Below are 57,671 nucleotides of genomic sequence, written 5' to 3' on the forward strand. Positions count from 1 at the left end.
CGTTGGAACCACCTGAACCCATCCCGAACTCAGAAGTGAAACGACGCATCGCCGATGGTAGTGTGGGGTTTCCCCATGTGAGAGTAGGACATCGTCAAGCTTCTAATACTAGCCCTCTGGATCTTTGGTCCAGAGGGCTTTTTAGTTTTAAATAGTAAAAAATTAATAGATCTAGCCATAAGTAGGCTTTTGATTCCTGAGACATTGGTATTAACGCTTAGCACTATTTAATTTTACAATCAGACCATTGTTTACACAGTATATGTAAACGATTACACTTGTTTACACTACAATTGTTTATTTGCCTATACTCATAAATCCTAAATTTGGTTTTACAAAAGGGTAGGTAAGTAGCAGACTCCCTTGTGTACATAATAAAAAAACAGGAGTAATTTAAAGATGGTCATTCGCAATTCTTATCTTAAACGCACTATTCTTGCTTCTTCAATAACTGCCGCTCTTGCTGGAATTACTTCCGTTCCCGCATATTCGCAAAGTGAAATGCTTGAAGAGGTTGTTGTAACCGGTATCCGAGGCTCTCTTGATAGAGCAATGGATATTAAGAGAGATTCAGCTGGTGTTGTAGATGCAATTTCAGCAGAAGATATTGGTAAATTCCCCGATGCAAACCTAGCTGAATCTCTTCAGCGTATTACAGGTGTCTCTATTGATCGCCAAAATGGCGAGGGTAACCAGATTACCGTTCGTGGTTTAGGCCCTAACTTTAATATGGTGACATTAAACGGTCGTCAAATGCCTGCTGCCTCTTCTCCAGAACAAGAAAGTATTAGTTCAGGAACGCAGAGCCGAGCTTTTAATTTTGCCCAAATTGCCTCTGAATCTGTTTCTGGTGTAGAAGTTTACAAAACAGCTCGTGCCGATTTACCAACAGGCGGTATGGGTGCAACTGTTAATATTAAGACTGCACGCCCTTTCGATTATGATGGAACCAAGGTTATTGCCAATGTCGCGGCTATACATGATACCTCAGTTGTGGAGGGGGATGATGTTACACCAGAATTTGGAGGTCTTTTTTCTACCTTATTAGCTGATGGTAAAGTTGGTTTATTAGCCAACTTTTCATTTTCAGAGCGCCATTCAAGTGAATATTCTACTCATACAGATGGATGGACAAGAGATTTAAGAGATGATACTGATTCTCCATATGCATTCTGGTGTGGTGATGCTAGCTCAGAGTGTAATGATGCTCCGTGGGTATACAGACCAGTAACAAATATATCTGAAATACAACATAATCAGCGTGAGCGATTAAATGCTCAGTTCGTCGCACAATTTGCGCCGGTGGATAATGTTGAGATTACACTTGATTATGTAATGTCCGATTTTGAGCGGTCTCAGCAACGTTGGCAAACTGGCTTTTTTGGGGTGCCGGGTCCAGATTCAGTTACAAATACTCGCTTGACACAGAACTTCACTTTAGATTCGGTTACTCGTTCGTTATCAGCTGTTGATTCGTTAGCTTATATAAACGAGTTGAAAGTAGAAAATGAATCTGTTGGTTTTAATGTCCAGTGGGACTTGACTGATACATTAACGCTTAGTTTTGATGCGCATAGTTCTTCAGCTGAGAGTCAGCCTGGTGGAGAATTAAATGATCGTCTCTATTTGATACAGGGGCCAGTTGGTCAGGTTGTTGATCTTGATTATTCGGGTAACGGGGTTTCTGTTGAAGTTGATGATAGCGGCTCCTTTCGTAACTCTGATGTAGAAGGTGAGCGTCTTCCAAATATCGATAATTTTCAGGATCCAGATGGTTTCTCACCTTTAGGAACATATTTGAGAAACATTGCGATAGAAAATAATGTTGATCAATACCAACTAGACATTGACTGGGATTTCGATGGTATCCAGTTAAATGCAGGAGTTTCGTATACAGATTACGAGGTTAACACTTTAGCTACCGATACAGGCTTTTTCTTCCAAGGCTTAGCGCCATGCCCTAGCTGCGCTGAATTTATCAACGAACCGAGAAATTTAGATGCTCCAAGTGGATTTCAAAGTGTTACAACTTGGAATATACAAGGCTTGGTACAAAGTCAGTTTCCAACCCAAGATAGTGATTTATTAGCGGGGAGCCCTCCTGATTTCTTTGGTGCAAATGAGGAATCTTTAGCGTTTTATTTCAATATGAATACTGATTTTGAAATAGCAGGTTTACCTGCAAGGCTTTCAGCTGGTGCTCGTTATGAAACTACAGATGTTACTGGTTCTGCATTTGAAACTTTTCCGTCTTATCTCCTTATTTCTTCTGATACAGAGGGGTCAGCTGTTAATGCCGATGGAGCTACTCCGGTATTTTATGAGGTAGAAAGTGATTACTCAGTATTTCTTCCAGCTGTTGACTTTCAAATTGAGCCAATGGAAGATCACGTAGCTCGTTTTTCATATGGACAGAGTATTGCTCGCCCTGATTTAAATGGGTTGCGTCCAACAACGAATATCAGTGATTTCCGCCCAGGTGTTGCTACTGCGTCAAGTGGTAATCCAGATCTTAAGCCTTATAGTTCTGATAACTTTGATTTAGCTTATGAGTGGTACTATAACGACAGTTCTTATCTATCAATTACTTATTTTTATAAACAAGTAGATGATTATATAACGACTTCTACAGAACTGGATACATTGTTGAGTGATCAAGGAACACCATTATTAGATCCAAGAGGTCGTTATGTACCCGTAGGTCCAGATGGTGATGCCATAGCAGTCCAAAGTGAGCCGGGTGATCCAGAGGCAATTTTTGAAGTGTCACGCCTACTTAATGCCGAAGAAAGAGAGGTGGATGGCTTTGAGTTAGCAGTACAGCATATTTTTGGTGAGTCTGGTTTTGGTATGCAGGCCAACTATACTATTGTAGAATCAGATGCTGAATATGATGTTGATAACTTTGAATTTCAGGCCGTATTACTTGGTTTGAGTGACTCTTGGAATTTAGTTGGTTTTTATGAAAATGAGAGATTTTCAACACGGATTGCAGCTAATTGGCGTGATGAATTTCTTTTTGCTGATAACCAATTACGTCGTACAGGCGAACCGGTATACTTTGATGAATATTTACAAATTGATTTAAGTGCTTCCTATGACATTACGGATAACTTCGCTGTAAGTTTTGAAGTCTTAAATCTTACAGGTGAAGATCAAGTTCAGCGAGGTCGTTACTCAGATCAGTTCTTGTATGAGAATAATCAGGAACCGCGATACACCCTTGGTTTACGTGCTAATTTCTAACAGTTAGTCGAAATCCAAAATAAAAAAGGCTGCTATTTTATAGCGGCCTTTTTTGTATAAAAAATAATTTTTTATTGTTTGGAAATGTTTTTCTTAACAAACCCAAAATAAGTACCCGGAAATTTATCCGTTACCAACAAAAAACCTAAATCATTCAGACGAGCTATTCCCTCCCAATTTCGGCCTTTCTCTTGTGTCAAACTGAGTTGGATAGGTGGCGTATCGCTTCTTTTTATTTCCCCGTCGATGTAAACAAATTCCACTAGACGTTCTACGTTATCCTCATGAATATGGCTTGGAGCTTGGCCGTATTGTTCCCATATTGGGTCAGTTCGTTTAGCTACCATACTATCGCCTTCGTATCGATAATTGACTCCCCAAAACCGCTGTGATTTATCTAATGTTGTAACACCGGTTAATCGATAAGGAAGGTGTGGCATTGGAATTTTTTTAGACAGTTTTCCGTTAGCTGACAACCATATGGCAACAGGTTCAGATTCTAAATAATCTTTGTCGTTCAGTTCATGAAAACTCAGTAAACCATTTTCAACCCATGCAAGGGCTTCATTACCAATATTATTTCTATGTGAATGAGATTCTATTCGAGCTATGGGTTTTTGATCTATCATGATTCGTTGATCACCCTTCCAATGACCATGAACAATATAAGTAGGGGAAGCATTGTCAAAAGGGTCGGTTTCAATGGCCAGATAGATATCTTTTACAGATGGTTGGCCACAAATAATGGCCTCGTATCCATTATATTCTTTAAGGTTATCCTCCAGATTTCCGGGATGAAAAGCGATAGGCTCTGGTTGAATCGGAGACGGTGTTGTTCCTGCTTCGATTTGATTCAGGTACGTTAAAATATTTTTCTTAGGAATTCGATATAAAAAACCGTCTCCTGTTTTTCTTCCTTCTGTAAAAGAAGGGTATTGTGGAAGTAGAATTAAATCGTCTCCACACCATGTCATATCGGATAATTCTGAGTGTTTACTTTTGAGTGGGCCATCGAGTTCTATTAACTGAACTATCGTTTCTTGGGCCGATTGAAAATTTCCGCTTTTATATTGATGTTGATAAACATTGCTGTCGCTATTACATGCTGTGATCGTAAATAGAATGATTTTTAATATAATGAAATTTATTACGTATTGATTTTTTATAGAGGAAGAGAAAAAAACGGTTTTACTGATTTGTGAGAAATAGTTTCGAATAAACATGCATTCTCCAATTCATAGTCAAGTGTATGGGAGAGGTAATTAGCTCGTTTAATGAATGATTAGACGAGAGGTAATTGAATAAGAGAAAATTAATACACCAAATGATATACATTCGGTGTATGGAAAAAGATTAATAAATCTCAAAGGAAATCCACCCTGAGTCAGGGTCATTACCAAGGGCATCCAAACCTGCAAACATGGTATAGGTATGCCATGCGTATTTTCCCTGATAAGAACCATTTAATTCGACTGGAAGAGTGATTTCGGTTGACCATTCATAGACTTCATTTGCACTCAACGTCTGTTCCCCGGTTATTTCAAAGTCGGCATTAAAAGTCTCAGTGGATTTACGAACGATTTCGTGCTCAACCTCTCGTTCACCATCTTCATACTCAATTTCAATACCTTCGGCCTCAATACGCTCAACAGAACGTATTAATAAGTAGGCTTTATCGATATTTATATCATTATCGGCGACTTCAACACGAACGGTAAGTGTAAACGGCTCACCAAGGCGTAAGGTTTCTTGTTCAGATACGATAGATACTTTTGCACCTCCACCGGTCATCATATTTTTCACGGCTTTAACTTTATTCCAAATACCCATTATTTCAGTTCCTTTCATTAGTGAATCAAATAATCAAAAGGATAGGTTAAGCGCCAATGGTAAACGAGTCGAGTGTAAAAAAGATGAAAATATCAAAAATTAACATAAAGTATGATGAGTAAGCTCTTCAAATCGTGGTGTCATTTTATACGATGATTCAGCAATAGAAACTGGAGGAAAAATGATCGATTTATATTGTGAGAGGTTAGGGGCAGGCTTATGGGCAGAGCCTTTCAATGCGGTCAGCAATCTTTCTTTTTTCATTGCGGCATGGTGCCTACATCGATTGATTTCTCACACTCATACTGAGCATATCGCTACACGAGGGTTGGAAGTCTTACTATTTGCCATAGCATTAGGCAGTAGTGCATTCCATACCTTTGCTACACAGTGGGCACTCTTTGCTGATAGTACACCGATTGCCTTATTTCAGCTTTGGTTTTTAGCCGTATACAGTTATTACGTTATGAAGTGGAATGGATGGCAAGTGGGGTTATTTATAGTCAGTTTTTTTCTATGTGGAGTTGGTATTGGTGTATTAAAGTTAGATATGAACGGTTCGGAGGGTTATTTGCCACCTTTGTTGTATTTACTTGGGCTTGGTGTGTATCACTTCTTAAAGAAACTGCCAGAGTCTTTTTTATTGCTTGCAGCCGGAGCCGTGTTTGCTCTATCTCTTACATTTCGAACGATTGATGACAGTATTTGTGGTGTTTTTCCATTGGGGACTCACTTTTTGTGGCATTTATTAAACGGTGTGGTCTTGTACCTGTGTGCTCGCGCTTTTGTTTTAGTTTTTCAAGCTCAACAACAAAGGTAGATATTGCTTAGGAGAGCTTATAAAATATTGTGGATAAAATGATTAGAAATGGTTTTTTTCAATATTTTTTACAACGGAGATACCCAGTCGTTTGGCCGTACGAATTAAATTTGACCGATCACAATTCAGTTTGCGGGCGGTAGCCGACCAGTTACTTTTTTCTTCATGTAAGATTTTTAGAATAAGATTTCGTTGAAAGTCTTGGGTGGCTTTTTTCAAGTCTATGTTATCACTGATCGGGTAATCCGAAGATTCATTTGTCGATTCTATCGAGCGAACCATAGGGGTAGGGCGATCCAGTAGTTGTTCAATATGTTTCGGAAGAATTTTAACAACCGAATGATGTGTACTTTGTGCTCGCAAAGCGGCACGGCTAATCACATGTTCTAATTCACGAATGTTGCCTGGCCAATGGTAGGTTTGCAATAACTTTACCGTAGAAGAAGAAAGGGTAAGTTGTTGTAAGCCCAGTTTACGTCGTAATTGTTCGCAAAAGTATCCTGCCAATAGCGTTATATCATCTCGCCGCTCGCGTAATGGCGGTACTTTAATAGGGTATACAGTAAGGCGATGAAATAAATCTGCACGAAAACGTCCTGCCTCCACTTCCGCTTCAAGATTGCGATTTGTTGCGGCAATCACACGAACATCAACGTACACAGTGGCGTCTTCACCGACAATTTGAATTTCTTTATTTTGTAAAACTCTTAGTAATTTACTTTGAATGCTTAGCGGAATTTCTCCAATTTCATCAAGAAAGATTGTGCCCATATCAGCTAAACTGAATTTTCCTTTACGGGTTCGATCTGCACCGGTAAAGGCGCCTTTGATGTGACCAAATAATTCACTTTCTACTAAGCTCTCTGGTAGAGCAGCACAATTTACATAAACGAGAGGCCCATCTCTGCGTAGGGATTGTTGATGTAAATTTCGTGCGACCAATTCTTTACCTACACCAGTTTCCCCTTCAATCAAGACCGTAAAATCCGATTGAGCGACTAAATGAATGTCGTCGTTGAGCTTTTCCATAGATGGGCTTTTGCCAATAATTTCACCGCCATCTTTCGTAAGCGCCTCTTGTGTCAGCTCTGTAACCACTTGTTGAGTATGGGAAGACAGCGCTTCTAATTGGTCTAATAAAAAAGCCGTTTTTAGTGCCGCAGAAGACATCGCGGAAATGACGGTGAGCGTTCGTTCAGTAATACCCTGAAAGCTGTTAGCCGTCATGCTGTCTAAGGTTAAAACGCCGATTAGTTGCTCATCGGCAAACAAAGGTAATCCCATGCAAGCATGAATGGGGAGGTCACCGTCGAGCGCCAAAAGCATTCCATCATAGGGGTCAGGTAGAGGGCTGTCGTTAGGGAAGCGTATAGGTTGAAAGGAAGCGCAAATTTCTGAAAAACGAGGGTGTTCCTGAATGATAAAACGCCTACCCATCAGATCTTTTTTTAGCCCCTCTTGTGCAAGAGGAATAAGCATGTCTGCACTTTTTTTGAGTAGTACCACTGCATCACAGGTGATTGTTGAGCGAACGCGGCTTAATAGTCTAGCAAAACGGTCTGAAGCTGTGAGGTTGTTGGTTAAGTCAAGAGCGAGCTCGATCAGTGCATTGGAGGAAATTTCAGACATAGCGAATGAGTCAATATGATATTTATAGGTCTTTTTAACCTTTTCTATTTTAGGTCAATTTAACCTTAATGGAAAGGTGAAAATAAGATAAATAACTGTAAGTAATTGATTTTTATATAAAAATAAAGTTTGGCATGCCGCTAGCTATGTATTTAATAAGTGTGAGGCTGGGCCTTGATGAGGATTCGGTTGGGCCCTGATCTCAAGTCATTCTTCGAGGATCACCAATAGGAGAGAGTTATAGCTGCGATAGTACCTTTTAATAGTGTATTTGGCTTTGAGTTACCGGAAGAACATGAGAAAGCACGTCATCAGACTGACGTGGCTCACAAACAGCAGCAATTGACCCCTACAGTAAAAGCAAATGTATTTCGAAAAGTACTTAGTGGTGGAAACTGGATTATGTTGGTGTCTTTATTGATCACGGTTTTTACTGTCACGGTTACGTATCTGTTTCCAGAGTATTTCCCAAATTTAGCGATACAAGTGGTGAGCCATATAGTGACTTTACTGGCGGTAACCATGATTAAGATCGGTTACCTATTGCGCTGTATTGGACGTCATGGCTTGGGTGAAGTTATTTTATAAATAAAAAGATTGTAAAGCTGTATTTAGAATTTTTATATCGATCTTTTTTGAATAATTCAATCTTTACAATACATATATCAGTAATTTAAAACTTTCTTATAGGAGATGAAATACTTTATGTTAAGCACTCATGTTATTGAAACAGTAAAAAGTACTATACCTTTATTGGAGCAGGTCGGACCTGCGATTACGGAACATTTTTATGAGCGTATGTTTCGTTTGAATCCAGAGTTGAAGCACGTTTTTAACATGAGCCATCAACACTCAGGTAAGCAAAGAGTGGCTTTGTTTAATGCTATCGCGGCATACGCAAAACATATAGATAATTTACCGGTATTGAAAGAAGCAGTTGAACGTATCGCCAATAAACATACTTCTTTTAACATTCAACCTGCCCAGTATCAGATTGTAGGTCATCATTTAATTGAAACTTTACGAGAGTTGGCAGGAGAAGCATTTACGCCTACGGTAGAAGAAGCGTGGACTCAAGCATACCAGTTTTTAGCCGGTGTGTTTATTGATAGAGAGTCGGCTTTATATCAGCAAAATCAAGCCGGTGAAGGTGGATGGGAAGGGCCTCGTCGATTTATTTTAACCGAAAAGCGCATGGAATCTGAATTGGTGAAAAGTTTTGTATTTGAACCAGAAGATGGTAAGTCCGTTTTAGATTATCAACCAGGACAATATATTGGTATTCGCGTAAAAGTACCTGGCCAGGAATATGATGAAGTTCGCCAATATTCGTTATCTTCATCCGCAAATGGTGAAAGTTATCAAATTTCTGTTAAGCGTGAAATTATGGGAGTACCGGGTATTGTTTCTAATTATTTGCACGATGGACTGCGTCTTGGTGAAGCGGTAGAGCTGTTTGCACCGGCAGGCGATTTTTATTTTAACAATCATCATCGTCCTGTTGTTTTAATTTCTGCGGGTGTTGGCTTAACGCCGATGATGTCGATTGCGGAAACACTTGCAGCGGAATCTTATCAGCAGCCTGTGTGGTTTTTACATGCGTGTGAAAATTTAGAGCAGCAGTCTTTTCGTAAGCGTATTATAACATTATCCAAAACTCTCAATTTAGAGGTGCATACCTGGTATAAACGCGATCATGTAGATGTGAGTGGAAGTCATCATGGGTTGATGGATTTATCCACTTTGGAAGAAACTTTACCCCTTCTTGAAGGCGATTATTATTTGTGTGGCCCTGTTCCTTTTATGCAGTTTGCTAAGCAACAGCTAATAACTTTAGGGGTACCCGAAAATCAAATTTACTACGAAGTATTTGGCCCTCATGAGGACTTTTAAAATACGATTCATATAGGCATATCATATGTTCAGCCGAATCCTACTTAGCAAGACAATAATGAGTAAAACAAAGGATTCTTATATTGAAGACGTTATGGCGGGAATAGGGTGTGGGCTGGCCCTATTTCTGGCTAGCGCTCTTTCTTATGTGGTGGTAGGAGAAAAGGGATTTACTGTCATTGCCCCTTCTATGGGGGCGGCAGTGATTATATTATTTTTTCTCCCTCAATCACCTATGTCTAAGGTTTGGGCCCTAGTGGGGGGTAATGTAGTCTCGGCCATGGTGGGTGTCACTGCTTTTATTTTATTTGGAGCGAATATGGTGTGCGCTTCTGTGGCTGTGATGGTGTCTATTATTATCATGTGCATATTGAGATGTTTACACCCCCCTGGTGGTGCAACTGCGTTAGCCGCCGTGGTTGGTGGGCCAGCGATCACCGATTTAGGTTATGGTTATGTTGTATTTCCTACCTTAGTTAATTGCATCTCGATGACATTGGTTCTCTACTGTTTTAACAGATTATTTATACGTGATTCTCAGAAGACTGGATTCGATTCTTGAGCTTTTCTGACATTATCTAATGACTTTGTCATATCATATCGATGTGTTCTCATCTTTTATTCATGTGAACCGTATTTGATAGTTTGAAGATTGCAAAAGAAGAATGCATTCTTTACCATGATGTAATCGTTTACAGATGTACTAACAAGGCGTCAATAAACATCATAAATAGTATTTTTATACAGAACGTAAACGATCTTAAATAAGAATAATAAATATAAATTTCAAAACATGGATGACTGACCGTATTAAAAATGGAGCGTTTGATGTTTTATCTATCTCATCGGTATTTTAGTTAATCAATATTAAATTGGTTTAGGCTGTTTTGTTTAAAGTGGTTTCATATCAGCTGATTTCTAAATGCATACCGAATTGGATTGTCGCTGTATCTCTATAAACCTACGAATAATAGTCATAATTAAGAAGAGGTTATCTATGTCATTGCTAGACTCTACACCCCATTTAAAGCAAAAAATAATGAGAGTTTTCTCGACAGCGGTTATTGCTTGTGCTGTGGGTGCAACTTCACTAAATGCTGTCGCAGTAGAAGGGAAATTTTTACCGAAAAATGATAAAAAACTCCTAATTATTGGGCAGGACTTAGATTCTGTTCAAGCCTACACCAATAGTGGTTTCTTCCCAGAGCCCGGTGGTATTACCAATTATACCAACCCTTACAATCTTCGAGGCGTAACAGATAGCTGGAATTACGGCTCTGGCACAATGAATATGCAAAGGGCGATGGAAAATTACCCTAATTCTGCATTGGCCATTGGTTTATTTATGTCGGAGGTAATCGATTATGATCGTATTAATCGGTTAAGAGCACCTAATGGTATGACTGAGTTGGTCAATGGTGATTACGATAGTAATCTGGATCGTCTGGCACAATTTGCACTCGATAATGCGCCTCGGCCTATATTTTTACGTATCGGATATGAATTTGATGGGCCATGGAATGCTTATGACCCAGAAAAGTACAAAAGGGCTTATCGCCATATTGTCGATCATATGAGAGACGCTGGAGTAACTAATATGGCGTATGTTTGGCAGTCTTCAAATTGGGGTAATAACACGGTTGGCACCATGATGAATTGGTATCCTGGTGACGATTACGTAGATTGGCTGGGGGCCTCTTTCTTCTTTTATGCTGAAGATTTTAATGCCGATAATCTTGATGAAACGCTCAATATCGCTAGAGAAAAAAATAAACCTGTTATGATTGCAGAGGCGTCGGCGCAGTACTATGACTTTACCGATGGCTATCGCTACACACATGAAAATCCTCCTAGCCGAGTAGAAAACTTGGGCGATGCGGGCATTTGGGATCAATTTTTCAAAGATCAATTGCTTGAGTTCGTCAATGAAAATGCCGATGTTGTACGTGGGCTTGCGTGGATTAATGCGAACTGGAGAGAGCAGGATCAATGGCGTTGTGACCCTGGTAATTGTCCAGATGGCTTTTGGGGTGATACGCGCATTGAAGAAACTCAAGTGATTCGTGATAACTGGATTGCGGAAATTACGGATGGAACATGGGTGAACGGCTCACCTTCATTATTGGATGACTTAGGTGCTGGTTCAGGCTCATCCAGCTCATCGTCGAGTTCTTCCTCTTCAAGCTCAAGTTCTTCTTCCGGTTCGAGTTCGAGTAGCTCTTCAGGTTCAAGCAGTTCTGGTTCCTCAAGCTCCAGCAGTTCCAGCTCTTCAGGAGGAAATAGCTGCCCTGCATCGCACCCAGTTTACTCTGAGCAGTGTGGTCGGTGCTTTGTGGATGAGGCTCAAGCCATGAGTGCAAATTGCCCTGTCTAAACTCAGTTTGTTGACATTGATTTGTTCGTAATGCAAATACTGATGATGTGCTTGCATTAAATATTGTCGGTATTTCGATTCAACCTACCCCTTTCTTAAATTAAGGAAGAGGTAGGTTTGGATTTTTACATTACCTATTCACATTGCTTAATAACTTTCCCAATGGCGTGCCTGATGGATAATGATTGATGCTATTAACCTGTCCAAGCCATGACAAAGACACGATCAATGGCGTTTCTAAAATAGATACCCCCCCAAAAAAGACGAGCGTTCAAGAACGCCAGCGATGGATTACGGATCGAGCCTGGGTCACGGGGTTGATAGGTGCAATCAGTGTTTTTCTTATTGCTGCTGTTTACAGTTATACCAATATTTTCCAGCAAGGCTTAATTCTGTGGGGCATTTCAATCAATGGCCGACATGCACTCAGCCTTTTCGCATTATTCATTATTATTGTGATGATGGTCAGCTGTGAAATCGTGCGATTAGTCCAATTTTATTCGCGTACTGGGAAATCATATTTATCCTTATCTCCATTGTTGTATCAAAAAAAATATTTTCAATTAATTCTCAGTAGTATCGTGTTGTGGGGCGGGTATCTTTTGCTCCTGCAATGCGTGATTGCTCTTTACCATACCGCGAATGAATACGGTTACAAAAACGCAGCAGACTACTATCAGGTCTGGTTTTTCTTTCTAGAAATTCTATGGAAAATGGTGCTTTGGGCAGGCTTGCCTTATGTTTTGATCACACGAAGTTTTCAGCATAATCCACATGGTGATCAAAAAGATTTGGCTGTTTGGTTGGTGAAGTTATGCGGTTTACTGCTTTTTTTACTTTTAAAATTGTTTAAAAACGATAAAGGTTTTCGTTTTATTTCATTGTCGGCGGCACATCATGTTGTTTATTACCTGACTTTTCAGGCTTCCTTAAAGTGGAATCAGCAGGATAATGTATTGATGCGCGGATTAGTGGTAAAACTTTTTTTTGCGCCATTGATGACGGTCTTTTTTAACGATCAGTTTTATCACTTGGTATCGAATATTGATTATTTAACTCAGCTTGTGCCTAAGTTATTGACAGGTGCTTTTTATTCTCATGCTCAGCTGAATCAAGATGTATTTAATATCAGTGTCAGTGCAATATTTTCCATAGATGTTGCCTTAGCGTGGTGTGGTTATGTGGTCTCCATGCGATGGTTGGATAATCAAAACCACTCTGTTGAGCCAAGTATGCTTGGGTGGTTGGTGTGTTTATGTTGCTATCCGCCATTTCAAATGATACAGGGTTTCTATTACAGCGTCCCTTCCGACAAAATGATTTTCCAGTTTGATCATCAAATGATTATCAGTGTTCTCATTGTGTTGATGGTACTCAGTTATGTTGTGTATATGATCTCTACTTTGATGTTTGGTGTACGGTTTTCTAACTTAACTCACCGGGGCATTATTCGAACGGGACCCTATGCTTGGGTGCGTCACCCGGCTTACGCTTCCAAGAATTTTGCGTGGTGGTGCATCATGTGTCCGATTATTGTGTTGAATATTTCGACGACGGGGTTCGGCTTGGCGATTATTCAGATGGTGGGGTTGGTTATGCAAAGTACCCTCTATTATTTAAGGGCGATCACCGAAGAAAAGCACCTTAGCCAAGATCCTCTCTATAGAGAATACTGTAAGCGAGTGCCAAATCGGTTTATTCCTCAATTGCATTTAAAATAGACATGTCCCTACTACTTTTATTGCGGCATTTAATCTCTGCCGCAATTTTTCAGTTCAATGCTTCCCAGTTCAACTCTTACCAGTCCAATTCTTACCAGTCCAAGCTTCTCCATTCCCGCTGCTGCCTTTTCTTTTTTCTGTCACTCCCGATATGAGAGTATAAGTGAGTTATTGATCACTTCAGAATAAGCCGTAATAGTGGAAACAATTTTAAGACCTTATAATGCATAGCGATTGGCCTCTAGATCTTTAGAAGAAGGTACAGATATTGACTCTCAGGCACTTATTAAAGCGGCCTAAAAAAGGATTTTGACGACAGTTATCTGGCATGATGGAGGCTATGACACATGCTTATAAAATCTTTGCAACTTTTTCATCGCCATAGTCGTACATCTCACTATGTCGGTGAAAGACAATCGACATAAAAGGTAATCCAACGTTTATGGATGCTAATGATGAGTTAGTAGATTTGATTGCGCGCTGCACGTTGCGTGACCAGCATTCATTGAAGCTGCTGTACGACAAGGTTGGCGGGTATTTGAATGCGGTGATTTTCAAAATTTTGAAGTCAGACGAGTTGAGTAATGAGGTGTTGCAAGAGGCGTTTATCCAGATTTGGGAGAATGCATCCACCTATCGTCCCCATAAGGCAAAAGCGTTGACGTGGATGACCAGTATTGCTCGATACCGAGCGTTAGATCGGTTGAGTGTGGAAAAGCGCCATGCCAAGTATCTACAGGAAAACGATGAAGAGAATGATGTGTTGGAATCGGCAGAAGGCTCTCATACCGATACGCCGGACTTTTCATTGTATGCGTCGCAGCTGAATCACCAAATTGAACAATGCTTGAGCAAGTTGAGTGAAAAAGTACAGCAGAGTGTGAAGCTGGCTTACCTAGAAGGGTTTTCACGTGAGGAGATCGCTGAAAAACACAACACTAACACTAACACAGTAAAATCCTGGTTACGCCGGGGTTCTGAAAGGTTAAAAACATGTCTGGAAGGCAAGATCGAGATGAATCGCTAGATTCCTTGGCGTTCGAGTATGTCGCTGGAACCTTAAGAGGGGAAGAGCGAGCCGACTTCGCGCAGCAACTGAAGGCGAGTGATGTTCTTCAGGAATCGGTTTTATTTTGGGAAACACAGTTGATGGGCTTGCAAACCCATAATATGCGTATGCCTGCGCCCAGTGTATGGGGGAATATCGTAGGCAAAGTGAATGCTTCGAGAGAAGGTGGCGTTGCTGCAGAAAAACAGGGCTTTCTTGCCCGTTTTTGGCAATGGGCGCCTACGTCGTTTGCAGCCGCTATTTTGGTCGTTGGGCTTTTTCTCTTTTACCCCACTTTAGAAAGCCAACGCCCGAATACAGACTATATTGCGGTGCTGACCGATGATACTGGACGTGCATTGCTAACAGCGTTGACGGCAGAAGAAAACAAAGACATGTGGTTAAAGTGGGAGCTTGAGGCGCTTGATGAAGACAGGAGTGTTCAGCTATGGGCGATTTCTAAGCGAGATGGGGAAACTCGTCCTATTGCGGTGTTAGACAGTGTCAGCATTGATAAAGTCCCGCTTGATGAGGCCACATGGCGTTTGGTAACGGATGCTGAATATTTAGTTTTGACAGAAGAAGAACTGGGTGGATCGGCGATTGATGAGCCTAGTGATCGGTTACTTGCAAAAGGGATCTGCGTCAGATTTTCTCCAGACGAAAGGCGAATTTAGCGCTAGTTTGTCAAGGTTAAAATTAGAGCGGTGCTAGGGTGGGATAAAGTCCAGGTATGAAAAATACAATGATTAAAAAAAACACAGTGCGTTTCTGTAAATGCTATTTTATCACTTTGTTATTGTTTGCGTTTATGCCTTCTTCTTTGGCGGAATCATTCGTGGAAGATGAAAACCTTGCTGCTTGTTTGGCTAAAATGGCAGCTAAGCATGGCTGGCAATCCCCCGAGGCGTTTACAGAAGTGGTTTGCCACAATAAAGGCATTACCAATATGGCGGGTTTGGAGCACTATATTCACATAGAGAAGCTGTCCCTGCATAAAAATAAAATTACGGATTTTGATGCAACACCCTTTAAAGCGTTAAAGATATTGAATTTGGCTCGAAATCGTATAACCTCGCTGACGGTAGAATCGTTACCAGAATTGCGTGAGTTGTATATTTTTGATAACAAAATAACAGCGTTATCTCTCAATCAATTACCAAAATTAGAGAAGTTTAAAGCCAGTTCTAATAAAATTGAGGTATTTGACTACAACTCGCTGCCAAAATTAACGAAAGTGTATATGTTTGATAACAATATGGAGCATATCGATATCTATTCTTTACCCAGCATGAAATATATGGACGTCAGACAAAATCCGATGCCAGATGCGCTGTATGAAGAAATGGATAAAGTAAAAGAAGCGACCATATTGCACGACGGGAATGCGGATGACTGGGATTAGAGCACTCTTGATATCGAGTGTTGCGTTTGTTTTTGGGGGTGTTGATAACAGTGGTGCAGCAGAACATTCTGTCGGCTTTTCTTCCCGTATACGTATAGCCGATCTGGAAACGAATGGGAATTCAGGAGAGGCCGCTTCCGGTTTATTTCGTGCAACTCTAGAATCTTCCTGGTCAGATTCGTTTGAGTCTTTTGTGCAGCTCGACCATGTGGAATCTGCATACCAAAACCACCACAGTAATGGTGTCCGCTTTAACGGTGAACCGGAAATACCCGATGTATCTGGTACCGATCTCAATCAACTTTTCGCACGGTTTACCTATGAAGATTGGTCTGTAACAGCCGGTCGTCAAGTGATAGAACTGGATAACCAACGCTTTGTGGGCAGTGTGAGTGTTTGGCAGAACCAACAAACGTTTGATGCTGTATCCATAAATAAAAAAGTGTTCAGTAATTCCCACCTTCAATATTTTTATGTAGAGAATGCGAATCGTATTTTTGGTGATGAGGCCAATGAACGGCTCAGTAGGCGTGATGAGAATTTTGAAGCATTAAATGGCATGAGGCCGGCGTTAGGGCTGGGTGATCATCAACATGATTCACACCTCTTGCGAGCGGAGTTTAATGAGTGGGATTATTCTAAGTTCGTGCTTTACTCCTATTTGATTGACAATAAAGATGCGCCTTTCACATCGAATGACTCGTTAGGCCTGCGTTATGAATTTAAGATCAAACCGGATCAATTTCGGTATCGGTTTGAGCTGGAAAATGCCCTTCAGCGGCGTACCGGCGTGGAAGATAAACCCACATTATCGTATTTCAGCGTTGAAGGCGGTGTTGCGTATCAATCGGTTGAGTTGAGCGCACGACGAGAAAGAATGGGTTCAAAAAACAATGTGGCTTTCGTAACGCCTCTGGCCACTTTGCACGATTTTCACGGTTGGGCAGATGTATTAAACGTTGCTCCCGCTCAAGGATTGGATGACCAATCCATTAAACTTAAGTGGCGCAAAACACCGTTTAAATTTGATGTTCGGTATCACCGTTTTGCTTCTGAGAATGGCAGAGAAAAATTTGGTGAAGAAATTGATTTCGATATTATTTATAAGCCTGCCAAGAAACACGTTGTCTTACTCCGTTTTGCAGACTTTAAGGCATCAAAAAATAATGATGCCCATGAAGATGTAAAGCGCGTTATTTTGAGCTATTCGTATAATTTTTGAGGGCTTTTGCTTGTTGATGTTGGTAAAGTAAGGGTAACCCTCTTTACTGTGTTATGCATTCTTTCCTAAAATCTCTTCTGGTGTTAATGTGAATTTATGCTGGTTTTTTGAATACTCATCTTTAAGATACCCAAGTAATTCACTTAAAAAAATAAGATTTTCTTCATGATCTTCAATATCTCTAAGAGTTTCGCTTTGTAATAACATTTCTTTGTATTTTATTGAGTCACTTACAGATTGTAAGATTAGTGGCATCCAATTGTCAGAGATTTCCATTATGCTGCTCCTACTTCTAATTTTGCTGCGAGCTGATTAAGTAAAGATCTAAATTGTTGTATTGGCATGTCATTCTTGGGAGCGATTGTATAATGAGTTGCTCCAAGAGATTTGTTATATTTATCCTTTACAATTACTAAGCCTTCTGGTAATTGCATGTTTTGGGGGATTTTATAATATTCCCAATTACCTCTATTGAAAACATCAGGCTTATCGAATGTGCTAGCGCCTCTAGGTCTATTCTTTACTTTTACTATTCCGTCTTCAATAGTAACATCAGCAGGTCTTATGTTTCCATTTCTGACTTGGTCTTCCTCGACTAAGTCAAATAATCCAATTTGTTTTTTATTTAACTTACGAGCACGCCAAAGATTTACAGGTGCAGTATTTCCAAAGTATTTATCTATTTCGCCTGCTTCTATTAAAACGTCTTTAAGAGTTAACATTTTTTCACCTATGGGTTATGGGGCAGTTCCTTTGAGATAAATATTCTTAATGTATATGCTCATTTTTTGTCAAGATCTATGAGTTGTTTTTTCTCCTAAATGAGAAATCAGAGGAATAATTGACTGTTTTATAATTTTTAACTTAATGATGGCTACTTTTTATCTTCCTTTGTCCATTGATGACTAAACTGCGCAATCAGCAATTCCGCCGTCGCCAAGGCATCCACTAACGCATTGTGGGCGGGGTAGATGGGTAGATTATAACGGGCGCGGCAACTTCCCAAACGTAAGGCATTTTGCACGATAGGCTGGTTGCGTCGTTCAAGTCGTTGTTTTTCTATTTGTAAGGTATCCAAAGTCGGTAGCAACAAGGGGCCGCCCAAACACCGTTGGCAGGCGGCATTTAGAAAACGTAAATCCAGTGAGGCATGGTGAAACACAAGAATTTTTCCCTGTGCCGCATCAATCAATTGCGTCATCATTTCAGCCTCTGTGATGCCTTCATTTAATTCGCAATCACGTAATTGATGGATAGTGGCGCTGTCGCCTACGCTTTGGGATGGCCGTATCATTAAATGACGTGAGCTGTTTAATTGAATACTGCCTTGACGAATCACCACCCAGCCAATACTTAATAATTCTCCGTCTTGGGGGTGTAGGCTTGAGGTTTCCGTATCCACCACTAAAAAATCAAACTGCTTCCACAATGCTTTTTTCAACTTGGGAGAATCGTGCCAACAATTAATGAGAGTAGGCGATAATGGCGTGTGGTTAGAATGTGCTCGCCATCGAGCAATCATGCGTTGAAATGACAGCATAATAAAAATGTTTACAGCCCCGGTCTGTAATGCAGCTTAACAATTTTCTGCGCATCGACCACGACGGAAAAGGCATCGCGCAATTGCTTGCGTACGAGTTTAGGCAAGTGTTCCGGGTTGAGGTAATTACTTGGCGGCAAGCTATTTTTTAATTCTTGTACTTGGCCTTCCAAACGAGTTTGTTGAATAACCCGTAAGGCATCTTGAAGATTACGGCTGTCCCCGATGGTCATGGTTTTGGTTTGAGCGAGCGCTTGCAAGCGTGCCAGTGTATTGACTTCGGGAATGCCTTGGGCGAGTGCGTGTATGCGAACAATATCCACAATGGGAATGACGGCTCGCTTTTTTAAATTGAGTTGATCTTCATGCTCCCCGGTATGCTCGACAACAAATCGTCGAAAGATGCCAAGAGGCGGGGATCTCTCCAGTACATTTTCGGCCAGTGCCGCTAAAAAAATGGAGTTTCCTCGAGTTTTTTGCAGCATGTGTTTTTGCAATTCAGAGCACAGCGATGCATCGCCGTGGATAGCTCGAATATCAAAGAAAATACTCACCCTCATGACCGCATCAGCAGTGGGGCTGCGCATCCATCGATTGACGGTTGCTTTCCAATCGGTAAGGGTTAGTCGCCATTGGTCGTTGGTCGCCATGATATCCCCTGGACAATAGTCGTAGCCACAGTCGTTCAGGCCGTCACACACTTTTTTAGCGAGGGCTTTAAACCAATTGGCATCGGAGGGGCTGAGATGATCGGCAATAAGTAAGGCGTTATCTTGGTCACCACCTAACAGTTGCTCTCCTCGCCCTTGTGAGCCAAATCCGAGCCAACAAAACGGTACGGGAGCAGGTCCCAACTCTGCTTCTGCCAGCTTGATCAGTTGTTGGGTGATGGCATCGCTGATGGCAGTTAATACGTTAGCAATTTGAGGGGCGCGTACACCGGCATGTACCCATTGTACGAGCAAGTCCGGCAATGCCGAGGAAATGGATTTTAGATCTTCTGTGCGCGATTGCCTGCGAATATGTTGCACGAGAAAAACGGGGTCATCGCGACGGGCGAGCATTAAGTCAGAGGAGGTAATCATTCCCACCACTTGCCCGTTATCGATAACCGGAAGGTGGTGCACAGTGGATTGTGTCATCATTAATGTGGCGTCAAATAGCGTGCCCTCTGCGGCAATTCGCAACGGATCTTTGGACATGATGTGCTCAACGCGGGTGTCAAAGGAGATGCCTCTGGCAACGGCTCGTGAACGAATGTCGCGATCAGTAATAATGCCAAGTAACTTGCCGCCGAGCTCTGGAGACTGATCCATCACCAAAGCGGAAGAGAAGCGTCGTTCGGTCATCGCGTGGGCGGTGGCTTGAATGGAGGTAGCAGGCAATACCCAGAGTATTTGCGGGCTCATGAGATCTCGCAAGCTTTTCATTAACTCTGATGGGTTGGTTTCTCGTCTGGCGGCACGTCGTACGCGTCGGCTGCGCTGGCTGTGGAAGAAGCGATCAAACTCACGATGCCGTTGTCGTAATTGCTGATAGGCGTCCTCTGGAAGGCGATAGATCAGGGCATCTTCAATCAATACGGCACGTATGCCGGGTTGCTCTTGGCCTAGCCCCATTAAATTGAAGCTAATGGTTTCACCGAAGCGATCAATCAGTCGGTCGTCGGACGAGTGCAGTTCAGCCGCACCACTGCGCAATATCCGTAGGCCGCCTGCATCATCATCGCTCTTAAAAACATGCCCACTGCGGAAGTATTCGACTTCCATCATGGCGGCCACCTGATACAGCTCTTTCTGGTCTAGTTGTTCAAACGGAATGCATTCAGCGAGAAAGTCCCCGACATTTTTGAGTTCAGGAGATAACATGTTGGCAGCCGTGGTTTCCATAAAGCGCTTTGCTCTTGATTTCGGTCGAACCATAAACTCGAATTGGCCAACCAATCACTACAATAAGGATCGTCTGTAGGGCTTATCTTCAAAGCATTACAGACGACGTTCATTATAGTTAGCTTTTCATCGGTTTATTTTTATTTGGTAGCTTATCGGCAACGACGATTTAAATTACCTCGGGTATTGCCTAGCTCTCCTTCAAAGATATTATTGCAAGCACGCGTTCCAAAGGTATCAATCGTCCGATTCGGAGTAACGTCAGACAATGAATCTCCCAGTAAAAAGAGATTGCCTCGAGAGCGATTAGAGAGAAGCCCTGTAAAATCAATACCGATATCTGTCATTTCACCAGAAAACTGATTATCAGAGAAAGCGGAGTTATAAAGGGAACTGCCGAAATCCACGAGTAGTAAATTTCCCAAATTGCCTATTTGAATTGCTTTTCCATCAAAGTCATTAAAATGAAATCGATTATTCACGACATCAAAATTTTCACCCGTTAGTATCATGGCACCCATCGCATCTAAAATACCGGCACGGGAGGTATTGGATAGCGTTAAGTTATTATTTTTAATGCTGACAACATCGGTATTTTCATTTCCTGCTATAAAGAGGGCAAAATGCAATGGCCAATTACCTTCTATATCAAAATCAACCGTAATGTCATTATCTTCGATGATAACCTCTGAAGGTATACCGGCATTATTGGCAGTGAGTTCGATGGCCTCATCATTACTGATGATGGTATTACGAGACACCTCAATTTTGGTAAACGCCGTTGCGGGTAACCCAAATGCGGTAACAAAATTCGTATCATGAGGTTTAAGGCCATATTGCCAAGTTAAATCAGCGTAGCTATCGGTAACAATCATTTCCCCTGTGGATTCTGAATTACGCGCAAGAATGGCATGAATAAAATTGGTGTATCCAAAGGGGTAGCCATATCCAGAAACAACCGGGTGGGTGACTTTTGATTCTAACAATTGAAAGCCATTACAGCTCTCAATAAAAATCGCCTCTGAGAGCCAATCTCTAAGCCAAATGTGTTCAAAAATCACGGCGTTCGAGTCGTTTGCACTGTCTATAAGAAAAGGGCCAATATAAGGGTCAGGTATTAAACCGTAAGCACTACCTCCTCCTTTTATGGTCGTCAGCCATTCACCATCAATTTTGACACCCGTTAGTTTAACCCCTTGGGTTATCGTCACCGTTCGGCGTTCATTGCCTTCCCCAAGATAAAACTCCCCTTCACACAGTTCAATAGTCCCGCCAGGTATCACATTATTCACTGCCCACTGAAGGTTATCGGTATCGGTTGATACTATACCTTGTGGCCGAATACGTATCCGTTCATTGTACTCTTCGACTATTGGTCCTTCCCCACATCGTTGCTCCATTGCGGATGCAGAAAAATGTATGCACAGCAAAGTGAGTGTTAAAGTAAAAAAAGATATTTTATTTGCGCTATTTTTTTGAATTTTCATAGAGAAATCTCATGGATTATTGAATGAATAAAACCTCTTTTGTATTGAATAAGTGCGATATTATTATCGTAAATTTTTTAAACGTTGTGTGCTTTTCTATAAAGATGTCGTTTTATTCTTCTTTTGCTATATTTAGGTTTTGGGCGTCAAAAACAGAGACGAAATTGCTTGGGAAGCCAAAACATTGAATGTATGTGAAACAGAAAGAGTTATACTTCGGCCGTTCTCAGAGACGGATGGTGCTTTTATTATCGAGCTATTAAACGATGAATCGTTCATTCGTAATATTGCCGATAAAAAAATACGTTCTTTGAATGACGCGGTGAGCTATCTTCGGAATGGGCCGATGATCAGTTATCAGCAATACGGCTTTGGATTGTATTTGGTCGTGTTGAAAACCACCAATACCCCGATTGGAATGTGTGGTATTGTCAAACGAGAGGAGCTGGCTTACCCAGATTTGGGTTATGCTTTTCTGCCACGATATTGGGGAAAAGGCTATGCATTTGAATCCGCTAAAGCGGTGCTTGAGTATGCAAAACACTCGCTTCGATTGAATTTGCTGTTGGCCGTCACATTACCCAATAATGAGAAGTCCAACCGTTTACTTATCAAACTTGGTTTTTCGCGTATTGGGGAGGTTGAACTGTATCAATTACCTAATAATTTGTATGAAAATAAAATGGATGAGCTATAAACTTACATGTTATTGCATGTAGTCCAAGTCTACCGTGTTATTTTTTAATTCATTGCTGATGATCTCTAGGCTTTTTTGCAATCGCTCACGAGAATTATTCCCAGCGATGCAAAAGCGAATGGCTTGCGGTGCATTAAAATGCCCAACAGCAAAGGCATTATAAGGTTTTACTAACACATTTTGCTGGCTAAGAGCGCCGGTGAATTCTTGTGCGCGTCGCTCTTCGGGTAGGTGTAACCAAACGTTAAAGCCTGTGTCGGTAGAATAAAAAGAAAATTCGTTCAGCTTTTCATTCACAATTTTATGTCGATCTTTTAATTCTTCACGACGCGCATCGGCGAGTGACTGTGTTTTACCGCTTAATATCCAACGAGAAGCCAGTTCTACCATTAAGGGGGCTGCCATCCAACAGCTGGCTTTTACGGCATTGGCGACTGGCCGCGATAGGGTGTCAGGGGGCTGTATATAGCCCACACGCAGGCCTCCGGAAATGGCCTTAGAGGTACTGCTAACTAAAAAGGTCATGTCAGGATATTCGTTGGCAAAACAGGGAGTGGAAGGGATGTTCAAACAACCTTGTACATCGTCTTCAATGACCCAAATTTTGTATTGCTGACAGATTTCAGCAATGGCGTGAATTCGCTCAAGGGTCATGACGTCACTGGTGGGGTTATTCAATCGTGTATTTAAATAAAGGGCTCGGGGCTGGTGACGCTGACAGGCTACTCGCATGGCTTCCGGTAAAATACCGGCATTATCATGCTCTAACCCAATGTGTTTTAACCCCATTTGACGTGCCACACCACTAAACCCCGGATAGGTGAGTCCGGCGGATAAAACGGTATCCCCTGCACGACATATTGCTTGAGTAACGGAGAAAAAACCGTGCTGACCGCCGTTGGTAATAATCATTCTATCGGCGTCGGTGGTTCGTATGCCGGTTTGTTCCAGCCAAGCCTGTGCGGCTTCCCGATGGTGAAGCATGCCCGTTTCCGGTTGATAAGACAGCAAGCGGCGCATAAGTGGCTTATCTTGGCTGATGCTCATTAATGAGTCTTGCATCAGCTCATCCTGCCCTTGGTACAGGGCAATACTGTAACTTAAATCAATAATATTCGGATCTTCAGATTCTTGGATGGTGAAACTGCTGGAGGATTTGGGCAGTTTTACAAAGGTGCCAGAGCCGACTTTGGACTCAATCAATTGGCGCCGTTCCGCCTCGGCATAACCTCTCGTTATTGTACCCACCGTGACGCTTAACGCATCAGCCAGCTGTCGATGGGTTGGGAGCTTATCGCCTGGGCTCAGTTCTCCCTCATCAATGGCCTCGCCAATGGCATCCGCCAAGGCTTTGTATTTAGGAACGGGGGTATCAATAAGTGTGGGAATCCAAATTGTCATGGTGACAAAAATCCTGTTGACCTTAATTGTATCTATATTAAACTAAAATTGTACGCTTTGTTGGGGTTTAATTATAGTGATTATTCAAATTGTACCCTAACAATTTTTATTTTATTGCCTGCTGTTTACCATCGTATTTCATTGTTTTGGTCTTTGTCATCCTCTGTTCTTTTTGAGGTTATGGCGGGCCGGGTGCGGTAGATATCAGGGTTTTTACTGTGTGATGGGGGAGTGATGGAGTTGCTGATTTTTCAGGTGTTGATCTCTGAGACACTAACAATATTAGGAATATTCAATGTTATTGATATCTTAGGGTTGGGGCTGGGCAGTATTGAAGGGGTGAATGAGTTTGGTAGCGTGATTGGATCCAATAGCGTCGATTCCAATATAGGGACGTCCAATAATGAAGTCATTTCGAACAGTGCGCTGTCTTTGGCGCACTTAGCGTCATTATTCGCGTTTTGTATTTCGATGACCTTAACGCCGGGGCCAAACAATATCATGCTGACGGCATCTGGGCTCAATTTTGGTTATCGCCGCACCGTGCCGCACCTTCTTGGTATTTGCACTGGGGTGGCTTGTTTAAATTTAATGGTGGCATTGGGGCTGGGGTCGATCTTTTCAATTTATCCTGTTTTGCATACGGTATTAAAAATTGTAGGGGCCGTTTTCCTACTATGGTTTGCGTTCAAAATCGCTACTGCTTCTCAAGTGAATGAACAAAAAGACATCGCAAAACCGTTTACCTTTATCCAGGCGGCTACTTTTCAGTTTGTAAACCCAAAAGCGTGGACGATGTCTATTACGGCAATTTCCACGTTCAGTTTTCCAGAGCCTTATTTTTTAGAAAGCTGTTTGCTTATTATTGGTTGTTATGCCTTGATTGGCTTTCCTTGTTGCAGCCTATGGACATTTGCAGGTGTGCATATCAGGCGATTGCTCAATAGCCCCTTTCGTCACAGAGTATTCAACGGATGTATGGGGTTGGCAACCGCTGCCTGCGCAGTATGGATTGTGTCGTAGTGAGTTACTACCATACAACAATGTCATTTCAAATACTCTTTTTGGCGCATCGCTGAAAAGGCGTGTTTGAAATGTGAAAAGATCAGTGAATTAAATTTCAAGATTCTTCCGCCTATACATTTCTTTGATAGACTACTTTAGCAAGTCAACACCTTGCATTCCCTTTTATTTGGTCGGTTAAATCATATTTGTCTGAATGTAAAATCAGTATTTTGATTTTTCAGTAAGTATTGGACCTATCTATATTAAACGGGAATTATTTCTCCGTAGTATCCACTCTAAAATATGAGAATATAAATATGAAGATATCAAACATCTTTATTGGTGGTCTATCTGTGGTGGTTTTACTTTTTATTCCTTTAACAACCTATGCAGCCGATGCTGAGCCAACGCAATATTCGGGTTGGCCGTTGTATTGGGTAGATCAATTTCAAGGAAATTCTTTAGATTATAACCGTTGGCGCGTTGGTTACCCTTGGAACAGTCGAACCCATAATCATGAGGGGTATGCGATAGAGTCTAACATTGTTGTCGAAGACGGAATATTAAAATTAATTTCGGGAGGGGGGAAATCAGGCAATAAATACAATACTGGTGTGGTGTCTGCTATAGAAAAAATTAATTTTGATGACCCGAATGTCGAATGGATTGTAGAGGCGCGGATGAAACTTTCCAATCGTCAGGGAATCTGGCCTGCTTTTTGGTTAAACAGTGTTGGAGGTTGGCCGAATATTAACGAAATTGACATTATGGAACAAAAAGGATGGGGCAGCCAGGCGGTTTATGAAAATGTTATGCACTTTTCTGTGCAGTCTGGTAACCGACCTTCTCAACACAGAACCAGCTCTGGGCCGAATAACTTAGATTACAATTGGCATCGCTATGCCGTGGCTATCAAAAAGAACGAAGTGAAAATACTGTTCGATGGTCAAACGGTTAATCGAGTGACAGGTAATCGAAAAGATAAACTAAGACGCAAAGACTTTAACATTATTTTGAATGCCGCTATTGGTGGTGCGTGGGGCGGTGATAGCTATAAAAATTGGATCGACGATTACAGTAAAACGGCACGTTTTGCGATTGATTATGTGGCGGTATATCGTAGAAGTGTGAATTAGTGTAGTAGAGTGTGGCGGCAGTATGAAAATGCTGTCGTCTTATTGTTATTTTTCCTTTCTTGTCTTCTTTTTCTTCCATTTTTCTCTCAAACATACAGAGTCTGTCGTAAATTGACCTTTGCGGTTTCATTATTACCAATAGAGGTAATATTTTTTGAAAATCCTTATTTCCTTAAAATATTGTCGTCGAATTCTTTTATCGGTCTTGCGTTGAAGCAATTTTTTATTTTTTGTGGCGGGTTAAATTCTTTGTAAAATTTTAGTAATGGAATTAAAAAAGAGCTTCTATTGAATGTCATAAAAAATAGCTGATAAGCTTTCTGAGTGCCAGTTAGAGAATTGGATATATTAAATTAAGGATTAAATTATGATGACAAAGAAAAAGTTTTTAGCATTTGGTGCCATTTTTTGGGTTTTGTCTTTACATTCTAGTGCTGAAAGAATAGGCATTGAGAATGACAGTACTGATGTGTTGAGCCTGGATGGTAGTTTTAGCCCATTATTTCAAGATCAAATTCTGATGGTGCCAGATAATGTCGTTTCAAGTCACATTGAATCATTGCCTGAAATTTTTCTTGAAAAGCCTTTTAAAAATACAGGCAGTGAAAAACTCAATCTTGAAAAAAATAGTGCAGCTATTGAAGTGCTAGAAAACGTTAACTATTGGCCGAGAACGTTTACTGTTGGTGCCAGAACTTTTTCTGGCGTAGAGTTGTTAAGAGGGGTTTATGACCCATCAATTTCTGCAAATGGTAACTTAGTAACGGTGCGACATGGTGGGGGAGAGGATAAATTAATTAATATTACCTATAATAATCCTTCGTCACCCGTTGCAACCGATGTGACACCTAAAAAAGATCACTACAATAACGATTATAATGGTGTTGCATTTCCTATGGCTTTGGCTCCCTATCCTGTTAATAATACCTATCGGAGCGGTATGTGGGGAGACCGAATCAAACCGGGTCTTGTGCAGCTCAATAAAAGCGGTAATGCCTACAATAATCTTTTTTCTATTGATAGGGGATTTCAAGGGAGTGGTCATGTTTATGGTATCGACAAACATGGTGATGTGTTATCTATAATGCAATATGGGTATGTAGGTGATGATGATACGCGTCGCTATCATAATATTTATGCTAATCGATTTTCAGGTGATATCGGAGGGACAGGGAGTTTTGCCGATCAATTAATCAGTCATAAGCATGGTGATCAGTTCACACCGACAAAAGCTTCCAGCCAATATCCTAGGCTATCTGGCGATGGAAAGTATGTGGTTTACGAATCAAACTCTACAGAATTAGTGGCAACGGATAGTAACTTTTTCCGAGATATTTTTGTTGCAGATACCGCCGTTACACAAAACTCAAGATTCACGCGAAATACCTTAGTCAGTCAAAATTCAAATGGGGAACAAGCAAACGGTGCTAGCCAATACGCGGATATTTCTGAAGATGGCCGCTTTATTGTTTATGCCACTAATGCAACAAATTTGACGTCGGATAATGTAGGTGGAATTATATTACATGATAGACAGCTCAACAGTAATCGTTTAATTAGTAAAGGTGCAACCGGCATTCCGGCACTCAGTTATGGTAATCCTACTATTTCTTATGACGGTCGATTCGTGGCTTTTGAGTCCACAGATAGTAGTTTAACTGATCAAAATGTTTCGGGTAATCAATTATATGTGGTAGATACCTATACAGATGAAATCAGGCTTGCTACACCCACTTTAGAAGAGCTTCCAGCGGGTATGGATTCCTTCACTGTGAGTCGATCTCAAATATCGGAAAACGGAACTCATTTGGTATTTTTAGCGAACCGCTATGTGTATAGAGTTGAGAGTCCTTTCACTAGGGAGGTGTTAGCCAGTGTTTTACCTGATGGGCGTCAACCGTCTATTTCAATGAGAGAAATAGATTCAGTTGCAGGTGGTGATGACGCAAAATTTAATTTCCCAAATCGGTTTATCAATTTATCCGGTGAAGCCAGAAATATTGCTGTTCAAAATGAAATTCTGTATTGGACGGGAACTCAATGGCAGTCTTCGGGTTGGCTACCTCATGAGAATTTGTGTGCTGCCCAATTATTACCTTGCTTAGTGAATCAGAATGGTGAAGCACTCAACATTCCTTACGTAACGGTTGGGGCAGATAACGATGACTTGAATCCATTTCAACTCTCAGTTGACTATACATTGCCACCGCAATGGCCTGTGACAACTTATATTAGTTATTATCTATTCACGGATTTAACAACGGGAGAAGAGACAAGAATACAGATGTTTATGAATAAAGTTTCCTCTCAATAATTTAAATCTATTAATAATAAGGTAGATTTGGGTGTGTTTAGTAAAAGGTAGATACTTTTGTCGTCAATACTGATACAGCACGCCCACCCTCTATTCTTATCTCAATAGAAAAACTATTTTTTGTACTTCGAAATCCTTTCTGGAAAAAATCCAATGCAGGTCGATAAAGCGCTTGTTGATAGGCGTTGCTACCTACCGTAATAACTCAGTCTTGTTAGGCTCTTTACAATAATTGACACTCAAATTTTTACGAGTGTGTATTTGAGAGCACTTTTTTCTGGGTAGACTTCGTTAGAATAAATCCTTTGCGTTTAGTGCGTGTTATGCTGCAATCTGGTAATGTTCCTCCTGAAGTTATGCCTCAGACAGGACGATGAAATGCTGTATACCTTTATAAGCGACAATGATCACCTTGGACTTGTGTGGGATGATAAACAAATAACATCTATCGCTGGGGATAGTAAAACTGGCGCTCAAATGGATGATCAAATTGATTTTTGGAGGGCTCCCAAGCGTTTTAGCTCTCTATATAAAGAAGCTCTTCGAGTTCACTTCCCAGTATTGGATAAAGCTGATGAGAAGAAGGGAATTCCTGAAATTTGTGCTGTTCAGGGGCGCTTATTTTTGTCCTTGAAAGCATATACTATTTTGAAGCCGCTTATTGAAAAAGACGGTGAGTTTTTACCTTTAACTTACGAATATGGAGAAGCTTATTTCTTTAACCCCCTACGTATTGCTGATGATGTAGATGCTTTAGATACGAAATTAAGTTGTAAAAACGAATGGGGAGATTTAGAAAATCTCGCATTTCATGAAGAAAAACTTAAAGACTGGAAGGTTTTTCGTACAAGATTTGATGGTTTTTATACTCTCCAAGGTACACAATCCTTTAAAGATACGATTGAAAAATCTGGATTAAAAGGTTTGTATATCACTCCAGAATTAGGTCGTATCTTCCCTGAAGAGCGCAGTCAAGTTTCGCAAATAAATTAAATAAAATCGCTGCCTGATTTATTCACGAGGCAGCGATTGTTTGGTTTTCTATTGATTATTAAATTGCATTCATCATGTCTCACCGACTAAACCGATACAACACATCTACACTCTGCTCTTGCCCAGACTCTGCTTTTAATTTCAATTGCTCTGTTAACGAATATTCCATATGCAAACTGTAAGCATCTTGCATTAAATTTTGTACGTAACTGACGAATAAATCTGGGGTGAGGTATTTACCGATGGTGACGGCGCTGCTTTCGTAGCCGTCGTCGGCGTTGAATTCTAATACGTCTAGCCCGGCGCTGCTTCTGAGTTTTTGTACCATGCCTTCGCTTTGAGAAATCCCTAATGAGGCCACGGCATTTAATAGCATGGTGTTTTCATCGGTGGTGGTTTCTTCACCTAAAGGTTTTCCAGTCAGTAATAACGACAGGGCATTGGCGGAGCTGGTGGCGGGTTCGGCGAATAGGGAGCTGGAAAGGCTGTTGGCAAAGCCGCCGACTTTAATCCCCACCAACGTATTACCATCAATAGGACGAGTGGCTCGTACGTCGACCCGTGGATTATCCAATGGGCCTTGAAAAATCAGTCTGCCGGGGTCGATGTCCAGTAGTTGCCCATACGCTTCATAACGCCCGCCGACAATGGTTAAGGTTCCAATACCGGAGAGGGGTTTTTTCGGTTTTTGGGTAATGCCTAATTTCCCGGTTAAATTTCCGGTAAGGCCAAAACCATCAAAGCTCACATCGTCCGAAAACAATACATCCACTTTGGCGCTTACGGCCATGGTGTCTTGTTTTTCCGCTTTGGTGTCGCTGCTGATAATAACCTCATCGCCAGAGGTACTCACACTGCTGGGCGGCAATTCTTTAATTTCTAAATGGGCCGAATCAATGCCGAGTTGGCCGGTGACATTGACTTTTTTGGGGGTGGCAGCAATGTGTAAATCGGGTGCGATGGTGGCTTTGGCCTCGGGTAAATTGGCGACTTGGAATTGTTGCCCGGAAATAGTTAGGTCGGTTGACCAATTTTCTAAATCGGAGAGGTCAAGTTTGCCGTTGGCATTCACAGAGCCTTTGCCTGATTCGCTATTGGCAGAAAAAGCCCAACGCTGTTCGGCAGGTGTTTGCGCTTCATGGCTCAGTGTTACATTGGTGTTGTTTAACGTAATTCCGGCAGCGGGCACGTAGGCATGAAGATTATTCGCTTCGATTTTTCCCGTGAGTAACGGTGCGTCTAACGTGCCAGAAACACTTAATTGCGTTGAGAGTGCGCCGCTCAGTTCGGATAACGCCGACACAAAAGGCAAGGCCCAGTCTAATTGTGGGATCATTGCATCCACATTGGCAGACAGGGCAGGTTTGTCGCTGCCGTCGGTGGGAGTAGAAAGTGGGACAATCGCATCGGCTTTTAAGCGCCCGGATTCCAAAAAGGCCCCTTCAGCATGGATGGTGATGTTGTCTGGAGCGAGTAGGCTTTCGGCTTTTACATGATCGAAAACAAACCGTTGCGGAGCGCGCTCGCCTTCAGGTGGCGTGACTAAAACGACGTTGGTGAGTGCGGTATTGGCGTTTCCAGAAGGGACGCCATCGGTAGCGGTGATACTCCAGTCTGCGTCGATCTGCCCGGTTAATCTTAAGGCATCAGGTAAAAGCGTTTGAGCCATTAACACGGGGAGTTCGCTGAGGTTTCCAGTGGTGGTGATCGTACTGTGGTTGTCGTCCATTAAGGCTTCAGTACTGGCACATAGCTTGGGCTGGCGTTGGTATGCCTGATTGAGGTTTTCGTTGGCTTGGGCATAAAAATCGGGGAATTCCGCTTCCCATTCTGGTGTTGTCCACCCTTCATTGGACCCTTTATTTGACTCTTCATTGGTATGTTCGGATTGATGTTTCGCCCACGTTGGGTTGTGCCAACAGAGATTTTGCATCGAAAAATGATTCTTTGAGGTGTTGGTTTCCTCTCCGTTAACAGCCATCGCGACGGTGGAGGGGAGTGTCCAGTGCCCGGTGGTGCGCTCGTTGAGATCTGCGCGGTTGAGATGTCCATTCCAACGAATGCGTTGCGATGTTGTGCCTGTGGATAACGCCCCGATTAAGGCGATATCGACGTTGGCGAGATCATGCTCTGCACCGATGCTCAGTTGATGGTCCGTTAGTGAGCCGCGAATGCTTAATTGGGCTTTGGGAACGGTTTGCTCACCGGCTTTTAGGTTTTGAATGGCAAGGCTGAGGTTTTCGCCGTTGTTTTCTAATTGAGACCAGCGGAGATTGGCTGAGTCGATAGTGACACCAGGGACTTTGAGACTGTCGGCCTCAAAAGAGGCATTGACGTCCAGTAGTTCAAGTAAATTCAGTGGTAACCCGGCAGTGAAGGTGGTGGGTTCGGGGGTGAATTTTACGTTGCCTTGGCTTGTAACTTTGCCGGCGATTTCCGGCGTAAACTGGCTGAGATTGAGAGCCGCCAGCGTCCATTGGGCTTCCAGCTGGTGTGAATTGTTTTTCTGGGCTTCGGGCAACTCATAGTACGCATTCAGTTTAAATTGATTATCGCCCAGTTGCGCGGTGAGGGCATCGACGTCGATACGATCATTCTCATAGTGTATTTTGCCCCCCATCAGCAGTGGGTGATCACGCAAGTGCCCTTGCAGGTTGTTAATCCGCACCGTGGCTTGGGTAGATTGGCTTTGGGAGAACGTCAGGTCTAGTTGGCCATTGAGGTCACTGTTCCAACCGGCCAATAACGGTTCAAGGTTGAAGCGGCGCATGTCGATATTCGCGGCCCCAGTGATTGCCGTTTCCCCTTGTTTGTCTTTACGTTCAACGGTTTTCCACTTAATTTCAGCCTCACTGGTGAGAATGCCTGTTGTGCCATTGATGGACAGCTCCGCTACTTTGGCGCTGTGATCGTTGCCGGTAATGCTAGTAGAGAACGTTTGTGTGGGCAGGCCATTGGGGGCGACGATAAACGAACCGGTCACGCCGTATTCTTGGATGCCACCGGTGGCGGAGAGATGGCCTTCGCTGGCAAATTGTGCCTTGTCGGTATTGGCGTTTAAGGGCCAGTGGAGGTTTTCCCATTTTACGGCGAGATCGGCATAGGTCTTCTCTGTATCAATATCGATAACATCGGGTGTCAATCCGGTGGTGACTTCGGCGTTGATTTCCAGTGGAATAAGCCCTGTGCTGAGTGTATTCAATGAAAGCTGATTGCTCGTCCCTTTTAAAGAAAGTTGTACATCAAAAAGTGGTACATCTTGAGGGGCCGGCGCTTTTGAATCGGGAGTGGGCATTAAGAGTGATTCGGGAATGGGCCCATTGGCCGTCACGTTTAATTGAATCGGGTAGGGCGCATGGGCACCAAATGTTGCCGTTAAGCCGAGGGTGGCCAAAGCATGATCCACCGTGATGTTGTCAATACGAATTCCCTCAGGCGTAACGGCGGCAGTTAAGGCAAATTCGTTAAGCCGATGCGTCGTGTTTTCTTCTGTGTCTGTGGCGAGCGTGATGATTACGCCATCGTCTAAATGCAGGTTTCTGACGTCAACCGGGATTGGGCTGGCCAAGGTTGGCCAAGGTACTGGAGCGGATGGCTCCGGGGCTTTTTCATCATAGGAGGGCGGTGGTAATTGGATGGTCAGCGCTCGGGTTTTGATGTGCTCGATCACAAGGGCAGGCTCAAAGAGCTTCACCGGGTGCCACTTTAATGAGAGAGCATCGGCGCGAATACTCATGCCCGGGCTGGGGTTGAGTTGGAGGTCGTCTATATCAAAGCCAAACAGCAAGGTGCCTCGAAATTGACGCCACTCTAGAGGCATATCGAGCAGAGAGGTGGCCGTTTGCAGCGTCCAACGGCTGCCGGTGGACGTCGAAATTAGCGCGGTCACTACAAGCCCCAGCAACAGTAACGTAATCAACAGCGTCCCAAGGATGCGCAAGCTCCATTGTTTGATACGCAAGCTCGATGGTTTTAATCGCTGCTGCCAAGTGGGGTGATCAGCGTTTGGTTGTTTGGGGGTGTTGTTTGGGGTGGAACGGGGTGGGGCTTCAGCCATTACAAATCGGCTCCCAACGACAGGTGAATCTGGAAAGCATCGGCGTCGTCATCATTAACGGGAACACCAATATCAAATCGGACTGGCCCCACTGGGGAAAGCCAGCGTAGGCCCACACCGGCGCCTTGCTTCCATTCAAATTCGTCATTATCAAAGGCGTTCCCAGCGTCGGTAAATACGGCGAACCCGAAGGTGTCGGTAATGAGGTGGTCGTATTCGAGAGAGGCGGTAATCATGTGTTTTCCGCCCACCACATTGCCTTCTTCATCTTTCGGGCCCAAAGACTCGTAATCATACCCTCTCACGCTGTTATCGCCACCGGCAAAAAAACGCAGCGAGGCAGGAACCCGCTCAATGTCGTCAACAATGGTGGTGCCCAAATCCACCCGGCCAATAAAGCGACCGCCGAGAAACCCAATAATTTGTTTGCCGCCGGCTCGCACTTGCGAGAGCGTAATGTCGGAACCTGCCCCTTCCGCACCCGCGCGGGCACGAGCAGACAATCGCCAGCCCCAGGTTGGGTAGAGGTAATCGTTTGCGTAGCTTTTGGTGTAAGCGATACCGGGCAATAATAATGTTGTGCTCAGTTCGTCTTCCCCTTCCACTGATGAGGTTTCGACCAGATAGGTGAGGTCGTAGGTTCTGAGCCATTCGCTGGGTAGCCGTTTTGTGAGCGCGGCACCGGTTGACCAGGTTTCGTTCTCATTGGTATCGGACTCTTCTTGTTCCCAACCGGCGAAGAACTTCAGCTCATCGACGTTGGGGTTTTCCAGTGGGATACGATAATCCATATCCACCGTGGCGCTGTTAAGCGCGGCTTCGGCCATCGTGCTAAAGCGATGGCCCCGTCGGTTCACTCGGCGATTATCGAATTTAACGCTGGTGCGAGGGCTTGGGTCGGGTTGGTTTTGATAACCCACGCCCAGAGAGGTGGTGTAGCGTTTTCCGGGGGTAAGGACCACCTGAATTGGAATTTCACCACGATCTTTGTCTGGCGGGAGTTGTTGAACATCCACTTCGCCAAAGTAGCGACTATCGATTAGGGATTGTTGGAATTGCCCGAGAGGCTTAATGTCGAACTCTTCACCAGGCTGGAAAGTGAGAAATCGTTGGAGATAGTCTTCATCTAAAATAGGTTTGCCGTTGGCTTGGGTTTGCTCAAATGAGATGGGGCCAAAACGATAGCGCTGGCCAACGTTAAATACCAAGGTCGCGGTGGCTTCGTGCGTATCAATGTTGATGCTTAATTGTTGTTCCGTAAATTCAGCATCAGCATAGCCTCGCTGTAACGCCCGGTTTTGCAGTTGCGATTTAAAGGATTCGTATTGGCCATGATGAACAACCTCGCCGATGGTCATGGGGGGCTGGCTGGCAATCTTATGCAGGGCGTTATCGTCTTTTCCTTCCCCGGTAATGGAAATCTCTACTGCGCTGTAGGTGGTGGGCTCGCCGGGTTCAAAATCCAATTCGAGCGTCCAGCAGTATTTGCGCTTCTTTTTCTTCTTGCCATTCTCGTCATCGTTGTGAACAAACGCGGCTTCCCATTTTGCGTGGTAATACCCCAATGCTTTGGTGGCATTCCGGATGCGTCGATCAAAGCTATCCTCTAGTGAATGCTCTAAGCGGGTGGTTAAACGACAACTTTCCTCGGCGATAGCCAAGTGGGCTCTTACGTTAGCCTCCAAGGCTTCGGGGAGGTTGCGAATCTTGACTCTGGGGGTGGGTGGAGTATCGTCGGCCCATGCGAGAGTAGAGAAGCAAAACGGCATCAATAGGCAGATTGCTTTCAAAAGCCATATTGATCGGTTTCTGTGCATTTTTCTCGAAGGGGTGAAATACAGTGAAAGTGTCGCAAATATCATTGAAAGGTGAACAGCCATTGAGTTGATCGATCATTGGCTAAGTCTGTCTGTTCTTTAGTGTCCTTGTAAAGGGGAGGGTGGGACGTACGTTTTCTATAGCCATGGCGGCCAATATGAAATCAAATATTAATTATTACTGTGATAGTGGTGATAACGCACATGTTGATGGTATACGAGTCAAGCCGCAGTAAAAAATTCACAAATTGAGCTTACAACCCGCAATTAATATTGTCGGGTTGTAATTTGCATTTAAACTCGAAATTTATCTAAAACAATAGTCTGTTGTTCGCTAATAATAGCCATATTACTGCACAGAGACTGATTTTCTTCCATTGTGGTGGCTACATTATGGCTACTGTCTCGAATGGCAGAGGTGTTGCGGTTTATTTCTTCAGATGTGGCGCTTTGTTCTTCGGTTGCTGTGGCAATTTGCAGGGTCATATCTGTAATTTGTTGTATCGCCCTGCGAATATCTTCAATGGATTCACTGGCACTGGTTGCATGTTCGGTTGTCGTTATTGCTCGGGCTTGATTGTTTTCAATATGATGTTTGGCTCGATTAACACCATCCCGCAGTTTTTCAATCATTTCACGGGTTTCATTGGTGGCGTTTTGAGTGCGGCCTGCCAGCGCGCGAACTTCATCGGCCACTACGGCAAAACCTCGTCCTAGGGTTCCGGCCCGTGCAGCTTCAATAGCAGCATTGAGCGCAAGTAAATTGGTTTGCTCGGCAATACCGGCAATGGTGGTGAGTACGCTGCCAATATGGTCACTGTGCTCGGTTAGCTCCATTACCGTCTCAACGGCTTGTTCCATATCGGAGGCAAGGTGTTGAATGGCTTCGGAGGTTTGATTCACTTTTTCTTGCCCTCGATTGGCAGACCCATCTGCTATTTGCGCTGCCTCTGCAGTTAATTGCACATTGCTGGCCACTTCATTGGCGGTAGCAGTCATTTCGGTCATGGCCGTCGCCAGTTGATCAAGTTGAGAAAGTTGGGAATGTAAATGCTGATGTGTAAGGTCATTACTGGATTGGGTTTGGTGTGTGTGATTTCGAACACTTTCTGCTTTGTTTTTTACGTCAATAATGAGTTGCTGTAGGTGCTCAATAAAATGATTAAAAGCATTCGCTAAATCAGAAAATTCATCGTTGCTGGTAATGGTAATTCGTTGGGTAAGATCACCATTGCCTCGATTAATCTCATGCAATGAAGATTGAATATGGGATAACGGCTTCAAAACAACACTCATGCAAATAAATGCCGCAAGACAGCATAGTGCTGTACCCACTAGCGTGGCAATCATGGCAATATTGCGAACTTCGATGGCTTCGGCCATAACAAGCTCTTTGTCCAATACCACGCCAATAAACCAGTCACTGCCATGAAGGTTTTCCGTTTTTTGGAATGCAGTCAGTACAGCGGTATTATTAATACGCATTTCATGAAGATCTGGCGTAAAAGACGGTGTTGTATCATCGAATAAAAGGTGGATAGATTGACCGCGTAACTCTTCTTCTGGGTGGGTAATAATAGTGCCTGAATGCGTCATTAAAAAGGCGTAGCCTCTGCCGGCGAAATTTAACTGATTAATCGTGTCTGAAATTTCATTAAGTGTAATATCACCACCAAAGGCACCTCTAAATTCGCCATTTTCGTAAAAATTGGCAACCGCAGAAATTAAGAGCTTGCCGCTCTTGGCTGCTGTGTAGGGTTCGGTCAATACGGCGCGATGGTTATTTCGCGCATAAGGGTACCAGGGGCGCTGTCTTGCATCATAGTTTGGGTCTGGGGTGTAGTTCGGGTCATTGTGGATAATTTTTCCGTCAGTTTCTAAACCACCAAACATCATTAAAAAACTGCGTTTCAATATGGGTAAATTGAACGTACGCTGGATGGTGTCTTGACTAAAATCTGAACTAATATTGTCTGCGGCAAAATCGATGAGAGCGAGCTTGGTGTTAAACCAATGCTCAATTTGGTGGGTTAGCGTTTTGCTTTGTTCATGTATGTCTGCATTTAAACGTTTTTCGAGGGTTGATTTGACTTGACCGTATTGTAGCCAGGCGGCAATGGAAAATACCAATACCACAATGATTGACACACACAGAGAAATTTTCTGAGATACCTTCATGAACACCTTTCCTGAGACCAATATGATTACGCTAGGCTATGATGAATTTTTCACCGGCTGAAGGGGTGGTGTGTTGAATGGGATAAACCGATCAACCTTGTTTAAAAATTAATCATGCCGCTATTTTTTGTGATAAATGTCACATTTATATTTGACAGTGACGCCTTATAGCACAAAAGCCTCAATGGAAATTTATTGGTGTCATATGAGAGGGTATTTCAACTGTTGCTTAATTTAGAATAGAAAGTCATCTTGTGACTTCTTTGTAGCAGGCTCGTAAAATTTCAGCGGCAAACACTTCTTGATTGACGGCACGAGAAATAGCAATGGAGTCTACCATTAAAACGGCTTTGGCGATTGCTTGTGAGTGTTTGGCGTTTGATTTGTCTGATGAAAAAAGCTGGAGGCTATCCACCCTTCCCTTAAAAATTCCAGTATAAGCTTCTCTTACAGCGTCTTCTCTTGCATGAATATCCGTTGTGAGAACGGCAAGAGGGCAGCGAAATTTTTTATTGCTAGAAGGTGTAAGGCGAGCGGCTGAATAAAACGAAAAAAATTGTCCTCTTTGATGCGTTTTTTCGGAAATAGTTAATCAGAGGGGATTTTTACGGTAGTCATAATCAATAGCGCTTCAGTGTAATAAGCGATTGATCTTTTTAGATTAATAGAGTTTTTCTGTTAAGACGATGCCTATTAATTAGATGCCTATTAATTAGATGCCTATTAATTAAAAGGACAGTGAAAACCCCTGTTTTTATCACAAGGAGGGTTACTCATGTCTGATGTACAATCTCAACGAAAAGATGGATTGTCAGTTGTCTATCACAATAATAATGTCAGTATCATTTTATCTTTTCTTTTTTTACTTTTTCTCACTTGTTTGTTTTTATCTGCCACTGCTCAAGCGGCAGGTATTCATCTTGAAAAGCACATGACGGAAAAAATAAAGCAATTGTCTAAAAGCAGTTCAGATGTAGTGGTCGCACAGGTAGGTAAAAGTCAGTCTCGCTGGGTTGGTCCGCTTATCGTAACCTCTACGGAATTGATGCCGATAGAAATTTTAAAAGGACGTTTATTAAATAAGCCCCTCAAGGTGACAACGTTAGGTGGTACCGTAGGTAATATTCAACTCACTGCATCTCATCAGCCTATGTTACACGAAGGGGAGCTGGCCATGTTTTTTCTTCAAAGCTCAACGGGTAAATCTAAATTAAGAGTAAGGGGTGAAAAAGTCATTTTAGGTGAGCAGGGAAAAATCAATATTAAAGCACCTGGGTATGATCGCAACTTGCTTCAACATGATCACTCTTTTCAAGGAATGTTAAAAACGTTAAATCGTTACATACGCTAATAAGGTGAGGGAAGTACCATGAAAATTGAAAAAAGTGTGCTCACAGTGATGGCTCTAATCTCAGTGGGCTTGCCATTTTCTGCTTGGTCTGCAGAAAATATTGATACCGCCGCACAAGGCGCGACAGTGATTGTTGATCAGTTGTGGTCTGATACCGCTTTACCCATTAACTGGTTTATGAACGATCAAGGGGTAACGAATAATAATTCTACAGGTGTAGGGCCGGGAAATATTTCAGCTGCAGATGCAGCAATACAAGTGACAAATGCTTTTAACCAATGGCAGACAGTGACCACTGCTGGAATTTCGGCCAATTACAGCGGCACAACGGTGGTAGATGACATTGGATGTGATTACGTGAATTTAATGACCTGGGCAGACGACATTATTCCGTTTGATACACCAGATTTTCAAGATGTTATCGCCATCGGTTTTGCATTCAGCTATGTTGGTCCTGATATTGTACTGGATCCAGTAGCCGGTATTGCAAACCCTGCAAATAATCGAAATTTAAGTGAAGTCAGTGATGCAGGTTTAGGGTGCGCCCCGTTGGCGAATGCGGCCATATACCCAGATGGTTCTGTATTAGAGAGCGGTACTATTATTGATGCGGATATGATTTGGAATCCTATCCAGTTTGATTATGACATTGCTGCTAATGCCAGTGAAGATATTGTACACATAGAATCCATAGCGACCCATGAAGTCGGTCATCTACTGGGGGTTTCTCATACCAGTTTGGCTTTTGCGGCTAATGACCCTGCCACAATGTTTCCCTTTGTGGATACCACCAATGTGGTATTACAAAACAACATAGCAACACTGGCTGCAGACGATGAGATGGCCGTGGGCAGAAGTTATCCGGGAACGGGATTTTATCCTGGTGGTGTTGGTGTGGCGACCACAGGTCAAATTACAGGATGGGTTCGTCAAGCAGATGGCAGCCCTGCACAAGGGGTTCGATTATGGGCGTATGATGCCTCGCTTCCAGCTGGTGCAGCAACGCCTCCGGTGTATGAAGCATTTTCTGCTACAACGTTTGACGCAGAAAGCGGTGTTAATGCGGGTGATTACTCCTTTAGAGGAATTCCGCCTGGTGATTATTATGTCTGCATATTGCCATGGGAAAATTTGATCCCAGGTAATGGGCCTGATGCTCCTGAACGCTATAATTCAACAACGCTTAATGGCAGCGGTCATACAGGTTTTATGACGGAGTGTTTTGATGATGCTCCTTCTGCCACCAATGCCCCTGATTTTGCAGAGGAAGATCGTTTAAGGCAGGTTTCCGTTTCCGCAGGAGAAACAACCTCTAGTATCAATTTTGTAACAGGCCAACAAGCGGCCAATATTATGTTAGTGATGGATCGCAGTGGTTCGATGAATTTAGGTTTACCTGCACCATTGATGGGGACAAAAATAGAAGCGCTACGTTCTGCGGCTCATCTATTTATTGATTTTATGGATTTGGATGGTGGGCATAATGTGGGGTTAGTTCAGTTTGAATCTGTGGTAGTGCCGTTTGCTCCTTCTTTTAATCTTCAACCTATTGATCTTACTTCTGTTGGTGATGCACATACTGCCATAGACAGTATTATGGCTGGAGGGCTGACCAATATTATTGATGGCGTTAATGAAGGAATTAATCAATTAGTCTCAGGAGGTTCACCCAATCATCGTCCATTAATGTTGTTGTTTTCAGATGGTCGCCATAATTCACCGGCGGGTTCGGATTTAAATACTATTGAAGGCCCTTTATTAGCGAATGAGGTCAAATTATATAGTGTTGGTTTTGGCTCTGATGTAGACGGCGCTATTCTTGCGCCTATTGCGCTGAATACTGGCGGGCTTCATATAGAAAACCCAGATGTGGCCAGTGATGCTTTGAGGAAGCACTTCTTAGCGATTGCTTCATCCGCAGCCGATAGCACTGCTATTATTGATCCGTATTATGAATTAAAACACGGTCAATCGGTCAGTCTTGATGTGCCTGTAAACTCATCGGAAAAAGATGTGACTTTTACGGCATTTTGGGATGAGCAGAATGAAAATTTATTTGATATTACCTTAACTTCACCGCGTGGATGTACCGTACAAACACGCCTTAATACGCATGGTGTTACTGTTCGAAAATATCATACTCACCGTTTAATAAAAGTCACGCCTCAATATCGCTGTGGATTTTTCCGTGATTTGACAGGAACATGGAAAATGAACGTGAGAAATATCGGAGATCAACATCTTGCGGGTATTAATATCGCCGCTTATGGGAATACCACGACACATATTTTTGCTGAGGTAACCACGACAGAAAAAGAGGAAACGGTACTTGATGTTTCAATCGTGGCGGAAGGCGAGCGAGTAAAGCGAGCGAATGTGTATGCTGACATCATCTTACCTGTTTCTTCAACTGGGGATAGCCAGGAGCAGGACTATGCTCAAGATGGTCGTGTGGACCCCATCAAACCCCAAGCAGAAGAACGTACATTGCGTATCTCATTAAATGACAGAGGTAATAATGGAGATGAAAAAGCAAAAGATGGTATTTTTTCTGGGAGAGTTCCCGTCGATATAATCGGGACTTATCCAGTGCATATTTATGCCCAATATATCCATGATGATCAAAAAGGAAGTCGTGAGTTAATAAGCAGCTATCATTTCAATGGAAAATACGTTATTGAATAATATAAATCAGCATTAAGCAGACTGAGGAAAACCACCTTAGTGCTGTTTAATGCTTTTTTATTGAATATTTGTGGCAGTTTATTGCAAAAAAACTATTGCGTGTATTTATGTGCCATTGGTTAAAATTGGCATGTATAAAAACACAGTTTTTGGTTGATTCTGATATAATCTCTTTTGTCGATATAAATGATCATCAAGGAGGGCATTATGAAACGCTATTTAAAAGGAGATTTTTTCTCAAAAGTTGCTTTATCTACCTTATTTATACTTCAGTTTTCCATCTTGGCGTTGGTTTTTTACCAGCAGTCTCTTATGAAATTTCAGGGTCAGGAAATAGAGAGCCTTCAAAAGAATATACAAACGATTTCTACTGAAAAACTTAAATCTATATCGAGGAAAGAGAAAAGCACTTCTCCTGAATTACAATTCAATAAGAGTGAAGCAATGTCACTGGCTCAATTGGAAAATCGCTTAAGGAATTACTTTTCAGAAGAATTGTCAAGTCAGTTGAAAAATATCTCGTCTTCAATGAAAGTAAGTCCGTCTGTTGCGTCATCTTTAGAAGATTTATCTGAAGAAGAAAAGCATGAGAAAAGACTACGGGTGGAAGAAGCAATGAATTATTCAAGTATCACCATTGATAATGCGCTTTCAGCAGGAATATGGACACGAGAAGATACTCAAAAGTTGTATGAACATGTAGGTGATTTGCCAGAGAGTAAACGGCAAGAGCTGAGAGATAAGCTTTACACCGCTATAAATCGTCAAGAAGTCATATTAGAAGGCTTTCCGGGCCTGTAAGGCCTGTGGTATTAACACTTTGTTAATACTCTCGACTGCAAAGCAGTCAATTAACGCCTCTTTGAGGTAAATTCTTTGAAAAGATGGAGCTTTACAATGAAAAAATTGATAACAGCTGGTATTGCTGCAATGGTTATGGGTGCACCGATTAGCCATGCAGATGGATTGCATATTCCGGGAACGGTTAATGTTACCCCCAACGTTTCGTTGTCTGGAGCAATGAATGTTCGTTATAACACTACGGTTGCGGGCAATCCGTATCTATATGCGAATGGTTATGCAGGCAGTGCGGTAAACTTCGCAGGGTTAGATTCAGATGGCGATAGTTTTATTTGTACTGTCAGCCCAGGTAATCCCCTGTATGCTGAGGCAGTGGCCATTAAAAATAATCTTTCCAGCACAGGTTTTCTTCTTGTAAGAAAGCCAGAAAATTCAAATGAATGTAATCAAGTATATTTACTGAATGGATCTTATTGGCAAGATTAACCATAAAGCTATGATGAGGCTATGTGAGCTTCAATAATAGCGTTTTTAAAAGGCCAGCCTTTTTAAAGGCTGGCCTTTTCGGTATAGCCTTTTTCAATATAACCGTGTAGTGTATTTTTTTAAAATTAAAATGTATAATCTGACATTATTGTTTAAATATACATTAATACACTAATCGTTAGTGGAGATTTGTTGTGTGTTGAATCCGCTAAAGTTTCTTAATAAAAGAGGAATTAATCCTAATAAAGCGGTTAATATAGCTAAAATTGATTCTACTCCCTCTCCAGAACTTCGTAACACTAATACAATTAATACTAAGGTGACGACCATAATAGGTAAACGTATCCACTGCCAAATACCGGTATTGGTTGACTCTAGCCAATCGGTCATATCCGATTGCTTCTCTGCTGTGCGTACAAAGCGTTGAAAGCTGAAATTGACGATATGCCAACCTCTATCACGATAGAGATACCCTTTTCGAGTCAAATGCTCAAGTGCTTCAATATTGGCGGGGTTCGGCCAATAACCATTGGCTATTTGATAAAGTAAAAGCTTTTCATCTTGCGTGCATTGCTGCCACTTATATTGATACAATTCAGAAGCATGAGTAAAAAAGTATTCAATGATTTGATCATTATTCCAGTGCTTCGATAACGTTAAATTAGTCATTGCTAAAGGCTCAATACTAGAAAAAAGGCCCTTAAATTCTCTTTTTATTGAATGTAGTTCATCCCACCCATTGGTTTCGTACTGAAGGATCTGTAATGAGTTTTCAGACTGTTCTATATATTTCTTCTTGTGTGGAATATAGTCATGATGCTTTTCAAATTGCGATAAAAGTGAGCCCCATTCTAGTTTTTCATTAGGCTCAATAATGTTGAGAGGGCTAAAATCAGAGTAGGAATCTTGATGGCATATTTTATAAAGAGGTGTAGTTTCACATAGTATGATAACGTGTAAGTTGGGTATTTCTGAAATTGACTTTATAAAATAAAAGGCGCTTTTTCTAGCTTCTTTATTAGAAAGTGCAAGCTCTATATCCTGTATTATGATGCAATTGCATTCTGGTTGGTTGCTCTGGCATACAGTCAAGATTGTATTTTTATTTTCTTCTACGTTTTCAATTAGATTAATTATACTGATGGCTCGATTAAAAAATAATTTTTCTTCAAAGTGGCTTGATGTTAAATCTACAATTTTTGAGGTGTTGGGCTGAATGATTTGTATCAGTATTTTTCTTTGTCCTTCGAGTTTATTTTTTAGCCATTGAGAAGTGGGGTTAATAGAGCCCTTTGATTTTACTCTATAGCTGTTTGGCATTACTTCGCCTAACAGTTTTTTCACAAAAAATATTTTAATTGTTTTTTGGGATAGTAAAACAAGAAGAAAAGTGGACATGATTGTAAATATAAATTGCGAGGTTGTAGCAAACTGAAAAAATCCATCAGGATGAAAATAAATTTTATTATCTTCTTTCTCTTTTTGAGTTGAAAAGTAGAGTCTGTCGCTATTCAGTTCGCTTACTTCAAATATACTCTTTATAAGTGATTCTATGATGAAGTCATGGGGTTCTATGTGTAGCTCTTTTGTGTTTTGTGATGTTTTTGAATCGGGTGGTAAGTGAATCCAATCTAGATTTTTTGCAGAGTAAAGGGTTGACAATTTTTCGGTTGTTAGCCACTGCTCATATTGAAATTTCTCTTTGGGTATACCCATACTTACTAGGTAGTTATCAATAGAGGTAATATACTGAGCATTCGCATTTTTTAAATGTTCAGAGTGAATATAACTTTGATGAAGTAATAAGTATTTATTGGCGCTGTTTAAAATAAATATGGAAGGGATTAAGGCTGCTAGCCACCAAAGTGCTGCGCAATACCATGTATAACCATTGATGGAATTACATTTTTTTGTTAATAAGCATAACTCTCTTCTTTTTAGTTTATTCTTTATGTGCTTGAATGAAAACAATAAAAATACTATTGCGGTTAGGGCAAAGAAAAACGATATTAAATCTGACCCCGATATTTCTGCTTCAAAAGTTGTTATACCTATTTTTTTATAAGAGATTATACTCAATAAAGTTAAACTAAACATTAAAGGTAAGAGGGGCGTTTTGAATATGCTTTTTTCATGGGTTAACCTATACCTTATACAGAATAAAGTAATGACACCAGCAAGAAGCCAAATAATTAATCTAAAAGAAAGTTGATGGGTTATGCCTAAGGAAAATAATAATATAATATTCAGAGAAAAAATAGAAAGAGCAATGCTAGGATATAAGCTTTCGAAAGAGGGATTGTATCGCAGAATTTCTCGCCAATAAGTTTGATTAGTTCCATATCTGCACCATAAAAATAGAGGAATTATTATACCAATAAATAACCCGGTAGAAATAAAGACTAATATCATATTTTCAAGTAGCAAGGGCGTTTGTTTGTGATAAATAGCCAAATTCCAAGGTATGTTTTTATGCAGTTTCCCCACAAAAAATAAATGCTGAGAATTTCTATAATTGGTTTTAAATGATGTTGGGGCATTTGGATTTTGTTGATGCTTTATAAGTGCATATAGGCGTGAGTCATTGTTTGTTTCTATAAAAATATTCTCCACAAGGCTTCTTTCGTCTTTGTCGTGATACAAAACATCCCCGTTATTATTAAAAACAATGTAACCAAAATTGGGAGGCATAACTCGATTAAAAAAAGTGCGCATTTTTGAGCCTAAACTTAAAATTTTACGATTTTTTTCTTTTTCATATTTATTTGCGAATAAAGAGAATGAAAATTGTGTGCTTTTTCTTCCGTCTCGTATGTTGTAGATTCTTTCAATAAATAATCCAGATTGGCAGATGTTACCCTTATTTTTTGATTTTTCATTTAAATACCATAAATCGCATGAGGTAGCATTTTTAAAATAATTTCTTTTTTTGAGAGATATATCATGAAGAGGATAAAGTTTTGGTTTTAACCAATATGATGGTAAAAGTTGTTCTACTGTTAATTCGTTAGCTTTTTTAGAATTTTGATTTAATAAAAAGGAATGCTTAGGGGCAAAAATGCCTTTATGATTTAATTCAAAAGCATGTTCTAGGATGTAGTAGTTTTCGTTGTTCTTTTTAATAAGCAAATCTGGATGAGAACAGTTTTCAAATTGTATTATATTTGTTTTTCGTTCTTGTTTGGTTGTGTTGATGGCTAAATCGCAACTGCTTTCATTGTTTTTCGATAAAAATTTATCTTTTTGTTTGACAATATTATCTATTTCCTTTTTAAAATCTTCGTGGATGCTTCTATAAAGGGAATACCCTTGTTGCTTGGTGACCTCTTGATAATAAGAAGAAAAAAAGTAATCACCGCTAGCGATTGATAAAATTCCAAAAAGAATGATAGAACCAAGTAATAACTGACTAATATCTGAAGGTGTAAATGAGTAATTTTTTGAACAAAACCTGAGCTTAATAAGAGGGGTGGCAGCAAGTAGGGCAACCAAGCTCAATACGGAGGCAATAGCCACAGCGGGAGATATTTTAAGTTTCGCAAGTCTGATTTTTTTCTGAGGCGTAATGCCAATTAAATAAAGTTGTTTAACCTCTTGAATAGAATGTCTAATGTTAATAGGCTGAACATAGATGTTGTATAAAATGCCTCCCATCTCTTTCTCTGATATTTTACTGTACTCTTTGGTTGTGAAGTCTTGACTCTTATTACTTTTAACAGTGGATTCAACCAGTAGACCTTGCGCATTCTTAAAACTCAAGTCAGCCGTAATTGAATCGTTTTTTAATATGAATTTTTGCGATTTTATATTGCCCATCTCATCTGTAAGTAACACAAAAGGGAATAAAAGAAGGTTTTCAGAAATCATATCGTTCAGGGGGGTTGAAAAAACGCCACTAAATGTGGTTAATCGAAGATTTCCCTTATGTATCTCTATATATAATCTTTCAGATTTAACAGATGATTTTAAATTATTTTTTTTATTGGGTGAGTAGGTTAAGTTTTTTAATGAATTACTTTTGTTAACGAGTTCAACTCTTTTTTTGACTTCTTCTTTTTTTCTCTTTATTGCTTCTTTTGAAAGATTATACCGATTTAGAGCACTTTTGATTTCGCTTGATTCTTGTCTGTTGCCTGAATAAGTAAGAATGTCATCTGTTGGGGCTGATATGTCTTCACTTGTAATTTCAGTAATTTTAGCAATTTGATCTATAGTGGTAGATATTGTTTTGCTGACTTCATTCAGTTCTCTAAAATGAAGTTGATTTTGATAATCTTGGTTTTGTTGTATTTTATAATAATACATAACTCCGCATATAGCGGCGGCAAGTATTAATGTGGTAGTAAATAGAAGAAAGTTGACTATTTTTCGTCTTGCAGGCGACATCGTAAGCTCCCTGTGATGTCTTAAATCCTATAGCGCTAAGTATAGTTTAATAAAAAATACATATTTATTTAAATTATGATCTTGAGCCACTTTATTTGAATAATAATATAACCTCTTAGCGTGATTGATTATTGGTCAGGGGTGTTGATTATGATGGTTAAGAATAATAGGTAACGTATTATATCTGACCTAGTTATCATTTGTGTGCAGTTTGATTCAAAAATTTATTTATTGCTTTTCATGGTTACTGAGACAATATACAATAATGGAGTTATTATGGTTGTATTTTCTCATGAGTTGGTATGCGTAGATTTTCTTTTGCTTTAATCTTTATATTGATGTGTTGCCAAGTGGCGAACGCATCGGTAATTTGTTGTATAGCTAAAGGGATGACAAGTAATTCAGATGTGGAAAGTCAGGCGGATGATATTGTAAGAAAAGGAGAGCAAGCGCTATTCACTTCTCCATGCCACAGTGAAAACCAATACGATACGTTATCTTTCCAAGTATTTGAAGATAAGAGTACATCATTATCTTCACCTGCCGATGATGGCCATTACTGTCAATGTGATGCCTGTTCCTATTATTCGTGTGCTTTTGATATGAGTATTTTTGAAGCGCAGGTATTTAATCTCTCTCCTTCAGTTTATCTCATTCAACCTTCTCCTATTTATCTTCACGATATTGATTATCCTCCGAAGCAGTTTGCCTAAATTTTACCTTTTATATTAGTAGATCAATCACAGTAGTTTTTGCTGGATGGTCCTGCGTATTTAAAATTTAGGATGTTTACTATGTGCAAAATCATTTTTCCTAAAATGGTTCATTTGCATCCCATAATAAGCAAACTGGTAATAATATTTATATTGCTTGTATTGTCTTATGATGCTCTGTCACGACCGGTTTCATACCCTGGTGGAGTGACATTAATGCAAAGTAATAATGCGAATGTGCAGTCGCTTCATGTGCACTACTCTCCGACAGCAAAATATTCGGTGGGATATCGTGGGGAATACTGGCGTAATGATCAGTTTTGGCTCCACACAGTTCAGGCAAATAGCCTATTGAGGCGCTGGAATGGTACGGCATATCAAGCCAATGTCTATATGAAGTCTGGAGTTGGCGTCGCTCATTTCTCAGGTGCTACTTCTAAAAAAAATTCGGCGTTAGCTGCCTTCACTGGTCTAGCAATGGATTGGGAAAATCGACACTATTTTATCTCTTATGAGAATCGTCTCTATTCGTCACGAAAATTTGAAGATTTTACTTCTCATAATTTTCGTGTGGGCATTGCTCCTTATGTTGGTGATTATGGAGACTTTCATACATGGTTTATGGTGCAACTAGATTATCTTTCTCACCAGAATGATTCGATGATGATTACACCTTTAATACGCATTTTTAAGAATGAGTATCTTGCTGAATTGGGTGTTAATAAAGAAGGTGATTTTTTGGCTAATGTGATTATACGATTTTAGGTGATACATGAAAATTATTTTATTTATTTTGGTCTTTGGCGTTTATCAATCTAATGCAGCTTTTGCTAAAGATGCAACAGGTTGTACTTCTATTATTGATATAGAGGTAAATGGATTAGTCTGTGATTTTTGCGCTAGAGCATTAGAAAAAGTTTTTGGGCGTAATGACAGCGTTCAAGATGTACAGGTCAATCTTGATGAGGGTAAGGTCTCAGTGATTTTAAAGCCAAATAAAATAATAAGTGATGATGATCTCAGAGAGCTCATTCAAGATTCTGGTTATAATGTAGCCTCTATTGATCGAGGTATTTGTAGATGAATACTAAGATAATCAATAATAAAGAAATCATTGCCCCTACATTGGCGCTGTTTACTTCTTTTGGGACGTTACTCTGTTGTGCATTACCGGCGCTACTGGTAACGCTGGGTGCTGGAGCTGCTTTGGCGAGTATTGTGGCGACGATGCCATGGTTAGTGGTTATATCGAAATATAAAATAAGTGTTTTTTCTGTATCGGGATTTATGATTTTGATGGCAGGGGTTATGCAATGGAAGGCGCGTAACCGCACCTGCCCAATTGATGCACTTCAAGCAGAAGCATGCCAACGATTACGACGATCGAGCTTATATCTTTATTGGGGCTCTATTTTGATCTGGTGTATTGGATTCTTTTTTGCTTTTATTGCAGTACATATTTTTTACTGAACCTGAGGATCAACAAAAAGCATAGAGCAGCCGTATGTTGTTCTATGCGAAAAAGAAGGATTGAAACCGAGTTCGATAATAAAAATATAAAACTTAACCTAATGCTAAGGTACTAACTCCAATGGCAGTTCTGTTGAATATTTCACTTCGCTCAAGGCGACACTGGAATTAATATCCTGAACACCTGGGAGTTGTGATAAATGGTGACGAAAAAACTCCTCATAACTTTCAATATCTCGCGTAACAATACGAAGTAAAAAGTCAATTCTCCCCAGCATCACATAACATTCTGTCACTTCAGGGAAGGAGCGAATTTTTTCTTCAAAAGCTCCAAGGGCTTGTCGTCCGTTCGCTGAGAGTTTGACTTCAGCATACACCACCACATTGAGACCAAGTTGTTTGCGATTGAGCATGGCCACGCGTGTTTGAATAATGCCTGCTTCTTCCATGCGTTTTATTCGACGCCAGCATGGGGGTTGTGAAAGATTGACGTGCTCGGCGATTTCAGCGGCAGATAGACTGGCGTCCGTTTGAAGTAAGGTGAGGATTCGTCTGTCAATTTTATCCAGTTCCAGGGACATTTCAATCTCGTATATTAGGGTCTGTGAAAGTATTAATTTTTAAAATAATAGCATTATGAAGTATAATTCATGCGTGTAAAATACTTTTGGAGTATTATAATGCATAAAGATTACTCACTGTCTTTTCTATACTGTCCCACATGAACTTATGGGGAATGGCCCCTTAGGTATGCGTATCCCAAAGAGTGGTATGCATTGCAATGTGTTTGTTTTTTATTCAGATAATGGACAGAGGTCTATGAGCGTTTTCAGTCATCTCGAATTTGATCATCATGAGCAGGTCGCATTTTGTCACGATAAAAAGACAGGTTTAAAAGCGATTATTGCTGTGCATAACACATACCGTGGCCCCGCTTTGGGGGGGTGTCGAATGTGGCCTTATGCGGATGAGGATGAGGCTTTAAATGATGCATTACGTTTGTCGCGTGGTATGACGTACAAATCTGCTTTGGCGAATTTACCATTGGGTGGTGGTAAAGCGGTGATTATTGGCAACCCTAGGCAGGATAAAACACCTGAATTGTTAAGAGCATTAGGTGAGTTTATTCAAAAACTGGCCGGTCGCTATGTGACAGCAGAAGATTCTGGCACCAGCGTTGCCGACATGAAAATCATCGGCGAGTGTACAGAATATGTGTCGGGTGTGGCAGAAGGCACAGAGTCTGGTGGCGACCCTTCACCGGCGACCGCTTATGGAACCTTTGTGGGGTTAAAAGCTGCTGTGAAGCACCGTTTAGGTAAAGACGATCTTTCGGGCATAAAAGTGGCGATTCAGGGAGTGGGTAATGTGGGTTATCACCTGGCTGGTCATTTAAAATCGGCAGGGGCGGAGCTGTTTGTGTGTGATATTCATGCTGAGCATGTTGAGCGTGTGGTCAATGAGTACGGCGCTACCGCTGTTGCACCTGAAGAAATCTACGGTTTGGAAGTGGATGTATTCGCACCTTGTGCAATGGGAGCGATTTTAAACGATACGACTTTACCTCAATTATCTGCCTCAGTGATTGCAGGAGCGGCGAATAACCAGTTAGCAACCCCTGAGCATGGAGAGCGCCTGCATGAAATGGAAATACTCTATACACCTGATTATGTGATTAATGCGGGGGGTATCATCGATATTCATTACCAGCGCAGTAACGGATCCCATGAAGATTCCATGAGGCATGTGGAGTCGATTGGTGAAACGTTGAGTGAAATTTTTACACGCTCTTCTGAGCAGAATCGTGCTACTCATGTCATTGCGGATGAATTGGCAGAAGAGCGTTTTCAATAAATTTATCTGGGATTCGCTGTTTGAATAATGATGCTACCCCCTTTTTAAAATATTTAGCGGGGGGTAGCGTATTTAACAGGAAGGTGAAAATGGCGTATGCTGAATAAGCTGTAGAACTCTTTTTTTTATGCCATTCACTTTATGAAAGCACCAAAATCGAATTTCTGACCAATAATATCCTGCAACTTCATTAAAAGAAAAAGTTAAAGTTTTTTCTCTGGAAAAATAATTTAGTGTATTCGACTTCTTTAGCCAATCATTGTCAGATTTATTCTTTACATGAAAAAAACTGTATGGATTTCCAATTCTTATGTTGCGTCGCTGCTTAATTTGCTCGGGTGTTCGCTCTGCATAGTGACGGCAAATGGGCGAAGGGCGATATAAATTATTGCAATGTGGCGGTATTCGACCACTTACCCCTTCTGACCATTTTTGATCGGGATTGTTTTTAAAGAAACGAACTTCACGCCAATTGATTTTGTAGAATCTACGTCGTTCCGTTATGGTCTTGCTCCTGTCTTCAAGGATATAATTTTCAAAATCTTTATCGGTGAAATAAAATTGAGCTTGCCAAACTCGCATATGATCTTTGCCTTTTTGAGAAGCAATTTTAAGCATGGGCTTGGGGCTTTCGTTTAACATTTCATCAGCATCAAGAATATACCACCAATCGTCATGCGTATATTGATGGTTGTATAAGTTATAAACGCGGTTGCGTAATTGATTTTTGAAAATCTCATCTGAATGTGCAGCAATGACTACTTTTGGGTTTTCTTTAGAGAGCGCTTGAATTTTTTCGTAACTACCATCTGTAGAGCCATTGTCGAATACATAGATGGTGTCACAAAATAAAAGGGCATTTTCAAGAGTCTCAATAATGACATCTTGTTCATTTTTTACCATGCAGATTGCATTTAGTTTCATATTAACCTCTTACTATTTTGCGAGTTTGTTAAATCAGAAGGCTTTAAAATTAACTTTAATGATGGCAATGATTGCTAATGTGGAATTAAAGTAAAAATTTCTCCATTGCCTGTTTGTTTTTTGCGTCGAGTTCTTTTTTTGGTATTTATGGGTCTTTTTTTTTCTTTTTGGGATTGAACTTCTTCAAATGTGATTATTTTTTGCTGAGCTGTGTGTGGGTTAAAAGCCATGCCCAACCATAATAGTGCGGGCCAGTACAGATAAGATAAAATCTCTAAATTCTCAAAAAAACTATAGCAAACAAAGACCGCAATCATACACAGTCCTGAACGAGCAATTTCACTAAATTGAGCTTGCCAGAGTAAATAAATAGCAGAGATAAATAATGGGATGGCAAGAGAAAATAAACCAACCAATCCTTTTACAAATAATAGCCCATACCAACTATGATGTGAGCCTATAGGCATACCTTCTACCAGTTTCGGGCCTCTTTCGACAACACCATGACCCCAAATGGGGGCTTCTGCTTCCCAGCGCTGCATAGCAATATTGGCGAGTGCCGAACGTACTCTAGTTGAACCCGGTCGCTGTTCTTTAATCTCTTGATAGGAATTCATGACAAATTCATAGACGGGCTCACCCAGCAGGAGCAAAATAGGTAAAACAATACCCAGTGTAATGAGCATCCAAGGTTCTTTAATTTTGTCGGAAAATAACACCAAGGGAAAAAGCATGATAAAAATACCCAACCCAGCACGGGATTGAGACAATAAAATCATGGCAACACAGCCCGCAACGCCCCAGTTTCGCCATTTAGGATTCTTTTCTTGTAAGCAAAAAATTAAATAGATGCAACTTAAAAACCCTGCTGCGGGTGCCCATGGGCCAAAGAATTGCCAGCGACCGCCGCCGGTCTCTGGATTTAATCCATAAAGGCTGACTTTAAAAAAATTCTCTCCGGGACCACCCACCACCTGTAGCGGAGAAATATAAAGTTCACCAGGAATACGCCCTAGGTAAGCAATAAAGGTAATAAAAGAAAAAATCAATGTATGGACTGCGATAATACACACGCCACGGGTAATGACTTCGGGTCGGATGGGTACAATAGCTCCAAGTAGAGGGAAAACGGCCAGCAGCGCCCAACCTTTCGCCCAACCAATAGAAGATTTAATGGTTTTGGCCATGCCCAATGACCAGTTGCCATGGCCTATCCATAATGCGATAAGCATGACAGACATTGCCACTATCCATAGCCAGACTAGCGCCGGTATAAATAGATTTTGGGGCTTGCCATGGATATACCATCGGAGCAAAACCACTAATAATAATAACCACCCAAGTATTGAGCCTGTGACATAAAGGCCACCAAACATATATACCGGGTAGGTATAGACGAGGCCATACCAAATTAATGCGTCTTCAGTACAGCTTGGATGATAACGTTGCGTTGACATACAACCACCAGTGCAAAAGTAATGAAGAAGGCGCCAAAAATTCCTGCGGCAATGGCCAAGGCCTTTTTAGGGCTTGCGATACTCGTTGGGTAAGAAGGATCCGTCAGAATTTGAACCACGGGGTAAGAAGCAAATACGTCTGCTTTACTCGCTTCTAATCGAGCAGCCGCTGATGTAAAAACAGCCTCTGCTAAGTCGAATTCACGTTGCAATCGGTCTAATTCCGCCGCTTCTCTTGAATAGACTTTTAATTTATCTGTCATCATGGCTTCAGATAAACTTAAATCTTGGAGTTCAGCCTCATGGCCTTGTAACTGTGCATACGCAGTCATTAAATCAGAGAATAATTGCGCTCTTTTGGGGTTAAATTGCAAGTCTAATGTGGTAAAAGTATGGGCGGCATTAGGCCCTACTAGCTTTTGGCTACGTACCAGTAATTGTTCTTTTGCGGTATCCAGGCGTGCTTTTTCTGCTTTTACTCTTGGGTGATTGAGCCCCCAGCGGGATTGATATTCTGATAAAGACGCAGAACTTTTAGAGAATTCATTTAGATAACTGCGAAAAGCGCTATCAGATTGCAAAATAAAGGCTTGCCCCGCCATAGCAGAAGAAACGCCGAGATCGGTACTGAGTTGATGTACGTAATCCCCTATACGTTTTGATTCGGCTTTTACGTATAACTGTTTTTCTTCGATATTAGATAGCATTGCCATTAATTTATCGAGTTGATCGCCTGAAATAATAATAGAACGCTGTTGAAAATCGATAATAGCGGCACGCGCTGCATTCAATCGTTCACGATATTTATCCAAAACGGCTTTAATGCTGGCATCGCGTCGTAAAATTTCATCTGTTCTCAAGCGATCTAGTTCTTCTTGTAAACTTTTATACAATGCCCATGCCTTATTTTGAGCCTGCTCTTGGCTTCTGCCTGAGATTTCAATATTCAAAATTGAGGTTTGTTCGGTTAAACGAATTTTGGGCGTGCCAAAACGTTTTGGATCAATACTCGTTTTCTCACTGGCATTTTCAATAACACGTCGGCTCATTAAAATTTCTTTATAATTGACTCGAGGATTAAAGCCTCCAGAAGCAAATGGCGCAGTAGTGGAGGATACGACTTGCCCCACTTCATCTAACGTCACATTAGCGTTTGCCCCTGTACCTGGTAAGACTAAATCCATATCACTTCGAAAGGTTGGAGGTTTATTTAAGTAGGCCGCTATCATTAAAGCGATTAACAAATAGCAAATACACGCTGTTGTAAAATAGGGCCACCGAAGAACTTGATAAATTCTACCTCGGAACCGGTCGTACGCTGTTGGTATAATGAGATGTTTGCTCATGATATGCCTCAAAAAAGCGTAAGGGGCTTCAAGACATCGACAATAGTGGCAGCGATGTCTCGTAAATTCGTTACGTCTGAGTCATAACAGGCAACCGCATCGTTAGGCATAAGGTACGGGTTTATTTCATCACGAAACGACATCCGCATCAGTTGCTCTATAGAGCGCTCAATGACTTGAGTTTTTCCGGTAATGGGGTTGGTGCTGGAGAGCACAATTTTTCGAGGAGCATTGGTCCATTCTTTTCCTCCAACACAGTTTGCGGATACCGCCGCTTGAAGTAGGCGAGTTCCGTAGGGAATATTGGTAGAGTATCGGCCTACCGCAGCACTGGCATTACTTTGTGCCGAGTCAATAAGATTCGACATAAATACCCGAAACCCTTTTGGTGTTATTTGGCTCGGGCGAACCAAGTTTGGCTGAAAACAACCGGTACTAGGAACAATAATTTGATCTCCGGCAATTAAAGGATAATCACGCACAGGCTGTCCTGTTAAAATACCAGACAGATCCACTTCAATTTGCCAGCCACGACGTATCAGAATAATTTGATCTAATTTTGCATCAGGGCGAACACCGGATGCCGCTCTGACAGCCTCGGAGAGTAAACGTTTGGAGGCATAATCACCATTTGCAGTTACACGAGCAGGGACATCTGAATTGGCTTTTCGTGTATTAATTCGTACACGCCCCGGTTGAAAGACAGCCCCTGTGACTGGCACTTCAATTTCCGACCAATGCAGGACTTTGACAGTAACAGAGGCGGTGGTTGGCTGAAAGACCTCTGCTCTAACAAGCCCGAGTTCAATACGCTCTGCAATGATTTCAGGTGGCGCACCTGCTGCAGCGATGGCACCAATAACTGGTATCATTAAATAGCCACTGTTATTAACGACATAATTTCCATTAAAGCCATCGCCATATTCCATACTTAATTCAATCATATCGCCGGGGCTCAGCGGTAACGCATTATGGCGTTGTTTATCAAAAGGTGTGATGGGGGTTTGAAAAGGAGATTCTAATAAGATAGGTTCATCCGCTTTATAGTTAAGAGAAGCGCCTGCATATTGAAATTCAGTGCAATTAATAGAAGTAGAAAAGATTTCTATAGGTGGCATTTGATGTTCAAAAACATCGCCAACTTGATGAGGTGTGCCAAAAAATTTCTGATTGTGTAGATTTTCAACTTCATGCAGCGAGTCATATTGAATGCACCCGGATAATACCGACAGGCTCATCGCTACACTGGCGAATATAAAATCCTTATATTTAAGGCTATGTAAGAGAGAAAAAAATCCCATTGTAGCGTCTCCGGTGTTTGTCTATACAGAAATCAGGTGGCGTAGTTAAGATCTCTGTATTGTGGATTGCATGAAATGGGCCAACTTTAAATATTTTCTAAGTTGTTGATTTTGTTGAGTTATTTTATTTTTTTGTATTTTGGGGTTGTTGTATTTTGATAATTTTGCAAGATTGCAAATAAGGATGATAGACACTTATAACGGCTCAAAATAAAAATTAGGCTATTATGTGTTTTAGAAATCTGGCTGACCGACAAAATCGATAAGCCAGAGTGTCCACTTTAAGAAATGCGATGCTTGCCAAAATAACGCATGGCTTGTTTCAAAAGTAATTCATGCAGTGTTTTAGGTAAAAGCGAAATGAGGGCTGCAGCATAGGTTATGGTCGTGCGACGTGGTTCTTCGAAAATAATCTTCCAGTCACTAGCGATTGCCCTATGAATAAAACTTATTGCTTTTAAAGCATCATGAGATTGAATCGCACGGCGAGCCAAGTAACGAAATTGGTAGGCTCTTGCAAGGGAATACCAACGCTTGAAAAATTCCTCATTATTAGGACGATTTTTTTCCACTGCCTTTTCCCAACTGTTGAGTTGTTTATCTAAACTACTTGATAAACCTTGAGAGTTAACACGATAATACGTTAGGGGCTTGTTGATGCCCTCGATTCGCCAAGGTGTATGAAGGACGATACGTATCCAAAGCTCAATATCCTCTGATTGACGTAATTCTTCATCAAAATATTCATGGCAAAATGACGAGCCATGCAAAGACATACGAGCAACATCATCCAATGTTTGACGACGAATAACTGCCGCTGAACCATTGCCAATTGGGTTGCGACAAAATATATCTCGAGCACGAATAAATTTAATTTTAGGAAACTGTCCAATACCCATTTTTTTACCAGATTCATCAATGAATATTGAAGCAGAATAGCTGATGCCTACACGCGGGTTATCATGTAGATGTTTTACATGAAGCTCTAATTTTTTCGGATGCCAACAGTCATCAGAATCGAGTAGTGCAATGTACAGCCCTTTTGCATGATTAATGCCGGTATTTCTTGCGGCTGCGAGTCCCTGGTTTCTTTGGTGTACGATACGAATTCTATCGTCTTTAAAGCTATTAGCAATAGCGACAGTATTGTCGGTACAGCCATCATTCACGCAGACAACTTCAAAATAGCGATAAG

Annotated in this window: 44 protein-coding genes and 1 rRNA gene (1 of these 45 running past the window's edge); 26 read left to right on the plus strand and 19 right to left on the minus strand. The window is 41.3% G+C overall.

Annotated features, from left to right (window positions below):
* Positions 1–100, plus strand: a 5S ribosomal RNA gene (gene rrf, locus LU351_RS16690); the annotation flags it as partial.
* Between the two features lie 299 nt (positions 101–399).
* On the plus strand, positions 400–3,246 hold the full coding sequence (locus LU351_RS16695) for a TonB-dependent receptor (RefSeq protein ID WP_232595230.1): 2,847 nt from the start codon (positions 400–402) through the stop codon (positions 3,244–3,246).
* Between the two features lie 71 nt (positions 3,247–3,317).
* Here the strand turns inward: LU351_RS16695 and LU351_RS16700 are convergent, their stop codons facing one another.
* Together LU351_RS16700 and LU351_RS16705 are read right to left on the minus strand one after the other, a co-directional pair.
* Positions 3,318–4,469, minus strand: coding sequence for a hypothetical protein (locus LU351_RS16700; RefSeq protein ID WP_232595231.1), 1,152 nt, complete (start codon positions 4,467–4,469; stop codon positions 3,318–3,320).
* Positions 4,470–4,599: 130 nt separating this feature from the next.
* Positions 4,600–5,076 (minus strand): sporulation protein, encoded by a 477-nt coding sequence (locus LU351_RS16705; protein WP_232595232.1) that lies wholly within the window; start codon positions 5,074–5,076, stop codon positions 4,600–4,602.
* Positions 5,077–5,257: 181 nt separating this feature from the next.
* Here LU351_RS16705 and LU351_RS16710 point away from each other — a divergent pair, with 181 nt between their 5' ends.
* On the plus strand, positions 5,258–5,896 hold the full coding sequence (locus LU351_RS16710) for a hypothetical protein (RefSeq protein ID WP_232595233.1): 639 nt from the start codon (positions 5,258–5,260) through the stop codon (positions 5,894–5,896).
* Positions 5,897–5,938: 42 nt separating this feature from the next.
* Here LU351_RS16710 and norR read toward each other — a convergent pair whose 3' ends face one another.
* Entirely contained in the window at positions 5,939–7,525 is a 1,587-nt protein-coding gene (gene norR, locus LU351_RS16715; RefSeq protein WP_232595234.1) for a nitric oxide reductase transcriptional regulator NorR, read from the minus strand.
* Positions 7,526–7,846: 321 nt separating this feature from the next.
* Between norR and LU351_RS16720 the strand changes: the two genes are divergently transcribed.
* The 9 genes from LU351_RS16720 (at position 7,847) to LU351_RS16760 (ending at position 17,188) form a co-directional block, all read left to right on the plus strand.
* Positions 7,847–8,113, plus strand: a complete 267-nt coding sequence (locus LU351_RS16720) for a hypothetical protein (protein ID WP_232595235.1) — start codon at positions 7,847–7,849, stop codon at positions 8,111–8,113.
* Positions 8,114–8,230: 117 nt separating this feature from the next.
* Complete coding sequence (hmpA, locus tag LU351_RS16725) at positions 8,231–9,418, plus strand: NO-inducible flavohemoprotein (RefSeq protein WP_232595236.1); 1,188 nt, start codon at positions 8,231–8,233, stop codon at positions 9,416–9,418.
* A gap of 58 nt (positions 9,419–9,476) precedes the next feature.
* Positions 9,477–9,980, plus strand: coding sequence for an HPP family protein (locus LU351_RS16730; protein ID WP_232595237.1), 504 nt, complete (start codon positions 9,477–9,479; stop codon positions 9,978–9,980).
* Positions 9,981–10,415: 435 nt separating this feature from the next.
* Positions 10,416–11,792 (plus strand): glycoside hydrolase family 26 protein, encoded by a 1,377-nt coding sequence (locus LU351_RS16735; protein WP_232595238.1) that lies wholly within the window; start codon positions 10,416–10,418, stop codon positions 11,790–11,792.
* 188 nt (positions 11,793–11,980) lie between these two features.
* Positions 11,981–13,513: a methyltransferase family protein gene (locus tag LU351_RS16740; RefSeq protein ID WP_232595239.1), complete on the plus strand. Its 1,533-nt coding sequence runs from the start codon at positions 11,981–11,983 to the stop codon at positions 13,511–13,513.
* Positions 13,514–13,955: 442 nt separating this feature from the next.
* On the plus strand, positions 13,956–14,540 hold the full coding sequence (locus LU351_RS16745) for an RNA polymerase sigma factor (protein ID WP_232595240.1): 585 nt from the start codon (positions 13,956–13,958) through the stop codon (positions 14,538–14,540).
* Entirely contained in the window at positions 14,507–15,238 is a 732-nt protein-coding gene (locus LU351_RS16750; RefSeq protein WP_232595241.1) for an anti-sigma factor, read from the plus strand. Before LU351_RS16745 ends, LU351_RS16750 begins: the two co-directional genes overlap by 34 nt.
* 56 nt (positions 15,239–15,294) lie before the next feature.
* On the plus strand, positions 15,295–15,966 hold the full coding sequence (locus LU351_RS16755) for a leucine-rich repeat domain-containing protein (RefSeq protein WP_232595242.1): 672 nt from the start codon (positions 15,295–15,297) through the stop codon (positions 15,964–15,966).
* Positions 15,953–17,188, plus strand: coding sequence for an alginate export family protein (locus LU351_RS16760; protein WP_232595243.1), 1,236 nt, complete (start codon positions 15,953–15,955; stop codon positions 17,186–17,188). The genes LU351_RS16755 and LU351_RS16760 overlap by 14 nt, the downstream gene beginning before the upstream one ends.
* A gap of 51 nt (positions 17,189–17,239) precedes the next feature.
* On the opposite strand, the gene LU351_RS16765 is transcribed toward LU351_RS16760, so the two are convergent.
* The 5 genes from LU351_RS16765 to LU351_RS16785 all read right to left on the minus strand — a co-directional run bounded on the left by LU351_RS16765 (position 17,240) and on the right by LU351_RS16785 (position 22,104).
* Complete coding sequence (locus LU351_RS16765; protein WP_232595244.1) at positions 17,240–17,464, minus strand: hypothetical protein; 225 nt, start codon at positions 17,462–17,464, stop codon at positions 17,240–17,242.
* Positions 17,464–17,910 (minus strand): Tse2 family ADP-ribosyltransferase toxin, encoded by a 447-nt coding sequence (locus tag LU351_RS16770; RefSeq protein ID WP_232595245.1) that lies wholly within the window; start codon positions 17,908–17,910, stop codon positions 17,464–17,466. The genes LU351_RS16765 and LU351_RS16770 overlap by 1 nt, the downstream gene beginning before the upstream one ends.
* A gap of 152 nt (positions 17,911–18,062) precedes the next feature.
* Complete coding sequence (locus tag LU351_RS16775) at positions 18,063–18,728, minus strand: 3'-5' exonuclease (protein WP_232595246.1); 666 nt, start codon at positions 18,726–18,728, stop codon at positions 18,063–18,065.
* 11 nt (positions 18,729–18,739) lie between these two features.
* On the minus strand, positions 18,740–20,617 hold the full coding sequence (locus LU351_RS16780; RefSeq protein WP_232595247.1) for a DUF294 nucleotidyltransferase-like domain-containing protein: 1,878 nt from the start codon (positions 20,615–20,617) through the stop codon (positions 18,740–18,742).
* Positions 20,618–20,769: 152 nt separating this feature from the next.
* Positions 20,770–22,104 carry a hypothetical protein gene (locus tag LU351_RS16785; protein ID WP_232595248.1) on the minus strand — a complete coding sequence of 445 codons (1,335 nt, stop codon included), beginning with the start codon at positions 22,102–22,104 and terminating at the stop codon, positions 20,770–20,772.
* Positions 22,105–22,288: 184 nt separating this feature from the next.
* On the opposite strand from LU351_RS16785, the gene LU351_RS16790 reads away from it, so the two are divergent.
* Complete coding sequence (locus tag LU351_RS16790) at positions 22,289–22,801, plus strand: GNAT family N-acetyltransferase (protein WP_232595249.1); 513 nt, start codon at positions 22,289–22,291, stop codon at positions 22,799–22,801.
* A 9-nt stretch (positions 22,802–22,810) separates the two neighbouring features.
* Here LU351_RS16790 and LU351_RS16795 read toward each other — a convergent pair whose 3' ends face one another.
* Complete coding sequence (locus LU351_RS16795; RefSeq protein ID WP_232595250.1) at positions 22,811–24,202, minus strand: aminotransferase-like domain-containing protein; 1,392 nt, start codon at positions 24,200–24,202, stop codon at positions 22,811–22,813.
* Positions 24,203–24,436: 234 nt separating this feature from the next.
* On the opposite strand from LU351_RS16795, the gene LU351_RS16800 reads away from it, so the two are divergent.
* From LU351_RS16800 to LU351_RS16815, 4 genes are all read left to right on the plus strand, one after another.
* Positions 24,437–25,225 (plus strand): LysE family translocator, encoded by a 789-nt coding sequence (locus LU351_RS16800; RefSeq protein ID WP_232595251.1) that lies wholly within the window; start codon positions 24,437–24,439, stop codon positions 25,223–25,225.
* A 299-nt stretch (positions 25,226–25,524) separates the two neighbouring features.
* Positions 25,525–26,343 carry a glycoside hydrolase family 16 protein gene (locus LU351_RS16805; protein WP_232595252.1) on the plus strand — a complete coding sequence of 273 codons (819 nt, stop codon included), beginning with the start codon at positions 25,525–25,527 and terminating at the stop codon, positions 26,341–26,343.
* A 367-nt stretch (positions 26,344–26,710) separates the two neighbouring features.
* Positions 26,711–28,657: a TolB family protein gene (locus tag LU351_RS16810; RefSeq protein WP_232595253.1), complete on the plus strand. Its 1,947-nt coding sequence runs from the start codon at positions 26,711–26,713 to the stop codon at positions 28,655–28,657.
* 378 nt (positions 28,658–29,035) lie between these two features.
* Positions 29,036–29,650 (plus strand): hypothetical protein, encoded by a 615-nt coding sequence (locus LU351_RS16815; protein ID WP_232595254.1) that lies wholly within the window; start codon positions 29,036–29,038, stop codon positions 29,648–29,650.
* 79 nt (positions 29,651–29,729) lie between these two features.
* Here the strand turns inward: LU351_RS16815 and LU351_RS16820 are convergent, their stop codons facing one another.
* The 3 genes from LU351_RS16820 to LU351_RS16830 all read right to left on the minus strand — a co-directional run bounded on the left by LU351_RS16820 (position 29,730) and on the right by LU351_RS16830 (position 37,702).
* Positions 29,730–33,707: a translocation/assembly module TamB domain-containing protein gene (locus tag LU351_RS16820; RefSeq protein ID WP_232595255.1), complete on the minus strand. Its 3,978-nt coding sequence runs from the start codon at positions 33,705–33,707 to the stop codon at positions 29,730–29,732.
* Entirely contained in the window at positions 33,707–35,476 is a 1,770-nt protein-coding gene (locus LU351_RS16825) for an autotransporter assembly complex protein TamA (protein ID WP_232595256.1), read from the minus strand. Before LU351_RS16825 ends, LU351_RS16820 begins: the two co-directional genes overlap by 1 nt.
* A gap of 342 nt (positions 35,477–35,818) precedes the next feature.
* The gene (locus LU351_RS16830) at positions 35,819–37,702 is read right to left on the minus strand and encodes a methyl-accepting chemotaxis protein (protein ID WP_232595257.1); all 1,884 of its coding nucleotides are present in this window, start codon (positions 37,700–37,702) and stop codon (positions 35,819–35,821) included.
* 775 nt (positions 37,703–38,477) lie between these two features.
* Here LU351_RS16830 and LU351_RS16835 point away from each other — a divergent pair.
* From LU351_RS16835 to LU351_RS16850, 4 genes are all read left to right on the plus strand, one after another.
* Entirely contained in the window at positions 38,478–39,053 is a 576-nt protein-coding gene (locus LU351_RS16835; protein ID WP_232595258.1) for a hypothetical protein, read from the plus strand.
* 18 nt (positions 39,054–39,071) lie between these two features.
* Positions 39,072–41,738 carry a VWA domain-containing protein gene (locus LU351_RS16840; protein ID WP_232595259.1) on the plus strand — a complete coding sequence of 889 codons (2,667 nt, stop codon included), beginning with the start codon at positions 39,072–39,074 and terminating at the stop codon, positions 41,736–41,738.
* A gap of 207 nt (positions 41,739–41,945) precedes the next feature.
* Entirely contained in the window at positions 41,946–42,539 is a 594-nt protein-coding gene (locus LU351_RS16845) for a hypothetical protein (protein WP_232595260.1), read from the plus strand.
* 96 nt (positions 42,540–42,635) lie between these two features.
* Positions 42,636–43,025, plus strand: coding sequence for a hypothetical protein (locus LU351_RS16850; RefSeq protein ID WP_232595261.1), 390 nt, complete (start codon positions 42,636–42,638; stop codon positions 43,023–43,025).
* A 171-nt stretch (positions 43,026–43,196) separates the two neighbouring features.
* Here the strand turns inward: LU351_RS16850 and LU351_RS16855 are convergent, their stop codons facing one another.
* A complete protein-coding gene (locus LU351_RS16855; protein ID WP_232595262.1) occupies positions 43,197–47,411 on the minus strand; it encodes a hypothetical protein in 4,215 nt (1,404 codons plus the stop codon).
* 389 nt (positions 47,412–47,800) lie between these two features.
* On the opposite strand from LU351_RS16855, the gene LU351_RS16860 reads away from it, so the two are divergent.
* From LU351_RS16860 to LU351_RS16875, 4 genes are all read left to right on the plus strand, one after another.
* Entirely contained in the window at positions 47,801–48,124 is a 324-nt protein-coding gene (locus LU351_RS16860) for a hypothetical protein (RefSeq protein WP_232595263.1), read from the plus strand.
* A 216-nt stretch (positions 48,125–48,340) separates the two neighbouring features.
* Positions 48,341–48,889, plus strand: a complete 549-nt coding sequence (locus LU351_RS16865) for a hypothetical protein (RefSeq protein WP_232595264.1) — start codon at positions 48,341–48,343, stop codon at positions 48,887–48,889.
* 7 nt (positions 48,890–48,896) lie between these two features.
* Positions 48,897–49,208: a heavy-metal-associated domain-containing protein gene (locus LU351_RS16870; protein WP_232595265.1), complete on the plus strand. Its 312-nt coding sequence runs from the start codon at positions 48,897–48,899 to the stop codon at positions 49,206–49,208.
* The gene (locus tag LU351_RS16875; RefSeq protein WP_232595266.1) at positions 49,205–49,594 is read left to right on the plus strand and encodes a hypothetical protein; all 390 of its coding nucleotides are present in this window, start codon (positions 49,205–49,207) and stop codon (positions 49,592–49,594) included. Before LU351_RS16870 ends, LU351_RS16875 begins: the two co-directional genes overlap by 4 nt.
* Before the next feature lie 104 nt (positions 49,595–49,698).
* Here LU351_RS16875 and LU351_RS16880 read toward each other — a convergent pair whose 3' ends face one another.
* Positions 49,699–50,175: an Lrp/AsnC family transcriptional regulator gene (locus tag LU351_RS16880; RefSeq protein WP_232595267.1), complete on the minus strand. Its 477-nt coding sequence runs from the start codon at positions 50,173–50,175 to the stop codon at positions 49,699–49,701.
* A gap of 238 nt (positions 50,176–50,413) precedes the next feature.
* Between LU351_RS16880 and LU351_RS16885 the strand changes: the two genes are divergently transcribed.
* The gene (locus LU351_RS16885) at positions 50,414–51,448 is read left to right on the plus strand and encodes a Glu/Leu/Phe/Val dehydrogenase dimerization domain-containing protein (RefSeq protein ID WP_232595268.1); all 1,035 of its coding nucleotides are present in this window, start codon (positions 50,414–50,416) and stop codon (positions 51,446–51,448) included.
* A gap of 72 nt (positions 51,449–51,520) precedes the next feature.
* On the opposite strand, the gene LU351_RS16890 is transcribed toward LU351_RS16885, so the two are convergent.
* The 5 genes from LU351_RS16890 to LU351_RS16910 all read right to left on the minus strand — a co-directional run.
* The gene (locus LU351_RS16890) at positions 51,521–52,372 is read right to left on the minus strand and encodes a glycosyltransferase family 2 protein (protein ID WP_232595269.1); all 852 of its coding nucleotides are present in this window, start codon (positions 52,370–52,372) and stop codon (positions 51,521–51,523) included.
* Positions 52,373–52,446: 74 nt separating this feature from the next.
* Positions 52,447–53,829 carry an O-antigen ligase family protein gene (locus LU351_RS16895; RefSeq protein WP_232595270.1) on the minus strand — a complete coding sequence of 461 codons (1,383 nt, stop codon included), beginning with the start codon at positions 53,827–53,829 and terminating at the stop codon, positions 52,447–52,449.
* Positions 53,784–55,013 carry a GumC family protein gene (locus LU351_RS16900; RefSeq protein WP_232595271.1) on the minus strand — a complete coding sequence of 410 codons (1,230 nt, stop codon included), beginning with the start codon at positions 55,011–55,013 and terminating at the stop codon, positions 53,784–53,786. The genes LU351_RS16895 and LU351_RS16900 overlap by 46 nt, the downstream gene beginning before the upstream one ends.
* Before the next feature lie 170 nt (positions 55,014–55,183).
* Complete coding sequence (locus LU351_RS16905; protein WP_232595272.1) at positions 55,184–56,413, minus strand: polysaccharide biosynthesis/export family protein; 1,230 nt, start codon at positions 56,411–56,413, stop codon at positions 55,184–55,186.
* Positions 56,414–56,757: 344 nt separating this feature from the next.
* Positions 56,758–57,671, minus strand: the 3' portion of a protein-coding gene (locus tag LU351_RS16910) for a glycosyltransferase family 2 protein (RefSeq protein WP_232595273.1). The gene runs 94 nt beyond the window's last position; the window shows 914 of its 1,008 coding nt (coding positions 95–1,008); its start codon lies beyond the right edge, outside the window; its stop codon occupies positions 56,758–56,760.

The sequence above is a fragment of the Marinibactrum halimedae genome, assembly GCF_021234875.1.
GTDB lineage: Bacteria > Pseudomonadota > Gammaproteobacteria > Pseudomonadales > Cellvibrionaceae > Marinibactrum > Marinibactrum halimedae.

Bases quoted from the DNA above. Each gene is read 5' to 3' on its own strand.
- LU351_RS16695 (WP_232595230.1), top strand. From the start codon at position 400: ATGGTCATTCGCAATTCTTATCTTAAACGCACTATTCTTGCTTCTTCA.
- LU351_RS16700 (WP_232595231.1), bottom strand. From the start codon at position 4,469: ATGTTTATTCGAAACTATTTCTCACAAATCAGTAAAACCGTTTTTTTC.
- LU351_RS16705 (WP_232595232.1), bottom strand. From the start codon at position 5,076: ATGGGTATTTGGAATAAAGTTAAAGCCGTGAAAAATATGATGACCGGT.
- LU351_RS16710 (WP_232595233.1), top strand. From the start codon at position 5,258: ATGATCGATTTATATTGTGAGAGGTTAGGGGCAGGCTTATGGGCAGAG.
- norR (WP_232595234.1), bottom strand. From the start codon at position 7,525: ATGTCTGAAATTTCCTCCAATGCACTGATCGAGCTCGCTCTTGACTTA.
- hmpA (WP_232595236.1), top strand. From the start codon at position 8,231: ATGTTAAGCACTCATGTTATTGAAACAGTAAAAAGTACTATACCTTTA.
- LU351_RS16730 (WP_232595237.1), top strand. From the start codon at position 9,477: ATGAGTAAAACAAAGGATTCTTATATTGAAGACGTTATGGCGGGAATA.
- LU351_RS16735 (WP_232595238.1), top strand. From the start codon at position 10,416: ATGTCATTGCTAGACTCTACACCCCATTTAAAGCAAAAAATAATGAGA.
- LU351_RS16740 (WP_232595239.1), top strand. From the start codon at position 11,981: ATGCTATTAACCTGTCCAAGCCATGACAAAGACACGATCAATGGCGTT.
- LU351_RS16745 (WP_232595240.1), top strand. From the start codon at position 13,956: ATGGATGCTAATGATGAGTTAGTAGATTTGATTGCGCGCTGCACGTTG.
- LU351_RS16750 (WP_232595241.1), top strand. From the start codon at position 14,507: ATGTCTGGAAGGCAAGATCGAGATGAATCGCTAGATTCCTTGGCGTTC.
- LU351_RS16755 (WP_232595242.1), top strand. From the start codon at position 15,295: ATGAAAAATACAATGATTAAAAAAAACACAGTGCGTTTCTGTAAATGC.
- LU351_RS16760 (WP_232595243.1), top strand. From the start codon at position 15,953: ATGACTGGGATTAGAGCACTCTTGATATCGAGTGTTGCGTTTGTTTTT.
- LU351_RS16765 (WP_232595244.1), bottom strand. From the start codon at position 17,464: ATGGAAATCTCTGACAATTGGATGCCACTAATCTTACAATCTGTAAGT.
- LU351_RS16770 (WP_232595245.1), bottom strand. From the start codon at position 17,910: ATGTTAACTCTTAAAGACGTTTTAATAGAAGCAGGCGAAATAGATAAA.
- LU351_RS16775 (WP_232595246.1), bottom strand. From the start codon at position 18,728: ATGCTGTCATTTCAACGCATGATTGCTCGATGGCGAGCACATTCTAAC.
- LU351_RS16780 (WP_232595247.1), bottom strand. From the start codon at position 20,617: ATGGAAACCACGGCTGCCAACATGTTATCTCCTGAACTCAAAAATGTC.
- LU351_RS16785 (WP_232595248.1), bottom strand. From the start codon at position 22,104: ATGAAAATTCAAAAAAATAGCGCAAATAAAATATCTTTTTTTACTTTA.
- LU351_RS16795 (WP_232595250.1), bottom strand. From the start codon at position 24,202: ATGACAATTTGGATTCCCACACTTATTGATACCCCCGTTCCTAAATAC.
- LU351_RS16800 (WP_232595251.1), top strand. From the start codon at position 24,437: ATGGAGTTGCTGATTTTTCAGGTGTTGATCTCTGAGACACTAACAATA.
- LU351_RS16805 (WP_232595252.1), top strand. From the start codon at position 25,525: ATGAAGATATCAAACATCTTTATTGGTGGTCTATCTGTGGTGGTTTTA.
- LU351_RS16810 (WP_232595253.1), top strand. From the start codon at position 26,711: ATGATGACAAAGAAAAAGTTTTTAGCATTTGGTGCCATTTTTTGGGTT.
- LU351_RS16815 (WP_232595254.1), top strand. From the start codon at position 29,036: ATGCTGTATACCTTTATAAGCGACAATGATCACCTTGGACTTGTGTGG.
- LU351_RS16820 (WP_232595255.1), bottom strand. From the start codon at position 33,707: ATGGCTGAAGCCCCACCCCGTTCCACCCCAAACAACACCCCCAAACAA.
- LU351_RS16825 (WP_232595256.1), bottom strand. From the start codon at position 35,476: ATGCCGTTTTGCTTCTCTACTCTCGCATGGGCCGACGATACTCCACCC.
- LU351_RS16830 (WP_232595257.1), bottom strand. From the start codon at position 37,702: ATGAAGGTATCTCAGAAAATTTCTCTGTGTGTGTCAATCATTGTGGTA.
- LU351_RS16835 (WP_232595258.1), top strand. From the start codon at position 38,478: ATGTCTGATGTACAATCTCAACGAAAAGATGGATTGTCAGTTGTCTAT.
- LU351_RS16840 (WP_232595259.1), top strand. From the start codon at position 39,072: ATGAAAATTGAAAAAAGTGTGCTCACAGTGATGGCTCTAATCTCAGTG.
- LU351_RS16845 (WP_232595260.1), top strand. From the start codon at position 41,946: ATGAAACGCTATTTAAAAGGAGATTTTTTCTCAAAAGTTGCTTTATCT.
- LU351_RS16850 (WP_232595261.1), top strand. From the start codon at position 42,636: ATGAAAAAATTGATAACAGCTGGTATTGCTGCAATGGTTATGGGTGCA.
- LU351_RS16855 (WP_232595262.1), bottom strand. From the start codon at position 47,411: ATGTCGCCTGCAAGACGAAAAATAGTCAACTTTCTTCTATTTACTACC.
- LU351_RS16860 (WP_232595263.1), top strand. From the start codon at position 47,801: ATGACAAGTAATTCAGATGTGGAAAGTCAGGCGGATGATATTGTAAGA.
- LU351_RS16865 (WP_232595264.1), top strand. From the start codon at position 48,341: ATGCAAAGTAATAATGCGAATGTGCAGTCGCTTCATGTGCACTACTCT.
- LU351_RS16870 (WP_232595265.1), top strand. From the start codon at position 48,897: ATGAAAATTATTTTATTTATTTTGGTCTTTGGCGTTTATCAATCTAAT.
- LU351_RS16875 (WP_232595266.1), top strand. From the start codon at position 49,205: ATGAATACTAAGATAATCAATAATAAAGAAATCATTGCCCCTACATTG.
- LU351_RS16880 (WP_232595267.1), bottom strand. From the start codon at position 50,175: ATGTCCCTGGAACTGGATAAAATTGACAGACGAATCCTCACCTTACTT.
- LU351_RS16885 (WP_232595268.1), top strand. From the start codon at position 50,414: ATGAGCGTTTTCAGTCATCTCGAATTTGATCATCATGAGCAGGTCGCA.
- LU351_RS16890 (WP_232595269.1), bottom strand. From the start codon at position 52,372: ATGAAACTAAATGCAATCTGCATGGTAAAAAATGAACAAGATGTCATT.
- LU351_RS16895 (WP_232595270.1), bottom strand. From the start codon at position 53,829: ATGTCAACGCAACGTTATCATCCAAGCTGTACTGAAGACGCATTAATT.
- LU351_RS16900 (WP_232595271.1), bottom strand. From the start codon at position 55,013: ATGGATTTAGTCTTACCAGGTACAGGGGCAAACGCTAATGTGACGTTA.
- LU351_RS16905 (WP_232595272.1), bottom strand. From the start codon at position 56,413: ATGAGCCTGTCGGTATTATCCGGGTGCATTCAATATGACTCGCTGCAT.